The sequence below is a fragment of the Luteibacter sp. KNZ12-1A genome (assembly GCF_056755675.1).
The window spans coordinates 1-56,844 of the sequence record NZ_JBPGXU010000011.1 but is presented as its reverse complement, the minus strand read 5'-3'; the positions used below and the strand labels follow the sequence as shown (position 1 = coordinate 56,844).

The following is a 56,844-nucleotide window of genomic DNA, read 5'->3' as shown; positions in this document are numbered from 1 at the left end:
GTTCGCCCTGGCGTACATCGATATCGATGGATTCAAGGGCGTGAACGACGCCCATGGCCACGCCGCCGGCGACGAGTTGCTCAAGGCGATCGCGGCGCGCATCGACGCCCGTACGCGTGGAACCGATACGGTCGCCCGCCTGGGCGGCGACGAGTTCGCCGTGCTGCTGCATGACGCCGCCGACGCGGAAGGCGCCCTCGTGCGCTGCCAGGCGTTATGCGACGCGGTGGGTGAACCGTACATGCTGCATGTGGGCGATATGCCCATCCCCGCCAGGGTCGGCGCCAGCATCGGCGTGACGATGTTCCAGGCTGGGACAAGCTACGACGATATCGTCGCCGTGGCCGATGGTGCGATGTACGAGGCCAAGCGCGGCGGGAAGAACCGCTGCGTCCTGGGGTGACCGGAAGCCACCTGCGGCTCCATCGCCGACAAGGTCGGCTCCCACACAGAGCAGGTCTCCACCAGAGCAGGCTTTGGTGGGAGCCGACCTTGTCGGCGATGGAGCTACAGGGTCGCCAAGAACGCCTCAAGCACCGCCCCACGGTACCGCTGCCGATGCAGCAACACCGACAGCGTGCGCCGCAAGTCGAGAAACGGCGTCGGCAGCACCGCGATCCGCCCTGCCCGCACCGCGTCGCCCACCGCCACCTCGGGCAGGCAAGCGATGCCCAATCCCGCGATCACCGCTTGCTTGATCGCCTCGGACTGATCCAGTTCCAGCACGATGCTTCCTTCCGGCAGTTCCGCCAGGGCGCGTTCGCTCAATGCGCGTGTCGCCGAACCGCGCTCGCGCAAGACCCAGCGCTCCCCGGCGAAATCCTCCCGGCGCAACCGCTTCTTGCGCGTCAACGGATGCTCGGGCCGCGCGCAAACCACCAGCCGATCCTCCTTCCATGGTCGAACCTCCAGCGCCGGATGCGCCACCGGCCCCTCGACGCAGCCGATGTCGAAGTCATGGTCGAGCACGCCCTGGGCGATGCGTGCGGTATTGGCGACACCCAGCCGAAGCGACACGCCCGGATGCGCCGCCGCGAAGGCCCCGAGCAGGTCGCCGACGAGGTAATTGCCGACGGTATTGCTCGCGCCGACGCCGATCTCCCCGGCGAGCTCGGTGATCGTGCCTTGTGCGCGTCGACCGAATTCCGCGTGCCGCTCCAGCAGCTCGCGTGCGAGCGGCAACAGGTCGCGACCGCGATCGTTGAGACGCAGCCGCCCGCGCTCGCGGGCGAATACCGGCGAGCCGATCTGCCGTTCCAACTCGGCGAGCGCCATGCTCACGGCCGGTTGACTGAGAAACAGCCGGTCCGCGGCGGCGCGCACGCTACCGGCCGTGGCCACGGCCACGAAGACATCGAGTTGGCGCGGGCTGATCGCATGCATCAGTAATACTTATACCTTCGATAAGGTATTTTCAATATGCTTATCGATGGCCGGCGCCGAGAATGGGTTCGTTCTCCACCAAGGATGTCCCGTGTCCGCCGTTGCCGCTCCCTCCCTCTCCCCCTCTCGTCTGCCGGGCATAGGCCTCGCCTTCGCCGTGGCCGTCGTCGCGTTCTGCCTGGGGCGCGTCATGCCCCTGGTGGGTGGCGCGGTGTTCGGCATCGTCCTGGGTATCCTCGTCCGCCAATTCGCACCGCCGTCGGCCCGTTTCCTTCCCGGCATCCGCTTCGCGTCGAAGCAGGTCCTGCAGTGGTCCATCATCGCCCTCGGCTTCGGCCTCAGCATCACGCAGGTCGCCCGTACCGGGCTGGAGTCGCTATCGGTCACCCTCGCGACCGTCGCCGCCGCCGGTCTCGCGGCATGGGGGCTTGGCCGTCTCCTTCGCGTGCACGACACCCTCAAGCTGCTGATCGGCGTGGGCACGGCCATCTGCGGCGGCTCGGCCATCGCGGCGATCGTGCCGATCGTGAAACCGGACGAACACGACACCGCCTTCGCGATCTCGACGATCTTCCTGTTCAACCTCGTCGCCGTGCTGCTGTTTCCGGCGCTCGGCCATTGGATGGGGCTCTCCGACCTCGGCTTCGGGCTGTGGGCGGGCACGGCGATCAACGATACGTCTTCCGTCGTGGCGGCCGGCTACAGCTACAGCCATGCCGCAGGTGACTACGCGACCATCGTGAAACTGACGCGCGCGACCCTGATCATTCCGATTTGCCTCGTCATCGCCCTGGTCGTGGCCTGGCGCGAAAAGCGCGGCGGCGCCACCGGTTTCAGCCTGGCCAGGATCTTCCCGTGGTTCATCCTGTGGTTCCTGGTCGCATCGGCGATCCGCACGGCGGGTGTGATTCCCGCGGCCGTGTTGCCCGTGATCCACTTCGCCGCCGAGTGCCTGATCATCGTGGCGCTCACGGCCATCGGCTTGTCCGCGGACCTGCGCCGGATGGCGTCGACCGGGCCCCGGCCGATCCTGCTGGGGCTGGGTGTCTGGGCGGCGGTGGCGTTGACGAGCCTGCTGGTGCAGCACCTTATCGGGCGCTGGTAAGAGCAGCGCCGACAGGGTCGGCTACCTCCGGTAATGTGGGAGCATCGCCGCTGAAGCGGCTCCCACAACAGCGGCGGCCCCGGGAACGGTAGCGGGCTACCACGGCACGGCAACCAAGGTGGGAGCCGCTTCAGCGGCGATTGCCCTCGATCAAGGCGAGCAGCCGCCGGTTCAACGCATGCTGTTGCGCCTGCCACTCGGTGAGCCGTTGCCCGTCCGCCTCGACCTGCCCATCCATCGCGCTCAACCGCCTCTTCCACCATGACTTGTAGCGATACCGCGAGATCTCTCCGGTGATATCGCTGCCGATGAGGCGGCCGCGCACGGCACCGATGATCGCCGCGCCGCCGGCCTCGTTCAGCGTGCCCTGGTCCCAATTCGTCATCGCGACATCGGGGGCGTAGGCATCCTTGTCGATCGACAGGTATACCGGCTCGCGCTGAACCCGCTGCGCGTCGACGAAAGCCTCGACCATCGCCTCCGTGCCGTCGAACGAACGAAACGCCGCCCCCAGCCCCAAGCGTGCCGCCCAGGCCACATCCACGCCAGCGGACCAGTAGGTGAGCCTGCCCGCGCGCAACGGCGCCAGGTAGTTCTCCCACGCATGCTTGCGGCCGATGTCGCCGGAGGTGATTCCCACCACATGCACGTGGCTGACACGCGGCAACGCGGCCACCCGGCGCACCCACGAGCCGCAGTGCACGCCGAACGGGAAACGCATGTTGTCGGGATGGTTGTCGATCACCACCACCTGGAAACGCCAGTCGCCGGGGACGCGCTGCACCAGCGGCAACGTGAGGTGATGGAAATCGCCGCTACCGAGGAACACGGTGCCGTGTTCGCGTGGCAGCGTACCGGCGAGCAACTGGCTGAAGCGATGAAGCCGGCGCATGGAACAACCGAAGCGGATCGACTCCTCCCAATCGCGCAGCGGCAACAGGACATGCCCAGCCAACGGCCCGACGGAATCGTCCAGGTCAAGTACGACGGGCTGCCGCATCGGGGACCTCCCATTGGCTATCCGGCTCGAAGCGATGCGCGAAGCGCCGCAGCAGCGCGCGCAACAAGGGGTTACGCACGAACACCGCATGCCGGGTCAGGTGAAAACGCGCGCCCAGCGACGCCTTCACGGCGGGATCGCTCCAACCCGCGACGTAATGGGTCAATCCCCGCGCGAGCGCGTATTCCAGGTTCACGAACCAGCTCACGAAATAAAGATCGAGTTCGCGTGCCGCTGGATAGGCGAAACCGACGTACTTGTCGAGCAACTTGCCTCGATGTTCGTAGCAAAGGTTCCACCCGACCAACGCGCCATCGGCATGGTAGGACATGACCACCCCACCCGGCTCGCGCAAAGCGGCGGCGAAGAAATCCCGGGAGAGCTTGTCGAAATGGACTTCGCTCTGCGCATACACGTTCTCGAAGAGCGCGTAGTACGCATCCACGCTGGCATCGGTCGCGAAAGCCTCGCCGGTAGGGACCGCGGATACAGCCAGCCGGTCGCGCGAGCGGAGCTTGCGGCGCAGGTTCTTCCTTCGCGACGACGACAGGCGACCGAGGTATTCATCGATCGAGGTGAAATCGATCGGCACGTAGGCGAGCGCCTGACCCTCGACGATCAGGTAACCGCGCGCACGCGCGGCGTCGGCGAAGCGGGCTGTCCACGCCCGGTCGGCGATGGCGGTCAACGGTGAATCGAGGGCGAGATCCTTGACCACCAGCAACGGATGCGCGCGACCCGGACCACGTGCCAGCGCCTCGGCGACGGCGACGGGATCGCTGTCCCTGGCGAACAGGGAATACTCCGAGACGGTGGTTCCGGCGAAGCAGGTGCGGGGAGTCAACAGCCGCTTCAGCAGCCGCTGGAAGGGCAAGGCCGCCACGCGTCGCCGCAAGTCGTCGTCGGCGGTGGTCAGCAGGTCGAACGGCGCCACGAAAAGTGGCGCGCCATCCACCGCACGGACAGGGGTGAAACCGTGCGGCGGATGACGCTCGAAGTGCCCGAGCAATGCATCCGGCTCGAGCTGGTTCACGAACGCCATGGTTGGCTGCCGAGTATCAGCCGCGCTTGGCCAGCGTGAGGAGCTGGTCGAGCAACGCAATGGCGAGGTCGATTTCATCGTGGCTGATGTCGAGCGACGGTGCGAACGTGATCACGTTCTTGTACCAGCCGCCCACATCGAGCACGAGACCGATCTTCTTGCCTTCGTGAGTGAGACCGCCGGCCAGGCCGATGTCGACCATGCGGTCGAGCAGCGCCTTGTTCGGCGTGAAACCGTCGTCCGTGCAGATCTCGGCACGCAGCGCCAGGCCGAGGCCGTCCACGTCGCCGATTTCCTTGTGGCGCTTCTGCAGGTCGCGCAGGCCGTCGAGGAAGTGCTTGCCCTTCTCGGCCACCCGGGCGCCGTAGTCGAGCTCGTAACCCATCTTGATCACTTCGAGGCCCAGGGCCGTGCCGAGCGGGTTCGAGTTGAAGGTCGAGTGCGTGGAACCGGGCGGGAACACCGTCGGGTTGATCAGTTCCTCGCGGGCCCAGATACCCGACAACGGGTTGAGGCCGTTGGTGAGCGCCTTGCCGAACACGAGCACGTCGGGCGTCACGCCGAAATGCTCGATCGACCACAGCTTGCCGGTGCGCCAGAAACCCATCTGGATTTCGTCCACGACCATCAGGATGCCGTACTTGTCGAGCACCTTCTTCAGGTCGATGAAGAAGTTCTTCGGCGGAATGACATAGCCGCCGGTGCCCTGGATCGGCTCGACATAGAAGGCGGCGTATTCGGCTTCGTTGACCTTCGGGTCCCACACGCCGTTGTATTCGGTTTCGAACAGGCGCTCGAACTGCCGCACGCAGGCATCGGAATACTCTTCCGCCGTCATGCCCTTCGGGCGCCGGAACGGATACGGGAACGGGATGAACATCGCGCGCTCGCCGAAGTGGCCGAAGCGGCGGCGATAACGGTAGCTGGACGTGATGGCGGAGGCGCCCAGGGTGCGGCCGTGGTAACCGCCTTCGAACGCGAACATCAGGCTCTTGCCGCCACGCGCGTTGCGCACGAGCTTGAGCGAATCCTCCACCGCCTGCGCGCCGCCGACATTGAAATGCACGCGGCCGTCGAGACCGAACTTCTGCTTCGCGTCGACCGCGATGGTCTTCGCTAGTTCGATCTTGCCCTGGTGAAGGTACTGGCTGGCCACCTGCGGCAGCAGGTCGATCTGCGCCTTCAGCGTGTCGTTGAGCCGCTTGTTGCCATAGCCGAAGTTGACCGCCGAGTACCACATCTGCAGGTCGAGGAACGGGATGTTCTCGCTGTCGTAGATGTAGCTGCCTTCGGCGTGACGGAAGATCTTCGGCGGATCGACGTAATGCACGGTATCGCCAAAGGAGCAGTACTTCGCCTCGTCGGCGAGCAGGGTCGCATCGTCGATGACGAGGGGCGCGTTCTTGGTGAGGATGTTCATGCAGGCAGTTCCTGGGGGTTCGCCGCGGGGATGGGCATGACGGTTCTCGGTGGCAGGCGGCCGCCGAGAAGGTCGGGAAGGAGTTCGAGCGCCTCGTCGAAGCTGGCGATGGGCGCATACGGGATGCCGGCGGCGCGGCAATGCTCGATCAGGCGATTCTTGGCGAAGACGAAATCGACGCGGTCGGCCGCGCAGAAGTCGGAGGCGCCGTCACCGATCAGCAGGGTCTTGCCGCCGCGCGCCCGCGCCGCGTCGACACGCGCGCACTTGCAGGTACCGCTGCGGCAACCCTGCACGCTGTATGGCGAGGTGAGGTTCCAGTCGCGCTCGCCGACTTGCAGCAGGTGGTTGGCGACCGTAGGGAGGCGCGGAATGCCGTGGTTGGCCAGGATCGCGTGGATCGCATGGTCGATGCCGTCGCTCACGATCTCCATCGGGATGCCGTGCTCGACGGTCGCGCTCACGAAGGCGGCGAATCCATGGTCGATGCGCAGGCCACCGAGATGGCGCTGGAGTTCGATGTGGCTCATGTCGAGCAGCGCGACCTGGCCCGCCATGCAGACCGCCGAGCCGATGGTCCCGGCGCGCCAGTCGCGTTCCAGGATCTCCCAGCCAGGCCGCCCGTAGCGGTCCAGCAGCGAGTCGATGACGTCCTCGACGGCGATCGTGCCGTCGAAGTCGCAGAGGATGTTCCAGGAGGGGCTGAGCACGTGGATGCGCCGTTGACCAGTTTGCAGCGAAGGCTAGAGCCGCATCCTTTCCAAGCCCTTTCCCCATATCGAAAGCCATATGTAAGAACCCGTGTGGCATGCTTCGGCGCTCATCCGGCTCCGGTTTCCGCGCATGCGCCGTTCGCGCCTCGTTTTCCCCGTCCTGCTCCTGCTGGCCGCGACCGCCCACGCCGGCGACGACGACACCCCCAGCTATGCCTTCGGCGCCGGCATGCAGCGGATGCCCGCATGGCAGGGCTCGAAGGACCGGCGCGACCAGCCGCTGCCCTACGTGGACATCGATCTTCCCGGCAAGGGCGAACTATCGACCGCCGATGGCCTCACCATCGACCTGATTTCCGGCGAGCACTGGCACGGCGGCGTCTACGGCAACTGGTTATGGGGGCGCACGCACGGCGACCTCGGGCAGCTCGGCGGCAAGATCGCCTCGCTGTCGCCGCGTTTCCAGGGCGGTGGATACCTGGAGTACGCCTTCGACAAACGCTTCAGCGTGGGTGGGCATGTCGCCCACGACACCAACGGCGCGGGGGCCTATGCGGCGCTGTACGCCGACTATCGATTGCCGGACGTGTGGTACATCCAGCATTCGATCGAACTGCAGGTCGAGGGCATGAATGGCCCGGCGATGCGGCGCTTCTACGGCATCACCCCAGGCGAGGCGGCCACCCTGGGTACCCAGGCATGGCGTCCTGGGGCGGGCTGGCATTCGGCGGACCTGGAATACGACGCCTTCATTCCCACCTCGCGGCAGACCGGCTTCGCCCTGGCCGTTTCGTACGGACGGCTATACGGGAACGCCGCGGAGAGTCCGCTGGTCCGCCAGTTCGGTTCGACCCGGCAGGTGACGGAAACCCTCGCCTTCGTCTATCACTTCTAGACGGCGGCGTCGGCATTCAGTTCGTCGCGTTCCGGCGGCACCGGTACCGCGAACAACACGCCCAGCATCACCAGGTGGGCGGCGGCCGAAAGGAACGGCGACCATACCTGCGAGAGCACCTGGTAAGGAAGGATGTCGCCGATCAATACGTTGGCGAGGTTCCAGCCCCAGTGCAGGCCCACCGCCAGCCACAACGAACCGGTGCGCAGCACCGCCGTGGCGTAGGCGAGCCCGAAGCAGAACAGCATCACCCATTCCGCGGGGCCGGCACCGAGCCGGTAGATATGGTTGGCCACGTAGAGCGCGCTGGACACGAGTACGAAAGCCCATGGCACCCAGCGGACACGGGCCGCACGGTAGAGGAATCCGCGAGTGAGGATGTCCTCGGCGATGGAGGGCACGAAGGTCGCGACAAGAGCCCATGGAATCGACGAGAGGAAGGAGACGGCGGCTACCCGTGGCGATTCCGGCGCGAGCGCGGCATAGACGTTGAAGACCATGCCGATGCACACGGCCACGTACTTGAGAAGCAGCGCCAGCGCGAGCCCGCCGGCCAGCAGGACCCCGGCCGACCGGCGCCACTCCAGGGCGTAGGCATCGTAGCCACGAAAACCGAGCCAGCGACCCAGCGGCCAGGCCGCCACGACCACGGCCACCATCAGGGCGGCCTGGACCGTGAAGCTGCCGAGCAAGCGCCCGCCAATCCCCTCGGCAGCCTGGTACAGAACGAACAGGATCGCGAAGGCGAGTGCCGCACGCCAACGATCGCTCTGTGCCATGGAATCCCCTGAAGGTTGTCTGTCCTGCGCGAAGCTTAGGGCCCGAAGACGTTGCGCGCCATAGGATTTTGGTCGTCGCTTACGGGCCGGCGAATGGATTTCAGCGATCGTCGCGAGTCCAGATCGCGCCTTCGGCTTCCTTCACCGGGAAGATCGGAACCGGCTCGTAGGCGGGCGGACAGGTAACCTCGCCGGAACGGACATCGAAGCGCGCGCCGTGCCGTACGCATTCCACCTCGAAGCCATGCACCGGCCCACCGGCCAGTTCGCCGCCATCGTGGGTGCAGACGTCCTCGATGGCGTAGAGGTCGCCGTCGATGTTGTACACGGCGATCGCGGTATCGCCATCCCACACCACCCGGTATTCGCCGGGAAGCAATTCGCTACGCGTGCCCACCCTGACCCAGTCGCTCATGTGCGCAGTTCCTTCACCATGTACTCGAAGCGCAGGTCGTCGCGCTGCGGGAGGCCGAGGCGTTCGTCGCCGTAGGGGAATGGTTTCGTCCGCCCGGTACGGACATAGCCCCGGCGCTCGTACCAGGCGATGAGTTCGGTGCGAATATCGATGACGGTCATTTCCACGCGGTCGCAACCCCACTCGTCGCGGGCGATGCGCTCCACTTCCTCGATCACCCGCCGGCCGATTCCCGTGCCCTGCAACGGCGGATGCACGGAGAACATGCCGAAATAGCAGGTCGCGCCTTGCCGTTCGACGTAGCAGGATGCGGCGACCTCACCTTCCCGCTCGAACAGTACGAAGCGTCCGTTCTCGCTCCAGAGCAACTCCTGTATCTCGGTGGCGTCGGTACGCCGGCCATGCAGGAAATCCGCTTCCGTGGTCCAACCGGCGCGGCTGGCATCGCCGCGATAGGCGGATTCGACGAGCGCCGCGATGACGGGAACGTCGGCAAGGGTCGCGATTCGGAAGGCGTAGTCGGTGGTCATGCGGGGATCTTAACGGTTCAGAGCAGCAGCTTGCGCACCCGGCCGACGGCCTCGATGAAGCCGTCCACTTCGGCCTTCGTGTTGTAGAAGGCCAGCGAGGCCCGCAGCGTGGCCGGTACGCCGAAAAACTGCATCAGCGGGTGGGCGCAATGGTGGCCCGAGCGAACGGCCACGCCCTGCAGGTCGAGCAAGGTGGCCATGTCGTTGGCGTGCGCTCCTTCGAGCAGGAAGGAAATGACCGGCTCCTTCTCCTTCGCACGGCCGAAGATGCGTACGCCCGGCAGGTTTTCGATCGCGTCGGTGGCATACGCCAGGAGCTCCTGCTCGTACGCCTTGAGCCGGTCGAATCCGATACCTTCCAGATAGGCGATCGCCGCCGGAATGCCCGCGAAGCCCGCGATATTCGGTGTACCCGCTTCGAACCGGTGCGGCGGATCGGCGAAGACCGTGCCGTCGAAGCGCACCTCGCGGATCATCTCGCCACCGCCGAAGAACGGCGGCATCGCCATGAGGTGTTCGCGCTTCGCCCAGAGGGCGCCGGTGCCCGTGGGCGCCAGCATCTTGTGCCCCGTGATCGCGTAGAAGTCGCAGCCGAGCGCCTGGACGTCGATCCGGCGATGCGGTGCCGCCTGCGAACCGTCGACCAGCAGCGGGATACCGCGCTTACGGCACTCGCGGGCGATCTCACGGACCGGATTCACCGTGCCCAGCACGTTGGAGACGTGGGCGACGCAGGCGAGTTTCACCTCGGGCGTCAGCATCTCGATGTACTTCTCGACGATCAGCTCGCCGTTCGTGTCGATCGGCGCGGCTTTCACCGTGGCACCGGTGCGCTCGGCCACCAGCTGCCAGGGGACGATGTTGGCGTGGTGCTCCATCACCGTGGTGAGGATCGCGTCCCCCGCCTTCAGTCGCGGCAAGGCGTAACTGTAGGCCACCAGGTTGATCGCCTGCGTCGTCCCGGAGGTGAGGATCACCTCGTCCCGCGAGGGCGCGTTGACGAAACGTGCGATGGCGTCGCGCGCGGCCTCGTATGACGCCGTGGCTTCCTCGCCCAGCGTGTGCACCGCACGCGCCACGTTGGCGTTGTGCTCGCGATAGTGCCGGTCCACCGCCTCGATCACCGATACCGGCTTCTGCCCGGTGTTGGCGTTGTCGAAATAGATCAACGGCTTTCCGTGGACGGTACGCGACAACAACGGGAAGTCGGCGCGGATGCGCTCGACGTCCAACGGCAAGGTGGCGGCTTCGGGCTTGGCGTTCATGGCTTGGCTCCGGACTTATTCGGCGGCGAGGCTGGTCGGCAGGTGCGCGGCCAGCAGTTCGCCAAGATGCTCGCGCAGGGCCTCGTTCGGCAGCGATTCGAGCACGGCACGGCAAAACGCCAGCGTCAGCAGGCTGCGCGCCTGGACCAACGGGATACCGCGGGAGCGCAGGTAGAAAAGCGACCGTTCATCGAGCTGGCCGATGGTGGCGCCGTGGGCGGCCTTCACCTCGTCGGCATAGATCTCGAGTTCCGGCTTGGTGTCGATCTCGGCCTGCCCGGACAGCAGCAGGTTCTTGTTGCTGAGCGAGGCATCGGTGCCGTCGGCGCCCTCGGAGACCACGATCGCACCACGGAATACCCCGCGTGAGCGGCCGTCGGCGATACCGCGCCACAAGGCATCGGATGCGGTGTTCCTCGCGTTGTGCCGAATCTCCAGTTGCGTGTCGGCGTGCTGCCGGCCCGACAGGGCGAACACGCCGCGCGAATCGAAGCGTGCGCCGTCGCCCACCAGTTCGGCGTTCACCTCATGCCGGACGAGCGCGCCGCCCAGTTCGAGGGCATGCAAGGTCACCTCGGCCCGCGCGTCGAGGCGGACGTGACTGCGGCGAACCAGGGTGGTGGCGACCGAGGCGTCCTGAACCACGACGAGGCCCAGGCGTGCCCCTTCGCGGGCGACGACATCGGAGACCAGCGTACCGAGTTGCGTGGCGGCACCTGCCGAGACGAAGTGCTCGACGATTTCCGCACTCGCGTCTTTCCCGATTTCCACGAGCACGCGCACGTGCCAGGCGCTATCGCCCTGGACGCCGCTGGAGACATGCACGACATGCAACGGCTTGGCCAGGACGACGCCATCGGGTATCCGGAGCACGAGACCGTCGGTGGCCAATGCCGCATTCAGGTGGGCGAAGGCATCGGCGGCGGCGCGGCGGTAGCGGTTGGCCAATGCGAAGCGCAGGGGCTCGGCATGGGTGGACAACGCGCCGGACAACGGGGCCCATTCGACACCGTCGGTATCGAGCGAGGAAAGATCGGCGCGAAACGCACCGTCGACGAAGACGACACGGCCGCCGTCGACACCTGGCAAGGCATACAGCGCGGGATCGACGACGGTGGCAACGGCGGCGGTACGGTCGGCGAGCGCGAACCCTCGCTGCGACAGCGCACGCAGCGGCGTGTATTTCCACGCCTCGTCACGCCCCTCCGGCAGGCCGGTGGCAGCGAAGGCTTCGAGATTTTCCGCACGCGCGGCGTCGAGCCATGCGATGCCGGTCGAGGGAAGCGTGGCGGCAGCGTCCAGTGCCGCCCGCACGAACGGGGACGGCGCGTTGCTCATGCCGGCGCCCCGGCGAGGTCGGCCTTGCGCAGTTCCGGGTGCGTATCGGCGAGCCACGCGTAGCCCTGCTCTTCCAGCTTCAAGGCGAGGTTCTTGTCGCCGCTCTCGACGATGCGGCCACCGGCGAGCACATGGACGAAGTCCGGCTCGATATAGTCGAGCAGGCGCTGGTAGTGGGTCACGATCACGAACGAGCGGTCCGGCGAGCGCAAGGCGTTGACGCCCTCGGCCACCTGTTTCAGGGCATCGATGTCCAGGCCGGAATCGGTTTCGTCGAGGATGGCCAGCTTCGGTTCGAGCACGGCCATCTGGAAGATCTCGTTACGCTTCTTCTCGCCACCGGAGAACCCTTCGTTCACCGCCCGGTGGAGCAGTTCGTCGGAGATCTGCATCACCTTCAGCTTCTCGCGGACCAGCTTGAGGAAGCGCATGGAGTCCAGCTCGGCTTCGCCACGGAACTTCCGCTGCGCGTTGAGCGCGGCACGCAGGAAATAGGTGTTGTTCACGCCCGGGATCTCGACCGGATACTGGAAGGCCAGGAAGACGCCGACGGCGGCACGCTCTTCCGGTTCCAGCGCGAGAAGGTCGCGGCCGTCGAAGGTGACGGAGCCTTCGGTCACCTCGTAGCCATCGCGCCCCGCGAGCACATTACCGAGCGTGGACTTGCCCGCGCCGTTCGGCCCCATGATGGCGTGCACCTCGCCGGGCTTCACCGCGAGCGAAAGGCCTTTGAGGATCTCCTTGCCTTCGACGCGGGCATGGAGGTTGTCGATCTTGAGCATGTGCATGGCGGTGCTGTCCAATCAGGGCGTGAGGTGCGAGAGCGCGTCGAGCGCGTCGTCGCGGCGATCCCAGGGCACGAAGATGTGGTCGTGCAGGAACGCGGATACGGGGTTGCAGGGAATGCCGCGCCTGGCGAGCGCGGCGGATACGGCGGCCATCATGCCGACCGCGGTGAGGCTCGACTGCACGCGCAACGTGATGCGTGCCCAGAGCAGGCGGCCGCCCAGCGCATCGTCGCCATCGACATCCACGATCAGCGTCGTGCCCTCGGCCTCGCGGAACATCATGAGCGCGTCGGCCATGCGCGTCCTCGCCTTCTCGTGCGAGACATGGAGGAAGCGCTTGGGGATCGGGTCGATCTCGGGATCGAGCGCGGCGAGCAGCGCGCGCAGATCGGTCACGCCCGGTGCGGAACCGGCGATGCCCATCGTCAGCCCACCGCGCCTTCGAGGGAAACCTCGAGCAGCTTCTTGGCTTCGACGGCGAATTCCATCGGCAGTTCGCGGAACACCTGCTTGCAGAAACCGTCGACGATCATCGACACGGCGTCTTCCTCGCCGATGCCGCGCGAAAGGCAATAGAACAGCTGGTCGTCGGAAATTTTCGAGGTGGTGGCCTCGTGCTCGACGATCGCGTTCGGATTCTTCACTTCCATGTACGGGAAGGTATGCGCACCGCACTTCTTGCCGATGAGCAGGGAATCGCACTGGGTGTAGTTGCGCGCACCGTCCGCGCCCTTCTCGATCTTGACCAGCCCGCGATAGCTGTTCGAGCTGCGGCCGGCGCTGATGCCCTTGGCGACGATCTTCGACTTGGTGCCCTTGCCGATATGGATCATCTTGGTACCGGTATCGGCCTGCTGGCGGTGATGCGTGAGCGCCACGGAATAGAACTCGCCCACCGAGCGGTCGCCCCGAAGCACGCAGCTGGGATACTTCCAGGTGATCGCGGAACCGGTCTCCACCTGGGTCCAGGAGATCTTCGAATCGGCACCGCGGCAGTCGCCGCGCTTGGTCACGAAGTTGTAGATGCCGCCGACGCCGTTTTCGTCGCCGGGATACCAGTTCTGCACGGTGGAATACTTGATCTGGGCCCGCTCAAGCGCGACCAGCTCGACCACCGCCGCGTGCAGCTGGTTCTCGTCGCGCATGGGCGCGGTGCAGCCTTCCAGATACGACACATAGGCGTCGTCCTCGGCCACGATGAGCGTGCGCTCGAACTGCCCGGTGTTGATCGCGTTGATGCGGAAGTAGGTGGACAACTCCATCGGGCAACGCACGCCCTTGGGAATGAACACGAAGCTGCCGTCGGAGAACACGGCCGAGTTCAGCGCGGCGAAGTAGTTGTCGCCCGTGGGCACGACGCTGCCGAGGTATTGGCGCACGAGGTCGCCGTGCTCGCGGATCGCCTCGGACATCGAGCAGAAGATCACGCCGGCCTCGGCCAGTTCCTTGCGGAAGGTGGTGCCCACCGACACCGAGTCGAACACCGCATCCACGGCGATGCCGGCCAGCCTGGCCCGCTCGTGCAAGGGCACGCCGAGTTTCTCGTAGGTCTCGAGCAGCTTGGGGTCGACCTCGTCCAGCGACTTCGGACCGGCCTTCGGGGCCGAGTAGTAGCTGACCGCCTGGTAGTCGATCGGCGCGATGTCGAGCTTCGCCCAGTCGGGTTCGGGCATGGTCAGCCAGTGGCGATACGCGGCAAGGCGCCACTCGGTCATCCACTCGGGCTCCTGCTTGATCGCGGAGAGCTGGCGGACGATGTCCTCGCTCAGGCCGGGAGGCAGGCTGGTGGATTCGATGTCGGTGACGAAACCGGCTTCGTAGCGGCGATTGAGGGCCGCTTCGACTTCGGCGTTGTCGCGCACCGGTGCTGCCACGTCGCGTGTCATGTTCTCACTCTCGTTCATGCGTTTGCCTGTGCGGCCTGGGCCGCATCCTTCGCCGGCGCCACGGGGCGGCCGGCCAGCATCTGTGCAAGGGTCATGGAACGCAGCACGCCGTCGATGGCCCCGGAGACCGACCGCCAGCTGTCGCTGACACCGCACTGGGACTGCCGGTCGCAATGGCCCTGGGCCACGCTGCATTCGGTCATGCCGATCGGACCTTCCATCGCCTCGACGATGTCGGCGAGGCTGATCGCCTCGGCCGGACGGGCGAGGCGGTAACCGCCATTGACCCCACGAAACGACTCCACCAGCCCGGCATGGCCCAGCAGCTTCAGCAGCTTCGATACCGTGGGCAGCTCCAGGCGCGCCTCTTCGGCGATCTGGGCGGTGCTCAGAACGTCGGCGGGATGCGCGGCGATGCAGGTCATCACCACGGTCGCGTAATCGGTCAATCGGCTGACACGGAGCATGGGGAGGGGATGTCGTCAATACCGGACCAAAATGGTACTGATTTCTGCGCATCAGTGCAATGGCGAAGGAAACGGGCCCCGGTGGGAGCCGACCCTGTCGGCGATCCCGCGGCAGCGGGCCAAGTGATGGCAACACCCATCGCCGACAGGGTCGGCTCACACCAGGGCGCTTCCATGGTGCAATGCATCGCACCTCGATGGTGCGTCCGGGCGCCGCTCGCCTTACCGTCGCGGGCCGTTGCCGCGCCGCACAACGCCTGAAGGCACTCGCGCCCCACTGGCACGCATCCTGCTCTTCATCCGGCAGGCCAATCGAAGGGGAAGCGCGCTCCATGAAGTGGATCAACGCGATCATCAAGCCGTTCACGCTGGACGACGTCCGCGAAGCCCTCTCAGAGGTAGGAGTCCAGGGGATGACGGTCACCGAGGTGAAGGGCTTCGGCCGCCAGCACGGCCACACGGAGCTGTATCGCGGCGCCGAGTACGTCGTGGACTTCCTGCCGAAGCTGAAGATCGAGATCGCCGTCACCGACGAACAGTTGGAGCGCGCGATCGAGGCGATCACCACCGCCGCCCGCACGGGCAAGATCGGCGACGGCAAGATCTTCGTCATCGACCTGGAACAGGCCATTCGTATCCGCACCCAGGAGGTCGACGCCGATGCGCTCTGATGTGATCCGCAAGGCCCTCGCTCCGGCGCTGGTTGCCGCCCTCCTCCTCCCCTGTGGCGCCCTCGCCCAGGCGGCCGCCGCTCCGGCGAAGCTCGATTCCGGCGACACCGCCTGGATGCTCACCGCCACGATGCTCGTGCTGCTGATGACCATTCCGGGCCTGGCCCTGTTCTACGGCGGCATGGTCCGCGCGAAGAACCTGCTCTCCGTACTGATGCAGTGCTTCGCCATCACCGCGCTGGTCACCGTCCTGTGGGTGGTCTACGGCTATTCGGTGGCGTTCGACAACACCGGCATGACCGCGGGAACGACCAACCTGCATTCCTTCGTCGGTGGGCTGGGCCACGCCATGCTGGCCGGGCTCAAGCCCGACAGCCTCTACAACACGATTCCGGAAGCGGTCTTCGTGATGTTCCAGATGACCTTCGCGATCATCACGCCGGCACTCATCGTCGGCGCGATCGCGGAACGCATGAAATTCTCCGCGCTGCTCGTGTTCACCGCGCTGTGGTTCACGCTGGTCTACCTGCCGGTCGCGCACATGGTGTGGGGCGGCCCGGGTTCTTTCCTGGGCGACCTCGGCGTGCTCGACTTCGCCGGCGGCACCGTGGTGCACATCAACGCGGGCATCGCGGGCCTCGTGGGATGTCTCGTGATCGGAAAGCGCCGCGGCTATCCCTCAACACCGATGCCACCGCACAACCTCGGCTATACGCTGGTTGGCGCGAGCATGCTCTGGCTCGGCTGGTTCGGTTTCAATGCCGGCTCCGCGGTCGCGGCCAACGGCAGCGCCGGCATGGCGATGCTGGTGACGCAGATCGCGACGGCGGCCGCGGCGATCGGCTGGACCGCCATCGAGTGGATCACCCATCGCCGCCCCAGCGTGCTCGGCATCGCCTCCGGCGCCGTCGCCGGACTCGTCGCCATCACGCCCGCCGCCGGTACCTGTGGCCCCGGTGCGGCGCTGGTGCTCGGCCTCGTCGCGGGTATCGTCTGTTTCTTCTGTGCCACGCGCCTCAAGCGCAGCTTCGGCTACGACGACTCGCTCGATGTCTTCGGCGTCCACGCCATCGCCGGCATCATCGGCGCGTTGCTCACCGGGCCGTTCGCGGCACCCGCGCTGGGCGGGTTCGGTACCGTGACGGACCTCGGCCTGCAGTTGTGGATCCAGTTCAAGGGCGTGGCCTTCACCGTCGTGTACAGCGCCGTGCTGAGCTACGCCATCTTCAAGGGCATCGCCGTGACGATGGGCCTGCGTGTCGACGAGGAACAGGAACAGGTGGGCCTGGATATCGCGCTGCACGAGGAGCGGGGTTACAACTTGTCTTGAGCTGGCGCACTGACCGGGCCCCCACCCAGGGTGGGTGGGATAGGCAGTCCCACCTTCGGGTGGGTAGGCAATCCCACCTTCGGGTGGGAAGCGGCCTTGGCCGCGAATGGGGGTTCGGCGAGAACCGTTCGCGCGCCAGCGCGCTTCCCACCCTTTCCACTCTTCTCAATCAAGTGGGGGCTATGGGCGGACGGCGGTGACTTCGATTTCGACGAGGAAGTTCGGGCTCGCCAATGCGGCCACCTGCATCGCCGAGCGCGATGGCAGGTTCGGTTGCGCCGCGGTACCGAAGAATTGCGTATAGCCCGCCATGAACCCGGCGAAATCCATCTTGCCGCCCTTGGCGGGATCGCCGACCAGGAAGACCTGCATCTTCACGACGTCGCCCATCGACAAACCCATGCCCTTCAGCTGCTTCTCGATCGAGGTCAGCACGCCGACGGTCTGCGTCTTCGTGTCGCCATAGGCCTGCGGGCTGTCCTTCGGTGCGTTCGCATCGGCCACGGGGGGCACGACGCCGCTCAGGAAGACGAGGGTCTTGCCCGCTGGGATTTCCACCGCGGCGGAAATGGGAAACGTGCTGTTCGGAATCTTGTGCCGTACGACATCGGCGGCGAGCGCGGGCGTGGTGGCGGCGACCAGCAGCGATGCGATCAGGGTTGGCTTGAACATGGGTCAGTTGTCCTCGTCGGTGGGAGCGGCAGGGGGACGGAACGCCTTCACGTCATCGGGCTTCAAGGTGTCCGAATAGGCGTTGCCGAAGTGGCTGCGCACATAGTTGACCACGTCCGCCACCTGGGCGTCCGTCAACAAGGGGCCGAAGGCCGGCATGGCGCCACGGCCATTCATCACCATCACGACAGGATAAGCCGCCGACGCGAGCTTCGGGTTGTTCGCCAGCGCCGGATAATGGCCCGCGCCGACGGCACCCTTCGCGTCCGCCATATGGCAGCCCTGGCAGATGTGCGTGAAGATCTGCTGGCCGGTGGCATGCGAGGCCTCCTTGGCATCGATGAAATCGGCATCGGTCTTTTGCGCCAGGGCGAGGCCGGGCGACACGAGCAACGCGATCGCGAGGATGATCGTTTTCATGCGTGGCCTCCGGCCCGTGCCCGCTGGTGCAAGGCGTCGATCGCGGAAAGCGACGAAAGGATGGCGCCCTCCTGCCAGGCCGGCAGGTACGACGCGTGCTCACCCGCCAGGACGATGCGGCCGTCCATGGAGCAGATGTCCGCGTAGTGTTTTTCGCGCGCGGCATCGGTCCACCAGCCGAAACAGCCGAGGGTGAACGGGGAACGGTGCCAGGCCACGGCCATGCCGTTCTCGAATGCCGCGGTGTATTGCGGATGGATTCGGGCGCCATATTCGACGGCCTTGCGGATACGCGCGGCGGGGTCGAGCGACGTGAACTCGTAGGCTTCGGTGAAGAACGTGTACGAGCCGAGCAGCACGCCTTTCTTCGTGCCGATGCCGTGGCTCGGGTAGGAGATCATCCCGATGGGAAGATCGGTGGCCGTGATGCCACCGTAGATCGCCTCGTCTTCTTCCCAGAACCGCCGCTTGAACTGCAAGCCGATCTTCGATGACGCCATGTACGGCACGGCGGATATCGCCGCCGCCTTTGCGGCGGATACCTGGACGGGAATCTGGCTGAGGATGGACAGGGGAATCGTGCACACGCACCAGTCGGCTTTCGCCTGTCGCGGCGAACCGGGCGCGTTGGTGTCCTCGTAGGTCACCGTCACGCCGTGGTCGTCCTGGGCGATGCCGGTGACCTTCGCGTTGTAGCGGATCACGTTGCCGCCGATCTCGCGCACGAAGGCCTTGCCGATCGCATCCATGCCGCCCACGGGCTGCATCATCGTGGTCTGGTATTCGTAGAGTTCGCTCATGCCCAGCGCCTTCCACAAGCGGGCGTTGAGCATGTCGGAAAGGCCGACCGGCGTGGAGAACACCGGCTTGCCATCGGGGCCACCTCCAGCGTCCTTCGCATAGCCGCGGTGCTCACTGCTTTCGCGGCCGGCGGCATAACGGAACTGGCGGTCGAGCCCACCGAAATCTCGCATCGCCTCGAGCAGGATCTCGCGATCCTCGCGGCTCACCAGGTCGTCCAGCCGGCCCTTCCCCGTCGCCTTTGCAAGCAGTTCGGCCACGCCGCCGTGGAAATCCGCCTGCACCTCGCGCAGGCGCTGCGGCTTGCCACCGAATGCGTTCTTCCCATGGATGTAGGCGTTGTGATTCACCTGCACGAAGGGTTCGAGCGGCACGCCGAACCTTCGGCAGTAATCGAGCACGCCGTGGTGGTGGTACGGAATCCTCCACGGCCCGGGATTGAAGTATTGCCCTTCGTCGAAGCGGCAGACCTGCTGGTGGCCGCCGAGTTCGGTGTAGACATCGCCCCCGCGGAGCGTCCAGTTACGCCCGCCCGGCCTCGCGTTGTATTCGAGAACCTGCACCGTGTAACCGGCCTTGCCCAGTTCGTAGGCGGCGACGAGGCCCGCCAGGCCCGCGCCCAGTACCAGCACGTTGCCACGTCCGGTGCCTTGCAATGGCGGTGGCCGCCGGTAAGGGGACTCGGCGGCGAAACCGAGGTTGGTCATCGCCTGGTACATGAGAGCGCCGCCACCGGCGATACCGATCATCCGCAGGAGATCGCGTCGCGTCATGGACGCGCTTCCACAGTCGTTTTCCACCTACCCGTCCCCCGATAGAAACCCCTGGGCTCCTAGATAACCACACGCTGCAGTGCACCACAAGAATCGGATGATATGCACCATGAAGGTGCTATGACAGCGCGCGGCAAAGGCTCTAAGCTGACCGGCGGTATCGTCCTCGCAGAATGTCCATGACCGCCTCCGACCGCTCCACCACCCGCCTCGCCTGGGCCCGACATGTCACGGGCGACGCCACGCTCGCACTCGAACCCGCCTCCGCCGACGCGAGCTTTCGCAGCTATTGGCGCGGCCATGTCGACGGCCAGCCGGTGATCGTGATGGATTCGCCGCCGGAGAAGGAAAACCCCGCGCCCTGGGTGGAGATCGGCGAGCGCCTCGCACGCGCCGGCCTGCACGTACCGAAAGTGATGGTGGCCGATCTCGAACAGGGTTTCCTGCTCATCGAGGACCTCGGTACGCGCACCTATCTTCCGGAACTGAACGACGCGAGCGTGGATGCGTTATACGGCGATGCGCTGGATGCGCTGCTACGCATGCAAGCGCACGTCGATACACAGGGCCTGCCCTCCTTCGACCATGCCTGGCAGACCATGGAACTGGAGATCATGCCTTCCTGGTTCCTGGAGAGACACCTGGGCGTGACGCTAGCGTGCGGCGAATGGGACGTCGTGGAGAACGCATTCACGGCCATCATGCATGTCATCGCGGAACAACCGCGTGCTTTCATGCATCGCGACTATCACAGCCGCAACCTGCTGGTCACCGAGGAACGGTCGCCTGGCATCATCGATTTCCAGGGCGCGATGTCGGGGCCGATCACCTACGACCTCGCTTCGCTCCTGCGCGATGCATACATCGTCTGGGACAACGAGCGCGTCGAAGGCTGGGTCGAGGCCTACCGCCTGCGCCTGCTCGACGCGCGGCTGCTGGACGAGACCGTCGACACCGACCGTTTCCGCCGGTGGTTCGATCTCACCGGACTGCAACGCCACATCAAGATCCTCGGCCTGTTCTGCCGGCTCTGCTATCGCGACGGGAAGCCGGGTTACCTCAACGACCTTCCACGGGTTCTCCGCTACGTGCTCGATACCGCGCGACGCCATGCCGACACCGCGCCGCTGGCCGACCTCATCGAGGCGATGGTCGGCGACCGCGACCTGCGCAGGGCGGTGAACGCATGAGGCACGCGTTGATCCTCGCCGCAGGCCTGGGCGAACGCATGCGTCCGCTCACGGAGCACACTCCCAAGCCCTTGCTCGACGTGAACGGCAAGCCGCTCATCGTGCACCATATCGAGAAGCTCGCCGCGGCGGACGTGCGTTACATCGTCATCAATACCTCGCACCTCGCCGAGCGCTTCCCGGAAGCGCTCGGCGACGGATCGCGCTGGGGCGTGCGCCTGCGCTATTCGTACGAGGGACCCGTGCCGCTGGAAACTGGCGGCGGCATGCTCAAGGCGTTGCCTCTACTGGGCCCCGAGCCCTTCATCGTGGTGAGCGCGGATATCTGGAGCGACATCGACTACGCCGCGCTTCCCCGCGAGCCGCAGGGCCTGGCGCACCTTGTGATGGTCCCGAATCCCGACTTCCACCCCCACGGCGATTTCGCCCTGGCGGAGGGACGACTTCATGAAGGCGACGGTCCGGCGGGTGCGGAGCGCCTCACCTTTGGCAACGTAGGGGTGTACCGGCGCGAGATCGTCGAAGGAGAAGCACCGGGACGATTCAAGCTGTTGCCGATGTATCGGCGCGCCATCGCCGCCGGAACCCTCACCGGCGAACGGCATGACGGCTTCTGGCGTAACGTGGGCACGCCGGCGCAACTGGATGAACTGCGCCACGTGCTTACGACAGCCTAGCGGTTACTGGACCTAGCGGCTACTGGACCGTATCGACGCCGAGTTCGCGCAATCGTTCGTGGCCGAGGGCGAACGCTTCGTTGAATGCGCTCGTGATGTCGACGAAATCGTTCGTGCCGGTGCTGGCTTCGATTTCCTCGCCGATGTGGTCGAGAATCCGGTAACTGCTGCGGTAGACCTGCTCACCGGCGTTGTCGTATTTCACCGCCTTGGCCACCACTCTGTACTTACTGTGATTTTCCACTGCGCTTCCCTCCCCTATGCGTTGATACTGCCGGGGTAACATGACCGTTGCAAGCGACTTCGACAGCGGAATGGGTTCAGCGTTCCCGTTCACCTCAGCCGGCCGAATGCGGATTGGGCACCGCGGGCAGGCTGGGCTCCGTGGCCACATCCGACGAAAGCGCCGCCCGCGCCGCTTCGCGTGTCATCACCACGATACTGATGCGCCGATTGCTCGCCGCCGCGGGGTTCGCCTTGTCGAACGGCACGGAAGCGGCCAGGCCCACCACACGTGCGACCTTGTCCGGCTGCATGCCGCCCTCGATCAGGGTGCGGCGCGCGGCGTTGGCGCGGTCGGCGGAGAGTTCCCAGTTGCCATAGGCGCTGTCCGCGCGGATATACGGCGCGCTGTCCGTATGGCCCGAGATGCTGATCTGGTTCGGAACCTGGTTCACGAAACCAGCCAGCTCATGCAGGATCTGCACGGTATAGGATTTCAGCGCGCCGCTACCCGTATCGAACATCGGCCGGTTCTGCCTGTCGACGATCTGGATGCGTAGTCCTTCCGAGGTGATGTCGAGCAGGAGCTGATCCTTGTAGGGGGCCATCGCCTGGCTCTTGGCGATCGCTTCGTTCAGGTCCTTCATGAGCTGTTCGAGGCGACGCTTTTCCTGCGCCTTGGCCAGCTTCTCCACCTCGGTCTCCGCCGGCTTGGTGAAGGCCTGCTGGTCGCCCGGGCCCTTGGGCAGCTCCAGTGCGCCACCCAGCTTGATCATGCTGGTGCTGGCCCCGCCCGGCCCCATCTTGCCCGACGGCGCCATGGTCGACTGGCCCTGGGTCATGCTCGGGTTCTTGAAGTATTCCGAGATGGCGGCGCGCTGCTGCTTGGTGCCCGCGCCGACCAGCCACATGACCAGGAAGAACGCCATCATCGCGGTGACGAAGTCCGCGTAGGCGACTTTCCAGACGCCGCCGTGATGGGCATGGCCGCCCTTTCTCCGTCTGCGGACGACGATGATCTGCTTCAGGTCGCTCATGGTGGCTTACCGAACGGCCTTGAGGTGCGCCTCGAGGTCCTGGAAGGTCGGCCGGGAACCCGACTGCAACGACTTGCGCGCGAACTCGACCGACACCATCGGGTTGTAGCCGCGCAGGTTTGCAAGCAAGGCCACCTTCACGCATTCGAACGCCTTGCCGTCGGTGCCCACGCGCGCTTCCATCGCCGCCGCCAGCGGGCCGACGAAGCCATAGGACAGCAGGATGCCGAGGAAGGTACCGACCAGCGCCCCCGCGATATGCTGGCCGATGACGACGGCATCGCCGTCGATCGACTTCATGGTGATGACGATGCCGAGCACGGCAGCGACGATGCCGAAGCCGGGCAGCGCGTCGGCCATCTTCTGCACCGCCAATGCCGGTACCAGCGCCTCGTGGTGATGCGTTTCCAACTCGACGTCGAGCAATTGCTCCAGCTCATGCGGGTCCATGCTGCCGCCCACGATGAGGCGCAGGCAGTCGGTGATGAAATCGATGAGGTGGTGCTCGGCGATCAGCCGCGGATACGCACCGAACAACGAGCTGTTCGCCGGGTCCTCGATATGCGCTTCCATGCCCAGCTGCCCCTCCTTGCGCATCTTCACGAAGATGTCGTACAGCAGCGACAGGAGGTCCACGTAGTCCTGCCTGCGGTACTTCGGCCCCTTGAACAGGGCGACGGTATCGCGGCCTGCCGCCTTGACGACATCCATCGAATTGCTGCTGATGAAGGCGCCGAACGCCGCGCCGAAAATGATGAGCAACTCGTAGGGCTGCCACAGCGCGGCCATCTCGCCGTGCGAGAGAACATAGCCGCCCAGCACGGAGACCAGGACGATAATCGAACCGATGATGACCAACATGACTTCACTTCCTCCCAGTCCCTTGCTGTATCGGCCGATCCATCGGCAAATTGAGGAACGCGGTCACGTTTTTCGCAGGTTTCAATCGTCCAGGGCGAAGGGGCCGGGATAGCGTGGGAAAACCAGGCGGATGCGCGTTCCGACGCCGGTCTCGCTCTCGATCTCGATCGCCCCGCCCGCTTGCGCCACCATCCCGTAGACCTGGGCGAGGCCAAGACCGGAACCGCCCTCCTTGGTGGTGAAGTAGGGCTCGAACAGGCGCTGGCGCACTTCCTCGACCATGCCACCGCCGGTATCCGCCACGCTCACGAAGACCTGGCGCAAGCCGCCGGCTTCGTGGGCGAGCCCGGGCAGGCGATCGTCGCCGACGCGCTCGCCGACCTCCATCACGATGTTCCCGAAGCCGCCCATCGCGTCTCGCGCGTTCAGGCACACATTCATCAACGCCTGCTCCACGCCGTGGCGATCCAGCCACACCGGCAAGGCGCCCGGCTGACGCAACACCTCGATGCCCACGCGGCCACCCAGGCCATGCCGGGCGAAGTCCGCGAAAGCCACGACCAGGTCGCCGAGGTCGACCGCCTCCGGCTGGGCGTACTGGTTGCGCGCGAAGGCCAGCAAGCGCCGGGTCAATGCCGTGGCGTGCCGCGCTCCCTCCACCGCATAGGTGATCATCCGGCGGTGCCGGGGCGACAGTTCATCCGAGTCGTCCTGCAAGCCAGAAAGGCTGACGATCACCGTCTGCAACATGTTGTTGAAGTCGTGGGCGACTCCGCTCACCAGCTGGCCGATGGCCTGCTGCTTCTGGGCCTGGCGCGAGCCCGCCTCGGCGAGGTCGCGCGCGCGGTTGGCCAGGTCCAGTTGTTCGCGGACGCCGGCGAGCCGGTTTTCGGCGTCGCGCCTCGCCCCATGCTCGGTCTCCAACCGTTCCAGCAAGGTGCCGTACTGCGTCGTGGCCGAGACCGACCGCGCCACGGTCTCGTTGAGCCGATCCTGGAGCAACTCGATGATGGCTTCCAGAGCCGCCTGGAGTTCCACGCGCTCGGTAACGTCCCGACTGATGACGATGAAGTGGTCCAGGACATCATCGGCCACGACCGGGGCAACCATGACCTCCCACCATCGGGAAGGCCCGTCTCCGGTCCGGCGCGCACCGACGAAGTCGACCCTTTCACCCGCGCAGGCCCGGTCCAACACACCGGCGACCATGTCGCGCGCCTCCAGGGGCCACAGGTCGAGCCAGCGCATCCCGACCAGCCGATCGGTACCTTCGGGAGCCAACGCGGCGCAACCCAGGCCCGCCACGAAGCGGATGACGCCATCGCGGTCCAGTTCCTTCATGCAGTCGGAGGATGCCTCGACGAACTGCCGGTAGCGCCCATTCCCTTCGCTCATGTTATGTCGCCACCCTTCGTCGCCCCGCTGGTATCACGCGCTGCGTGACGGCTCGCTGTCAAGCCGGACAAGCGCCAGGGAGTCATGGGGGTCACACGTCGTCGTCGAAACCGGTCTCGCCCTCGGCGAACACGGGCGCTCCGTCCTCTTCGACACCCAGGACGAGGCTCAACGCCTTCTCCGCCGCGGCGGCGGCACTGTCCTCGTCACGGAAGCTGCGGTTCTCGTAGACGGCGAAATAGCTCGGAAAGGTGCCATCGGCCGGGTGCGCGGACAGGAGCGCGGTGTACCGGGAGCCCTCGCGGGTGGCGCCGCTACGTAGTGTGAAGCCGGGAAATTCGCGTTCTGCCATGGATCGGACCTCGAAGGGAAACGAAAGTCTAGCGTAGCCGGGCGCTTGCCAACGCTCTTGCATGGAACTCCTTATGAGTCAAGGAATTCGTTCAGGAAATCGGCACTTGCTCCCAGGGAAGTTTGTAGGGTATTTCCTACAACAAGCGCCTCACATATCGATGCACGAGGGCGCGATTCAGGGGAAACAGGGGCATAGCAGTATGAACGTCACCACCGCCACGTCGCCGTCGCGGCGCCTTGCGTGGACCGTCGCCACCGTACTCGCGCTCGCCGGCATCGTCGGCCTGGCGCTCGCACCACGGGTGGCGCTCGCCATCCCGCGTACGGCGATCCAGATGGTCTACGCATGGCTCTGCGCGTCGCTCGTGGGCTCCGCCTACGTCGTGGTCACATTGGCCAACGACGCGGAAGGCGCCACCGAGGATAGCGACGATTTCTGATCTCAGGGATGGGGTGCGACCAGGAAAAGAGCCCGCCAACGCGGGCTCTTTTTTTGGGCTCGCCCAGCCCTGGCGGGAACCGACCCTGTCGGCGATCCCGCGACAGCGGGGCTTTTCTTTTGCGGGCTCGGCTTCGCCCTCGCGCTCGTTGTGTGCGTGGCGGGGGAGCTGCCGGGCGCCACCCTCGACACAAGAGTGGGTTGGAGGAAAGAGCAACGCTCGCCTGCCGCACCTGGGTGGGAAGCGGGCTGGCCCGCCGAGTCTTCGACCTCTACGTGGCGAAAGAAGCGTTGCACTGATCGGGCGAGACTTTCCACCGCTCGCTCGGCTGCGACTTCAGGCGCTAAGGGGCACGGTCAGCCGGCAGTGTGCAAGTCACAGTAAATGCCTCGGGGAAGCTTCCGCTGCCATTCGCCGTGGCCACTTTTACCTTCGTCTTCTCCGGACCGGGATCCTGGATCCTGGAAAACGTGGAATCGTTCTCCCTGTTCACAACGGCACACTCCGGTACCGAAGGGAACGGAGCAGTGAATGTCAGCGTATATACGAAAGCAAATGTGGGGTCCACTTTCACCGATGCGATCCAGCGCGCCCCCTTTTCTATCTTTCCATCCTTGCTTATATCCGCAATCCAAGTCCCGCCTGGAGGCACCGACACGACGGTACCCTGATCGGACTGGGCATGACCAGACATGGTGATAAGACTTCCCAAGTAAAGCATTGACCTTGCAAATCCCAGTCGAGCTTTACGAATCATGATGACGACCTCCTTGCCGTTTGGTTGAACTATATGCTCCAACGAGGGCGCGTCAATCCGGCACTTGGAACCGTGGCACGGTATCGGCGCGAGCGATCGAAAATCCTATCTCACTTGCCGCTAAAGACGACAGATTTCACAGTTCCTCCAAGGCTTCGGCGATTAGATCGTCGGCAGCATCGGGGTCGGATTTGCAAGGACGGCGATGCAATCGACAGCAAAGTCTCGACTGAACTTGTCGCGCCATCCGACAGGACGAACTGACAAGGAGCCAAAAAAGCGCCCCTCGAATCGCGAGGCGGGTTTTTCCGATGTTCGACGAGTATCAGTCACCTACCTTACGGCCGACGCTCCAGCGCCGGATCTTCCTTCCGGACAATTAGTCGTAAAGCGCAATGGAAAGGAGTACGCCCGCTATCCACAAACTTTTACCCAAATCCCAACCATCGCGAAACTCATCCCACCGAGAACCGAAAGCCACATTAGCTTTCGAAGCTTGCACCGCAGAATACCGGCCAAGCGTGTGAGGCGTCTGGCGCGCGGCGATCTTTGCTCTTTCCCGCCACCCCACCGCGGTCTTGGCCGAGCTGCCGGGCGCCCCCTCGGCGCGACATGAGGCGCCGAGGATGGGCGGGCGGACAAGGCCCGCAGGGGATCGGCCTGGACGGCCGATCGTTTTCGCTGAGGCAGGAGCCGAATCGAAAACCCCCGCCCGACCGTCCGAGCCCGAAGGGGCGCCAGCCATCAGACATGGCCGCGCAGCGGCCTTCCTTCCCCAAGGGACGGCGCCGCCTGGCGCGCCGAGGGGGGCGCCCGGCGGCTCCCCCGTACCGCACACAGCGAATGCGAGGGCGAAGCCGAGCCGGCCTACCTTACGGCCGGCGCTCCAGCGCCGGATCTTCCTTCGTGACCGGCATGAGGTCCTTCTTCGATACGCCCAGCCAGAGCAGGATGGGGCTGGCGACGAAGATCGAGGACAGCGTGCCGACCAGGATGCCGATCAGCATCGTGATGGCGAAGCCGTGCACGACCGGGCCACCGATGAAGAACAGCGCGGCCATGGTGATGCCGGTGAACAGCGAAGTGATGATCGTGCGCGACAACGTGCTGTTGATCGAGCGGTTGAGCACTTCTTCCGGCGTGGCGTTGCGGCTGGAGCGGAACAGTTCGCGGACGCGATCGAAGACGACGACCTTGTCGTTGATCGAGTAACCGACCACCGCCAGCACGGATGCGAGCACGGTCAGGTCGAACTCGCGCTGGGTAAGCGCGAAGATGCCGAGGGTCACCAGGACGTCGTGGATTTCCGTCGCGAGCGCAGCGATCGCGAATCGCTTCTCGAAGCGGATCCACAGGTATCCCATGATGCCGACGATGACGAAGATCACCGCGACGATGCCGTCGCTGCGCAATTCCTCGCCGACCTGGGGGCCGACGAACGATTTGCTCTTCATCGCGACGTCGGGACGGGACTCCTTCAGCGCCGCCATGATGTCGTTCGCCACCTTCGTGGCCGCCTCGTCGTTGGTGAGGTTGCCGGCGGCGGCGACGTCGCCCTTCGGCTGGAGGCGGATGGTGAACTCGCGGGCGCCGCCGACGGCCTGCACGAGCGGGTTCTCCAGGTGCGCCTTCTCAAGTGCCGAGCGGACATCGGCAGGATCCACCGGCGTCTTGTACTCCACCTGGACCGCCACGCCACCGAGGAAGTCCTGCCCGTAGTTGAAACCACGGGTCATGATCAGGGCGATCGAGCCAACCATGAGCAGCACGGCGAGGCCGATGCTGAACTTGCGCAGGCCGAGGAAGTTGAAGTTCGAGTTGTGGTTGAAGATTTCCATGGCGTCCCTCCCGTCAGACCGACAGGGTCTTGAGCTTGCGGCCGCCGTGGATCAGCGCCGTGATGGCATGGGTCACCGTCACCGATGTGAACATCGAGGTCAGGATACCGATGAACAGCGTGACGCCGAAGCCCTTGATCGGGCCCGAGCCCATGGTCATGAGGCCGAGCGCCGCGAGCAGATGGGTGACGTTGGCGTCCAGGATGGTCGCCCACGCCTTGTCGTAACCGGTGCGGATGGCGGCCAGCGGCGACGAGCCGTTGCGCAGTTCCTCGCGGATGCGTTCGCAGATCAGCACGTTGGCGTCGATCGCCATGCCGAGGGTGAGCACGATACCCGCGATGCCCGGCATCGTCAGCGTGACGCCGATCATCGACATCACGGCGACCAGCAGCACGAGGTTGAAGAACAGCGCGATGTCGGCGACCAGGCCGAACAACTTGTAGTAGATGGCCGCCGCGACCAGGACGAGGCCGAGACCGAGCATCACCGCCTTGAAGCCCTTGTCGATGTTATCGGCGCCGAGGCTGGGACCGATCACGCTCTCGCCGACGATGTCGACCGGCGCGGCGAGCGAGCCGCCGCGGAGCAACAACGCGAGTTCCGATGCCTCGGTATCGCTGGGCAGGCCGTTGGTCGAGAACTGCTTGCCGAACGGCGAGCTGATGTTGGCGTAGTTGATCACTTCCTCGGTGATCTTCGGCGTCTTCACTTCCTTGCCGTCGACCATCTTGGTCTCGACCGTGCGCGTGATGTAGAGCACCGCCATCGGCTTGCCGACGTTGTCGTTGGTGAACTCCTGCATCTTGCGGGCACCGGCGCTGTTCAGCGTGACGCTGACGTTCGGCGTGCCGTTCTGCTGGTCGCGGCCGGACACGGCGCTGGTGAGTTCGTCACCCTTGGCGATGACCTTCTTGCTGAGCAGGTAGGGGCGTCCGTCGCGGCCGTAGTAGAGCTTGGCGTCGGGCGGGACGCTGCCCGAGCGCGCGGCATCCACGGCCTGCTGCGGCGTATACAGGCCCGCACGGTATTCGAGGGTCGCCGTGGCACCGATCAGCTTCTTGGCCTCGGCGGTGTCCTGCACGCCGGCGAGTTCGACGATGATCTGGTTCGCACCCTGCTGCTGGATGAGCGGCTCGGACACGCCCAGCGCGTTCACGCGTTGGCGCAACGTGGTGACGTTCTGGGTGATCGTGCTCTGCGCCAGTTCACGCAGCTTGGCTGGCTTCACCGTGGCATTGAGGATGTAGCGGTTACCCGTGGCCGGGCCGTCGGCGACGGTGAGATCGGGGTAATCCGTGGCGATGAGGGACGCCGCCTGCTGGCGATCGGCATCCGAGCGCAGCACCACGCTGACGCCCTGCCCGCGTGCGTTGCGGTTCACGGCGTCGTAGGAGACGTTCTTGTCGCGCAGCAACGAACGGATATCGTCGGCGTAGCGGGTTTCCTGCGCATCGATCACGGCGTTCTGATCCACTTCCATGAGGAAGTGCACGCCGCCCTGCAGGTCGAGGCCCAGTGGCATCGAGTTCGCATTGATGGCGCGCAGCCACGAAGGGACCGTCGAGGCGAGGTTCAGCGCCACCGTGTAGTTGTCGCCGAGCCCCGCGCGCAGCGCATCGGACGCCTTGGCCTGTGCATCGACATTGCCGAAGCGGGCCAGCAGGCGCGTGGCCTTCGCATCGATCTCGATCGACGACGGCGGCACCTTGGCCGCGGCAAGCACGCCCTCGACCTTTGTCTTCAGCGAAGCGTCGACCGCGGAGCCACGATTGCCCGAGATCTGCACGGCGGGCTGCGGCGGGAAGACGTTCGGCAACGCGTACACGATGCCGAACAGCAACACGATCACGACCAGCGCGTACTTCCAGCGTGGAAAATCACTCATGCCTTACATTCCATGAAAGCGGCCGTGCCGGCCGCGGCTGACGCTATGGCGGTTGGAAGCCTTACGACTTCTTCAGGCTGCCCTTCGGCAGCACCTGGGTGATCGAGCCCTTCTGCACCTGGACGACGGTGCCCGGGGCGATCTCGACGCGGACGAACGACTCGCCCACCTCTTCGATGCGGCCGGCCAGACCGCCACCCATGACCACCTCGTCGCCCTTGGCGAGGGCGGCCAGCAGCGCGCGATGCTCCTTCTGCCGCTTCATCTGCGGGCGGATCATCATGAAATAGAAGATGCCGAACAGCACCGCCATCATGATCAGCGGCGAAAAGCCCAGGGCGCCCTGAGGGGCGGCTCCGGCGGCGGGAGCGGTGGCCTGTGCAATGGCGGCGAACGTCGGAAGGCTCATCGGATTTCTCGCAAGTCATGGAACAGCCAAGGAAAAGCGGCCGTTCACGGAAAAAGATCGTGGATTATGCCACGCACCCCGGCGGTTATGTACCGCGCCGCGCCAAGGTTCGGGGCGCGGGACGCCTACGCCCCGCCAAGGCTTTGGGGGCGCGCCAGGGCGCCCGCAAGGGGCAAGTCAGCCGTCGACCTCGGCTTTGCGCCTGGCCGCATAGAACCCGGCGACGAAATCCTCCAGCCCGCCCGCCTCGATCGCCCCACGCAGCCCGGCCATCAGCCGCTGGTAGTGGCGCAGGTTGTGCATCGTGGCCAGCTGGCTGCCGAGGATCTCGTTGCAGCGGTCCAGATGACGCAGGTAGGCCCGGGAGAAGCCGTTGGCGCAGGCATAGCAGTCGCAGCCCTCCTCGATCACCCGGGCATCCATGGCGAACTTGGCGTTGCGGATACGCAGCGTACCCCCGGCGGTGAACAAGAAGCCGTTGCGGGCGTTGCGCGTCGGCATGACGCAGTCGAACATGTCCACGCCACGGCGCACCGCTTCCACGATATCTTCCGGCCGGCCCACCCCCATCAGGTAACGCGGGCGATCCTTCGGCAGCATGGGCAGGGTGAAGTCCAGCGTATGGTTGCGCTCGGCCTCCGGCTCACCCACGGCGAGACCGCCAACGGCGTAACCGTCGAAGCCGATCTCGATCAGTCGTTCGGCGGAACGCTGGCGAAGATTCTCAAACGTGCTGCCCTGGACGATGCCGAACAGCGCGTTGGGGTTCTTGAGGTCGCCGAAGGCCTGTCGTGACCGCTCGGCCCAGCGCAGGCTCAGCTCCATGGAATCGGAAGCGACCTTTTCCGTGGCCGGATAGGGGGTGCACTCGTCGAAGATCATGGCGATGTCGGAATCCAGCACCTTCTGGATACGCATCGATTCCTCGGGCGAGAGAAACACCTTCGAGCCATCCACGGGGGAGGCGAACGTGACGCCTTCTTCGGTGATCTTGCGCTTATGTGCAAGCGAAAAGACCTGAAACCCGCCCGAATCGGTAAGGATCGGCTTGTCCCAGCCGATGAACCTGTGCAAGCCGCCGAACTCGCCGACGATGTCCAGGCCCGGCCGGAGGAACAGGTGGAAGGTGTTGCCGAGGATGATCTCCGCGCCGATGTCGATGACATCGCGCGGGGTCATGGCCTTCACGGAGCCATAGGTACCCACGGGCATGAAGGCGGGCGTTTCGACGGTGCCACGGCCGAAGCGGAGACGGCCGCGCCGCGCCGCGCCATCGGTGGCGAGGAGTTCGAAGGGGAGCTGGGTCATCCGCCTATTCTACCTTGAGGCTGGAGGATGCAGCCGCGCCTACAACGAAAGGCCGGATGCCCCTGCGCCTCCAAGGGCGTAGCCTGAACGACAGCATGGAATGCGATGGTCCTCCGGCACAAACAAGGACGTGACGACATGTCAGACCAGACTGTTCCCGGCGCGCTGACGCCCACTTCAGCGAACACTCCCGCGAGCGCCGAGCCGACGCCGGCTCCGGGGCGCCGCGTCGATACTGGCAACGCCGCGAACTACCTGACCCTGTTCACCTGGCCCAGGGCGGTGCAGCCCGGCGCGCTCAACGACAACACGAATCCGCTGGCCTACGTGCACGAGCTTTTCGAGCTGGCGACAAAGATCGAGGCGGGTGCCGATGCCTCCCAGGCACAACCACTCAGTCGCCGCCGTCCCGATATCGGCGACATGCCGATGGACGAGCGGTCGTTGAAGCAGACATTCCCCGCCCTTCGCTTCGCCATCGACGGCCTCGAAGACGCCGTCCGGGGTGGCGACTCCGCGCCGACAACACCCCTTCGCGAATCGATCGCGGCGGCGAAGTTCCCGACTTCCCTGCCCTTTCACTTCGCGTGGGAGCAGGTCAAGGCGGTGCTGCGCCATCGCAAGCTCTTCATCTGGGATATCGTTCGCAAGTCCGATAAGGATTATCCGAACTTCACCTTCGGTCATGCGACGTCCGCGGCTCTACGCGCTGCGATGACGCTGAGCAGCGGATTCGCGCCCGAGTTGCGTGCCCTGCTCACCGCCGACTCATCCAAGGCGATCGAAAGCACGGCACTCCTGTCGGCATCCACCTCCCGCACCCCCTCTGCCACGACCGATGCCGATACCACACCCGCGATAACACGCATGGCGATCGCGGACGGCTTTCGCCGGCGCCTGGGCCTCAGCCGCAAGCAACTGCGCCAGCTGCTCGCGGTCTACCAGCCGGGCAAGGCGACCGCCGACGGTGAGGTCGATCGTCAACCCGCCGTGCTTCGCAGTGCCTACGTATCGACGACCGAGCCGGCGATATCGAGTGCCGGCTTTGGCGCGCGCTTCATCAACGACGGTGGTGAGCCGCTCTATCTTCGCTACGAAGGCGACGACGAATCCAAGCCACTTCGCATCGAAGGCCTGACGGACGGTCACGTCGACCGGATGTTGCGCGTTCTTCGGCTCCACCACGCCACGAAGCTTTCGTTCCCGGACATCGACATGCTCTTGACGAGCGCGATGCTCGCCGAAGGACAGCAGCGGAACCTCCACGTCACCGACGCCACCGTCCGCGCCCTGGGCCTGTTCCAGCACCTGCGCGAGAAGTATGCCGTGACGGCCGCGCAGTTCGCGTCGTTCATCGGCGACATGCCCTCATCGGCCGCGGGACGCGAAAGGCCTTTCTACGACAGCCTCTTCAACCCATCGGGCATCGAACCGCGCGGCGACTCCGAATCGGCATTCACCATCGATGGCACGACGTTCGATCCCGCCGCGGGCAGCGGCAACGACGCCATCGCCGTGCGTCAACTGAGCCAGGCGTTCAAGGCCGATGAAGCGACCGTCCGCTGGGCGCTGGACCGCGTCGTCGAAGCGCAGACGCTTACCGCGCCTGCTCGCAGCCTCGCGGTGGTGTCCGCCTGTTATCGCCTGATCGCGCTTCCACGCCTGCTCGGCCTGAAATCCGCCGAAGCGCCGATTCTCCTGACCACGCTCAATCGTGAAAACCCCGATGTCCTGCGCCAGCTGGCTGGAACGCCGAGCCTGGCCAATGCGTCGCAAACCGGCACGGACGTACTCGACGTGATCGCCCTGGTCATGAATGTCGCCGAATGGGCGAAGCAGCACAAACGCGGGATCGCCACCCTGTGCCTTCCTTTGCTCATTCCCACGCCGACCCAGCCAGCGAAATCCTGGATCGCCGCCACCAACCGCGCCATCGCCGCGCTGGAATCGACCGAAAAGGACAAGTCCACCGACACCGAGATCGTCGCCGTGGCTATCCAGCAGGGTCTCCAGCTGAAAGACCAGGCACTCTCGCTACCCCTGCTCAAATGGACGAATCGATCGCCGGCAAGTGTCGCCACGGCGTTTCGCGCACTGGGCCGGTCCACCCAGGTCACCAGGGCTGCGGATGGCACGAAGGATGTCAAAGCCTGTCTGGCGCCCGACGACCTTCGGCTATGGAGCGATCTCGATCGCTACGCCGCTGTCGCGACACTTTTCGGCCTCAGCGCGGCTGCGGTCACCGCCATGGTCGAGCATCCGGCGTGGTTCAATCTCGCCGGCAGCGCCGGTAGCACCTTGCGCCTGCTCGACTTCACCACGGTGTACCAGGTGAGCCGCTACGCCGACTGGCTGGCCGAGTTGCCAACGGGCAGCGACGAAGACCATGCCATCGACTACCTTCGGCAAGTACACGAGAACCGTCGCCTTACATCGGCGCAAAGCTCGACCCTCTTGTCGCAGTTGACGGGTTGGCCGCGGACTGACATCGAAGCCGTCACCCGTCACATCGAGAGCAAGAACATCGCCGATACGGTCGAGGATATCCGCGACATCGACTTCACGATGCGCCTCAACGATCTGGCGCGATCGAGCGGGCTGTCCATCGATGCGTTGCTCGATGTCAACGGGCTGAAGGTTGCGACGGATTACAACGATTTCGAGAAGGCCGCGGCGGCGCTCCTTGCCGCATGCTCCGAACAGGACGCACTGACCGTCGAAGGGACGCATGGCGAACTATGGCGTGACGCGCTGGCGGCGTGGATGCTCGAACACTGGGTCCCGACCCAGCCCGGCCTTCCGCATGTCACCGACACCGAGGCGCTTTCGGACCACCTGCTTCTGGACGTGATGGTCGGCCGCGAGCCGGTCACATCCCGGGCCGCGTCGACCATGGCGAGCCTGCAGACCTATCTGCACCGCCTGTTCACGGGGCTCGAACCTGGCCATGGCGCCAACGAGACGATGACGCAAACACTGCGCGACACATGGAGCGCTTCGCTGAGCCAGTACGGCCACTGGCGATTGCTGCGGCAACTGAAGAACTACCCGGAGAACCGCATCGATCCGACGCAGCGCCGCCGGAAAACCCAGGCATACCTAGACCTGGAAAACCTGTTGGCCCAGGGCAAGTTCAGCGCCGACGATATCGAGGCGGCGATCCTGGGGTACATGACCGCCGTGGAGACCACGAGCAATATCCAGCCGTTGACGGCGTACCACGACGGTATCGACCCGCTCAAGGATACGTACCACTTCCTCGGCAAATCGAATGTCTCCCCCGCGCAATACTATTGGCGCACCCTGGACATGTCGCTGCGCGATGCGGACGGAGCACCGAGCACGCTGGGTTTCACCGCATGGGAACCCGTGCCCATTCCCCTGACAGGCGTGATCGCCGTCACGCCGTTGCCAGACCCGGCCAGTTCGTACCAGCCTGCCGGTCTTCCCGCCTCGACCCTGGACGCCATGAAGGAAGACCTCCGCGACGGCATCGACGCCATCCGGCCGGTCGTAATCGATCAGCGGCGCTATGTCGTGTGGGCAGAGCGCGACACGACGGCGTTGAACATGGGCAAGGACAACAAGACCAGCCCCTTCTTCATATTCCGCGTCTGCTACTGCTTCCAGCAACTCGACGGCCTCTGGAGCCCACCCAACGTACTCATCACGCTGAATGGATTCGACGGGAAGGGAAAATTCGGCGGCAACGACACCGAGCCGGACGAGATCCCGTCCGTCAATACGACCGGCATGTGTGCCAGAGGCAACGCGTACCTGAAAACCAGGGCGTTCGCACCAGGCCTTGTGGTCATGGTCAACGCCAAGGGACATCGCCGCAAGGATCCCTGGCTTACCGTGGTGCTTTACAAGGCCAACACATGGTGGGATTGGAAGCCGGATACAGACCGGACCCCGGCGCGAAACGACGATTACTTCATCGCATCGCGGGATCTTCTCCTGCTCGAAGAGAAGGAGCTGGACGATGGCGCTGACGGAGCGGTCGAGAAGGCCGTCATCAAGGAATGGAAGACGCTCTTCTCCGACCCCCGCGTCGTTCAGCACCAGTACGTAGGCAAGGCGGTGACCATCGCCGAGCAGAATGCCGCGACGGCTCACTACGCGATCAGCGACGAAGCCGCGGCCAGGCGGCAGGCGACCAAACTGAACCTGACAACGGACAAACTCGGCGTCGGCATGCTCGCGGCGTCGCTTCCTGAGGACAGCGACTTCATCGAGCTTAGCGCTGGATTCGATGGCATATGGCGTTATGCGGAAGGCGAGCGCGAAGGATTGCAGACATCCACAGACAGCACAATTAAATACGAAGGCGAGTTCTCCATCGATGGGAGAAAGATTGTCGACATTACAGCAACTGCGAATCTTCGAACCCGTAGCGATATTGTTTCGATTTCAGTCGAGTACAACTGGAAAACCGCTAACGGCCAGGCCTCCAACGAGCTTCTCGGCATCGTTCAGGAGGGTGGGCAGGATGGATTTGTGCCTCACTTCGTAACGGAGTATGCCTGGATGAAGCTCAGGCTGGAGGAAGCAACGCTGCAGCTGATCGTTTTCCGGTCGGACGAGCTGACACAAACCATCGGGCCGGCGACGCCTGGCAAGACCATACACCTCACTCGGCGGCTATCCAAACCTCCGAAACCCGACGGAGAGCAGGTCTTCACGGGTGTGGCATACAGCGAAGCCGGGACGCCGCAGTACAAGATAATTCTTACGCGCATTCAGACACCGAACGGGCCGAGTGTAACTTCCTCCGTGGAGTGGGTGGACGAGACACTCAGAGCGCAGTGCTCCAAAATAAAACTCATTGACGATTTTAGCTCAACAAGTGTCTGGAACTATATCTCATCAAGTACCTGGGCTTTAGAGGTGGGGGAAACAATAGATCGAATCCCTCCCGCCATGTCCGACTCGCAGGTATTCGCTCTAGAAGTGCTTGAACATCCGAGTCGCAGTCGGCGTACGCTCGTCTTCCTACCGGGTCGTCCATCCGTCGCGCCGCCTGTTCGCACAAATACCATCGGAAGCGTTCGCCTGGTGTTGCGTGGTGGAATGGACAAGAAGGACAGGCGGAAAATAACCCTGTCGGCCGAAGACAACAGTGTCCTCAATCGAATCGGCTTGGACGAGCTCCCCCATTTTGCAACGAATAAGCCAGCGGATTTCGCCACGTTCCGCGAGCGCCTGGCCATCGACCCCTGCCCAGGAGACGACATACTCTATGAGAAGTCGAAACTCATAACTTACTTCAACTTTTTCTTTGAACCCAAAGTCAGTTACACCAAGGTGGATAACTCGAAGAGCGCTGTCGAGAGGCGACGCATGGATTACGAGGCTAAAGTCTTCGACCGAACCGGCATCTCGATCCCCAACGGAGTCGACCTCCGTAAGGTCATCCAGCTCAAGCATGAGCACCCCGACACCTACGCCCGGTTCATGGTCTCGACCATGCTCGAAGACAATATCCTGGCGCAAGCCGTCGTCAGCTTGAACGGCGACGACATGTCGCGCGTTCTCAGCACCCGTTATCCCATCAATCGCGATGTCCTGGACTATGCCTTCGAACTGGATGTGTACGCCGAGGACGATACCGAGATCCTCGGCAAGATCACCCGTGCGTACAAGCTCAAGGACCTGATGGGCCCGGACGATGCCATCCCGAGCACGCGCCTCGTGCAGAACATGCACCAGCTGCATTACCTCGACGCGACCGAGGCCAACGAGAAGGCACGCGCAGACAGGCGAAAACTTCCCGTCAACGCCATTCGTCTCAATACGCTCCTGGGCATGCGTTTCGCGGCCCTTGCCACCGCCTCTTCGCATCGCCTGATCGACTGGGATACGCAGAACCTCGTCGAACCACGCATGGAGCCGGGAGACAGGGCCGACAGGCTCGACTTCCGCAGCGCCAACGGGCTGTATTACTGGGAGATGTTCTTCCACGTACCGATGCTCGTGGCCTGGCAGCTGCGTGGAACACGCCAGTTCCGTGAAGCGTTCCAATGGTGCGCGCGACACCTCTTCGATCCCTATGACAGCCTGGGCGATCTCGAAGTGTTTCGTCCTCCGTTCTGGCGTAGCCGGCCGCTGGCCGACGTACCGCCGGCCCTCGCCGAAGATGCGGATACCCTGACGGAGGATGTGGACGATCTCGCTTACGCGGATCCCGAACGGTATCGCAAGGCCATCTTCATGTTGTTGGTGGAATCCTGGCGACAGCAAGGCGACGACTTCTACCGCCAGCTGACCCGCGACGATGTCAACGAGGCCGCCAACTGCTATCGCAAGGCGCTCCGACTGATCGGCCCCCTGCCCGAACAACTGACCGTGCCATCCCCCGCGCTCCCCGTGCTGGCGAATACGACAGACGGCGATTTTCTCCCGCCGGTGAATGTGGCGTTGACCGACATGCGCGAGCTGCTGAGGAACCGGCTGTTCAACATACGGCACGGGCTGACCATCGACGGCAAGCTCATGAACCTCGGCCTCTACGATGACGCCGACGACTTCGCCGCGCTGGGCAACTGGCGGGCGGGGATGCTTTCGGGCGGTAAACGCGCGCCGCGCATCGATGTTCCCGCGTACCGATTCAAATATGTGCTGCCGGCCGCGAAGGAGGCCGTCGCAAAACTGATCGACATGGGCCGGCAGGTGTTCCACAACTACGAGGAAGAGTACAACGCAGGCCTTGGCGTCCTTCAGCAAGCCAATCTGATAAAGCTCTCCGACTTCACCTTGAGGCTGCAGACCGAAGCACTGGCCGGCGCACGCGCCGGCCGCGAGAAATTGTTGGCCAGCAGGAAGGTGGCGGAACAGCGCCGGCAGTACTACCAGAACCTATGGGACCAGGGCCTCCTGCCCCAGGAAATCGCCGCGGCCGCTCTGGCAGGCGCCGCGCCGGGCACGAAACTGTTGTCCATACCGTTCGACATGACGGGATCGGGCCTGAAAATGGTCCCGAACATATTCGGCCTCGCCGTGGGCGGCCAGGAGCCGGGCTCCATGGCGACCGCCGTGGCCAGGCAGATGGTCCTCGGCGCGGATATCTTGACCTTGGGCAAGGAGGAGTTGCGCTACAACAGCGACATCGAGTACCGGGCGAAGGAGTGGCTGCTCAACATCGAACAGGCAAGCGGCGATATCGAGGTGATCGATCGCGAGCTGGACGAGCAGGAGATCCTGATCCGCGCCGCCTCGATCGCGGTGGACGAAGTCAAGGCACATCAGGAGCTCATGCGCGAAGAGTACGTCTTCATGACGACCGGCTTCGCCATCGGACCGACCTATGTCTGGATGATCGCGCAGCTGTCGGGCATCTATGCGGCCGCCTACGATGCGGTCATGTCGCTCTGCCTTGCGGCTCAGGATGGCTGGCGCTACGAGACCGGTGACTTCCGCAGCCAGTTCATCAAGCCGGGCGCCTGGATGGACAACTGGCGGGGCATGCTGGCCGGCGATGCCCTGCAACGCGACCTCCTGGAGATGGAGGCCGCCTATCTGCGCCGTCGCGAACGCCACATGCATATCCGCAAGACCGTATCGCTCGCCGAGATCAACAAGATGAACGCGGAGGACCTGTGCGCGGAAATCGGGAAGAAGCAAGCCGTCATGTTCGAACTTCCTTCTTCACTGTACGACGCGGACTTTCCGGGTCATTACCTTCGCCAGATCGTCAATGTCTCGGTTTCCTTCAAGCTGTCGTCAATCAGTGAAATGCGAAGCATCGCCGCCACCCTGAAGCAGACGAGCAACACGCTTCTGATCGAGCCATCCGCCGAAGGTGCGGCGTATATCTACGACAACAGCAATCCCGCCCACCCTTCCGTCCTCTTCGATGTCCGGCAGGAACAGAAGGTCGCCTTGTCCACCACGAAGCCGCTCATGAACGTCGAAGGGTACAGTGCCCTCTTCGGCCTCGTGTTCGGTGACGATCGCTACCTGCCGTTCGAAGGAACGGGCGCGATCTCCCGATGGACGCTGTCCTTCCCCGGTGACGGCACGACCCTGGACACGCTGAAGAGCGGGGACAACTGGCTGTTGGAGGACATTGTCGTCACCATCGACTACACCGCCGCCGATGGCGGGGAGGCGCTGGCGGAGCATGTGCGAACCCTCCGCGTAGCGTCGTCACAGGAGGGCGGCCCCGTCCTTTCGGCACCCGGCCCGGGTGGCTCCACCACCACGCCCGCCTCCACCACGCTGGACTTTTCCGCTCCACGCATCATCGCGGACGGCGCCGGCGCATCCGTCGCCATCGCAGCCCATCCCTCGCTGCCGGCGCGCGCGGAGATCGCGATCACGTATACGAATCAAGAGGGGGTCACGGAAACGGCGTCACCACAGAAATGGAATGGCAAGGGACTGGTCGTTCCCATCCCTGCTGCGATCCTGGAGACCAATGCAGGCCGTCGGCTGACCGTCGGTTATACCGTCGATGCGGCGGGAACATCGACGGCATCGGCAACCACGGAAGTCGCCCTCCCCGCCACCGATCAGGCCGACACCCCGTCCTTCCCCACGCCTGTCGTCCCGGAGGTCCGTGCCAACGGCGCGCTCGATCGACGCGACGCGGCCAACGGAGCGACGGTCACGGTGGCGCCGTGGGCCTTCATTCAGAAGGACCAGGCCGTCTGGCTGCGTTGCCTGGGAACGAAGGCCGATGGAACCGTCCATGACCTCGCGCTGCGTCAGCCGCCAGAAGGGATCACCGGCGAGGAGTTCGAGAAGGGACTGAACGTCACCATCCCGCTCACGTACCTCGACGAACTGGGGGACTACGCACAGCTGAGGATCGCATTGAAGGTTTCGCTCGATGGAAGCGGGGTGGAGAGCCGGGCGACGGCCTTCCCGGAACTCATGTTGGATATTCCGCGGTGCACCGAATTGATCGTTACCTCTATGTCGGAGGAATTCGCGACCCGCTATTACACCATCGGTGCGGCGCTGGAGTCCGATTTTGGCTTCGTCGCGACCTCCGCAGATGTTGGGCCGGTTGGACTGGTGTTCGAGATGGGCGCCTGGGAGCTTTACATTCAGACAGTCGACACGTCCGGAAAAGCGGTCCGCGTCTGTCTGGACGCGGGACGCTGGCCATTTCCGAGCGATGGGGGCGGGGGCCGTGTCCGTCGCATCGGAAGCTACAGGAGGGCAAGGGATTCCATTGCCGATGGGTCGGTTAGGCTGGGCGCACGGTGTCTTGCAAGGCAGAACAAGCAACTTGCCCCGGGCCGATACCAGGGGAGCGCCACGCTGCACTTGATCGGCTGGCAAAAACCCGTGGTCAGGGAATCCGTCATCGTCAAGGTGGACGTGACGGTTCCTCCTCCCGCTCCAGCTCCTGCTCCGACCCCTGCCCCTGCCCCTGCTCCTGCTCCAACACCGGCTCCAGCTCCAGCTCCAGCTCCAACACCGGCTCCAACGCCGGCTCCAACGCCAACTCCGGTCCTTGTTCCAACTCCGGCCCCTGCCTCAGCGCAACCGGAAGCCGGAACAACAAGCACCCTTCCTGCACCACAAGTCGTCGTAAAGGACGGTGGAGTCCTCATGACCATTCCGGACAGCGTGTCTATGGCAGCGTCACGCGAATACTACTGGTTCGAATGGACCATGGAGGATGGCGGCGCAACATTGATCAAGACTGACTCGAAATGGCCCGTTCAAAAGGACAACATCTACAATCTCACAAACAACGACTATCTTAGGTCAGACGTCTGGGCGAGCAAGACCAATGGGCTCAAGGACAAGTTTGCCTTCGTCAAGTACTTCTTACGTCTCGACGGAATCACTAAGGAATACGACTCGCTTAAGGAATCCGCTTCGCTACGTGTCCAGTTCACGCTAGCCGAGCAGCCGGAAGCCTCGAAGACCCCACCGTCGAAGTAGGCATGGCACATCGCAGGCGGGTTCGACCCACCATGGCGCCGATAGACCGGGCCGGGTGGGTGCCGGACCCGTTGGCGCCGCGCGGGTTATCCGGACGGCCTTGCCAGGTTCCACTGCCAGTGCGCCTCTAAAGTTTCGCAAGTTCCCGCCGATTTCCTCAGTCAGAGGAGCGTGCCCATTCGGGGCCCGCCAGGCTCGGGAGGACATCCCCCTTGATCATCCAGCCGACCAGTCTCGCTGCCCAGTTATGGGCGGGCGCGGCCGCGGGCACCACGGCCGCCGCGGACAGCTGGCGGGTCGGGACCTTGCTGTTGGCGCGGGTGATGGGCCAGAACGAGCTGGGCAAACTGCTGCTGGAGATCGGCGGGCTGACCGTCGAGGCCGACGCACCAGGCACCGGTACCCAGCTTCCTCCACAGTTCCAGGTGCGCGTGCTGACCCAGGGTGCGCAGCCGCAGCTGGAAGTGATCCCGGGCAACACGGACGAACAGGTCGCGATGCAGGGACTGCGCGAACGCCTGCCTCAGCAGAATGGCTACGCCCCCCTTCTCGGCGTACTGGCCGCCCTCGGACGCAGCCCGACGGCACGGGCGCTCCCTGCCCCGTTACGCGCGGCCCTGGCCACGCTCGAAGCGGCGATCAACAAGCCCGACGACATCAGTTCACCCCTGGGCATGAAGGAAGCCATCGCCAAGAGCGGAACCTTCCTCGAAGCCCATCTCGCCGAACCGAAGCGGGAGACACCGGCGGCGGACGATTTCAAGGCCGCCCTGCTCGCCCTGCGCCGCACGCTGGCCGACATATCGGCGAGCCGACCGGGTTCATCCACCTTGTCGCGACCGCTCAGCGATACACCCCCACCGCTGGCTCAGCGCTCGCTGGTGGCCCAACCGCGTGCCGCCGAGCTCGCGGTGACGGAAGATGACGTCGACGGACTGGTCAACCAGCTACGCAGCGATACGCGCGCGGCGCTTTCGCGCGTCGAAATCGCCCAACTCGAGTCGCAGCCGCATGCCGGCCTGTGGATGATCGAGATCCCCGTCGCAGGCGTCCGTGGCTACGACGTGCTTCAGTTGCGTATCGAGGAAGGCGAGCCCGCTCCCGGCGAACAAGAGGGCCCGTGGACGGTCGGCTTCGCCATCGATCCTCCGTCGCTGGGTGCCGTGCAGGGCGAGATACAGCTACGTACCCCGCGTGTATCGGTACGCCTGTGGGCCCAGCACGCGGAGACCGTCAGCCGTCTCGAAAACGAATTCGTGTCGCTGCGCCGGCTGCTCGAGAAAAGTGGACTCGTGCTCGACCATTTCGCCTGCATGCACGGCCTGCCCGCATCGACCAGCGCCTATAGCGCCGTGTTACTGGAAGCGCGCGCATGAGCCAGCCGCTGCCCTCGCCTCGCCGTAGCGTCACGCTACGCCTCGCGTCGCCGACCAGCAGCGGAACGAGCCAACGCGTGGACGCGGACGCCGTGAAGGCGATGCTGGATCGTGCGCAGGCACTGGGACTGGCGCCGCAACTCGACCCTCAGATAGCCACGTTGCTCGCGGCGGTGCGCCTGCGCGACGATGTGCCGCCGGAGTTGTACGCGGCGCTGGCGGCTGTGGTCGGGACGTTGTTGGCTGCGACGGACGAATAGGTCTTCGCGCGCCGAATCGCCGACAAGGTCGGCTCCCACAGGAGCAGCCTCCGACCTTTGTCCGATATGAGCTTGCCTGGTGGGAACCAACCCTGTCGGCGATACAGCGACCTGATGAGAGCCAATCCTGTCGGCGATACAGCGACCTGGTGGGAGCCGACCTTGTCGGCGATTCCGCTAGCCGACGCCGAGGCCCTGGATGCTGGCCATGCCCGGCTCGAAACCCGCCAACTCCGCGAAGTACCGCCCACGCTCGGTGTAGTCACGAAACTGATCGAAGCTCGGCGCGCCCGGCGAGAGCAAGACGCAGCCTTCTCCACCGAGGGCGGCTCGCGCGGCGGCCACGGCGGCACCGAGGTCGGTGGCGCGGTAGACGTTCGCGATACCGGCCGCCTCCAGCGCGTCCGCGATACGCGGGCCGTTACCGCCCTGGCACACGATCGCTTCCGGCTCGTGCCCGTGCATCGCTTCGACGAAGGGTGTCCAGTCCAGGCCACGATCGTGGCCGCCGACGATCAGTGCCGTGCGTTTCGCCCCCACGCTTTCCAGCGCGGCCAGGCTCGCCAGTGGCGTCGTACTGATGGAGTCGTTGATCCAGGCGAGCCCGTCGCGCACTCCCAGCGGCTGCAGCCGATGCGGCAAGGGCACGAAGGTCGACAGCGCAGGCGCGGCGGCACGTGCGTCGTAACCCAGGATCTCCAGCGCGGCCAGCGCCGCGCAGGCGTTCACCGCGTTGTGCAGCCCGGGAGCGGACACCCGTCGGGCACGAATGACGTCCTCGCCGCCCCGCCGAATCCAGCCGTCCGCCACGTGCCATCCGGCGAGATCACCGAACGTGTGCAATCCCGGATGATCGGCGGCACGCGAAAGCAACGTGGGCTGTGCCGCGTTCACGAGCACCCGTTCGGACGCCGCGAGCAGCTTGAGCTTGTCGTCGACATAGCGCGCACGCGAACCGTGCCAGTCGAGATGTTCCTCGTACAGGCTGGTCACGACGCCGAGGGATACGCCCGTGGCCTCGCCGGTCTGGAAACTCGACAGTTCGATGACCCACAGGTCGGCGCTGGCCTCGTCGAGTTCGAGCAAGGGCAAGCCGATGTTTCCCGCCAACGCGGTACGCACGCCTAGCGAACGCGCCAGGTGGGCGAGCAAGGCGGACGTCGTGCTCTTGCCCTTGGTGCCGGTGACGGCGATGGTGCGCGCGTCGCCATGCGTCGCGAACCACAACGCCGTACCCGAGGTGAAGCGCGTACCGCGTGCCTTGGCCTCCAGCAGTTCCGGCTTGTACGCGGAAATGCCGGGGGACTTGATGACGACATCGAAGGTAGCCAGCGCATCGGCATCGGGTGCGGCATCGTGCACGCGCACAGAGGGAAACGCTGCTTTTGCCGCATCCACCTCGTCCGCGGCGCAATAGAGTTCGACCGCCTGGCCCGGCAGGCGCCGCGCCAGCGCATCCAGCGCCGCGCGTCCTTCCCGGCCGAACCCCCAGACGGCGACCCGCCGGCCTTCGAGATCAGCCCAGCGCATCCAGCGCTCCGAGCAGGCGCCGCGGCACCAGATGCGACGCACCGGGCTTGAGCCAGGGCTCGAGTGCCAGTTCGGAACGATCGAGCTGGGGAAGGATTTCGCGGCGGAAACGCGCGACCAGCGCATCCTCGCGCCATTCCGGCCGTTCGGCCAGGGCGGCCAGCGCGGCGCGCGCCTCGGCGCCCTCGCCAACGCACTCGAACGGCTTATGGTCCTTGTATTCCAGCAACGCATCGAACGCGCCCGCCAACTCTTCGTCGTCGAGCAGATTCCGCCCGAAGATCGACAGCAGTCGCGGCTTGGCCATGAAGGGGGCCAGCGCAAGGAAAACGAAATGGCACTTCGGGCACTGGCCGCACCAGCGATCGGCGGGTTTCGGTCCGAGGATGCGGAAATTGCGGTTGCAACTGGAGAAGACGTTGAAATAGTCGCCACCCAGCCGCGCGAACGCGCTGGTCACGGCCAACTCCGACCAGGGCCGCAGCAGCGAGCAGTAGTCGAGATCGGCGGCGACGTGCGAGTGCAGGTAGTCGTGCAGGGTTTTCTCGAAACCGAAGCCCTTGCTCCACTGGTGGTTCACTTCCTGGCCTTCGTACTCCAGCGTGGCCACCGAGGCGGAACGCTCGTTGGCGAAGACAATGGAGTCGTAGCCATAGAGGACCGCCGCCACCACGAGGATCGCCGAGTTGATCGCGGTGACGGGGATATGCCCGTTCCACGCACCGAGACGATTCAGTTCGAACAGGCCCGGCGCCAGTTCGCGCGAGATGTTGAGCGTGGGCAGGCCCGTGCGCGCGGCGCACTCGGCGATCAGCGGCGAGTTACCCACCCAGGCGGCCGTGGCCTCGGCACCGATGGACTTGACCGCCTCGACCGCCACCACCGAATCCTTGCCACCGCCGATGGGCAGAAGCGAACGCTTCGGCAGGCCGATCGCCGACGCTGCCGCATGACGCTTGCGCTCAAACGGAAAGGCGATGCGCCCGCGAAGGTCGAGGCGGTTGCGGTAGGCGAACTCGGCCAGGCCGTGCAAGTACAGCGCATCGAGCATCGACGCGCCGTCTTCGTCGAGCGCCTCGCCCTCGACGACGATCGTGGCGGGAATGCCCGCCTTGTAGTAGCTGACGCCAGCGACCAGATGGAGCAGGCGCAGCGCCGCCGCGAAAGCCCCCTCGCGTTCCGCCGGCACCGACGGCGCGCCCGGGAAGGTCACGCGCTCGATCAGTTCCGGGCCTTCGTCGAAGGCATAGACCAGTTCGGCCACGCCATCGACGAACGCATGGCGGACGAAGCGAAAACGTTCGCTCTGGCGTGGATCGGCAAGCGTGGCGGTCACGGCAGCAAGACCTCGTCGGCTTCGTCACGCAGGTTGTAGCGGGAGGACATCACGGCGCCATAGGCGCCACCCTGGGCGATGAGGATCACGTCGTCTTCCTTCGACTCGGGCAGGCGGCGGTCGGAACCGAGGATGTCGCCAGATTCGCAGATCGGGCCGACGACCTGGTACATCGTGGTGGCGGGCTCGTCGACACGGGAGAGGTTGGCAATCTCGTGCCAGGCATCGTAGAGCGCCGGGCGGATCAGGCTGTTCATGCCGGTATCGAGGCCGAGGTAACGCACGTTGGCGCCCTTCTCCTTTTCCTGCGTGACCTTGGCCAGCAACACGCCCGCATCGGCCACCAGGTAACGGCCCGGTTCCACCCACAACTGAAACTGCGGATAGGCCTGGTGCACCGAGGTAAGCACGCGGTCGAGCGCCGCCATGTCCAGCGCCGTCTCGCCAGGATGCGACGGCACGCCGAGGCCACCGCCGATATTGAGCACCGAGATCGTGCCGATGCGCTCGGCCAGCGCCGCCAGTTGCGAGTAGACCTCGCCCCAGTGCGCCGCGTCGAGGATGCCCGAGCCCAGGTGCGCGTGAAGGCCGATCACCCTTACGCCCGCCGCATCGGCCAGGCGCAGGAATCGATCCACGTGTTCGATCGGTACGCCGAACTTGCTACCGGTACCGCCGGTCTTCACTTTCTCGTGATGACCGAGGCCACGGCCGAGATCCACCCGCAGCATGATGTCGCGCCCCGCGAACATCTCGCCCCATTGCTCGATGGGATGCAGGGCATCGATGGTGATCGTCGCCCGCGTCTGCAAGGCCGCGATGAAATCGCGACGGGCCGCGAAGTTCGGCGTGAACAGCAGGGGTACGTCGTCCGGCACCGCGGCAGAGACCGCCGCCAGCTCGCCCGGCGAGACGCACTCGAAGGCGAAGCCTTCCTCCGCCAGCACCTTGAGGATGCCCGGATGAGTGTTCGCCTTTACGGCGTAGTGGGCGCGATCCACGGCCTTCAACGACTTCACGCGGCGAGCCTGCGCGCGCACCGTCGGCACGTGGTAGACGTAGCGCGGGGTGCGTTCCTGGGCCAGCCGCATCAAGGCGGCCCGTTCGCCCCGCCACCATGCGGCGCTCGGCAACGCCTGTTCGCCGGCACCGTAGAGCGCCTGCCAGGAGGGACCGAAGACGACGCTGTCGTCCGTACGCAGCGCACCGGCGCCTATCAGCAGTTCGTGCAGGCGAGGCAGCATGTCATCCACCACATCCTCGTCGACGACGAAGGTCAGGTTGAGGTTGTTCGACGACTGCGAGATCAGGTGCACGCGCAACTGGCCGAACTCGGCCAGCACGCCCGACAGCTTGTGCAGCATCGAACGCATGCCGCGGCCGACAAGGGTGATGGCCGCGCAGGGCGCGATCACCTTCACCCTGCAGACGCGGGCCAGATCCGCCGCCAGCGCGGCGATCGCATCCGAATCGAGCAGGTTCTCGGTGGGATCGAGCGATACCGTGACATTGGTTTCCGCCGAACCGATCAGGTCCACCGACAGGCCGTGGCGCTTGAACGCGTCGAACACGTCGGCGAGGAAGCCGACCTGTTGCCACATGCCGACCGATTCCATCGATACCAGGGTGATGCCCTTGCGTGCGCTGATCGCCTTGATGCTCGGCGCGTGCTCGCGCACTTCCGGGCCGATCGACGTGCCTTCCAGCTCGGGCCGGTTGGTGTCCTTGATCAGAAGCGGTACGCGCGGTTCGCGCAGCGGAGAAAGGCAGCGCGGGTGCAAGACCTTGGCACCGGTGGATGCGATTTCCTGCGCCTCTTCGTAGTCGAGCCGCTGCAACAGGCGCGCCCCGGCGACCTGGCGCGGGTTCGCGCTGAACATGCCGGCCACGTCCGTCCATATTTCCACGCGCGACGCCGCCAGCAGCGCACCGAAGTACGCGGCCGAGGTGTCCGATCCGCCGCGTCCGAGCAAGACCGTGCGGCCGGCTTCGTCCTGCGCGATGAACCCCTGCGTGATGAACACGTCGCCGCGTTCCGCGAGCGCCGCGGAAATCGCCGCATCGTGGTGCGGTTCCACCATGGCCGAGAGCAGGCGCGTGCGCTCGTTCTGGTTGGGTAACACCACCGAGCGCAGGCAGTCGCGGGCGTCGACCCAGGTCGTCGCCAGTCCGTTGGCGGAGAGGAAGGCCGCCCCGAGTGCGCTGGACATCAGCTCGCCATGCGCCTGCACGCGAGCCTGCCAGGCCAGTTCGCCCAGGTCCGCGGCGCCGGCCTCGGCGAGCAGCGCCAGGTCGGCAAGCCGCGCGCCCAGCGTTTGCGGCATCGCCAGCGACATCTCGGCGAGCAAGGCATGGTGGCGATCGGCCAGTGCGGCGGCCGCCTCCGAGCGGCGTTTGGGTTCCGTGTGCGTGCAAAGCTGTTTCAGGCCGTCGGTGATGCCGGACAGGGCCGAGACCACGATCAGTACGCGCGCGCCTTCGGCGCGGCGGCTGGCGGCCAGTTCAAGGATATTGCGCCAACGTGCGGCGGTGGCCACGGAGGTGCCGCCGAACTTCATGACGATCCAGGGCGCGTTGAGGGGCAACGGCGCGTTTGCGTTTTCGCTCACGGGACTCTTTGGGCTGGTGGGGGAAGCGTTGGCCGGGCAAACCGGCAAATCCCCCGAAGTGTTGCGCCGCAACGGCAAAAACGCAATCAATCGCCCTTGTGCGCGATCTGGGCCATGCGCTGCGCATCCGCGAGGATGCCATGCAGGATGCGCAGCTCGCGCGGCTCGGGGCGGGCGCGCAGGAAGAGCTTGCGCAGTTTCAGCATGATCGTCGTCGGCGAGCGGCCCTTGTGGAACTCGATGTCGTCGAGCGTCTGGCCCAGGTGGGTGAAGAACCGCTCCATCTGCTCGGCATCCGCCGGCGCCTCGTCGGGGTCGACTCCGGCCACCGGCGCACGCGGTTCCTCCGCCAACAGCGCCGTACGCAGCTCGTAGGCCACCACCTGCACCGCCTGTGACAGGTTCAACGAGCTGAAATCGTCGACGCTCGGAATCCGCACCATGGCGTGGCAACGCGCCAGTTCGTCGTTTTCCAGCCCGGTTCGCTCGTTGCCGAACACCAGCGCCACCTGCTCGCCGCGGCGGGCGGCGGCGATCGCCTGGGCCGCCCCTTCGCGCGGGTCCAGTTCCGGCAGGTTCACGCCACGACGGCGGGCGGACAGGCCGAGGGCGAAGGTGGCACCCGCCAGGCCGTCGACCAGGTCGTCGTGGATCGCGGCATGGTCCAGGACATCGTCCGCCCCGGCCGCCAACGCCGTCGCCTCGGGATCCGGGAAGCGGTGCGGCGCCACCAGGGTCAGCCGGTCGAACCCCATCGTGCGGATCGCGCGCGCGGCCGAGCCGATATTCCCCGCATGGGAGGTGCGGACGAGGACGAAACGAAGGCGGTCGTGGAGATCGGAAAGGGCCATGGGTGGCGGACGATTGGCGGGGAGGACCGGAAAGTCTACAACGGCAATGACTTGGGCGAGGCGCGACAGGGTGGTAAACTCTGCGGCCGATGCGGCCTCGACCGCCTCCCACGTTCTTTTACCAAGCCGATCCCATGCCCAGACCCGCCGTCAATGTCGCGGCGCGCGCCGCGCGCTCCGCAGGAAACATCATCCTGCGCTATATGAATCGCATCGAAGGCCTTGCGGTCGTCGAAAAGCAGCGTATGGACTTCGCCTCCGAGGTCGACCGCCTCGCCGAAGCCGAGATCGTCAAGGAACTCCGCCGTGCCTATCCCACCCATGCCATCCTGGGCGAAGAGTCCGGGCAGATCGGCAAGGGGCCGCTGACCTGGGTCATCGATCCGCTCGACGGCACGCACAACTACCTGCGCGGCATCCCGCATTTCTGCGTCTCGATCGCCCTGGTCGAGAAGGGTGAACCCGTCTATGGCGTGGTCTTCGACCCACTGCGCGACGAGTTGTTCACCGCGAGCAAGGGGGACGGCGCCTACCTCAACGATCGCCGCATCCGCGTCGGCAAGCGCGAAGGCCTTGCCGGTGCGCTGATCGCCACCGGTTATCCCTACCGGGCGCGTAACCACCTGGACGCGCAATTGGCGATGACGGCGGCACTGCTCAAGGACGCCGAAGACATCCGCCGCATGGGTTCGGCCGCGCTCGATCTCGCCTACGTGGCCGCCGGCCGCGTCGATGGTTTCTTCGAGCCCGGGCTCAACGTGTGGGATATCGCCGCGGGCGCCCTGCTCGTGCGCGAGGCCGGTGGCGTCTACGGTGATTTCGCCGGACGCGAAGGCCTGCCGGAGAGCGGCAACATCATCGCCGCCAATCACAAGGTGGCAGCCGCGATGACCGAGGTCATCGGCGCCAACGCCACGCCCCGCCTCCTCGGCGTGTAGTCGGAAGGCCAGCGCCAAGGGATAAACCCTCGCGCTGGCTCCTTCCATGAGCCTACATACGCGCGTGGGCGCTGCCTCCTAATCTGTCGTTGGCGAACCGGATGTTCGCTTCCCCTACGACAGATCAAGGAAAAACCCGTGCCACTCCCCACACGAAACCCCGGCCGCCTTTCGGCCGTGCTCGCGCTCGCCCTCGCTTCGACCTGCCTGGCCCCTGCCGTCACGGCCGAAGTACGCACGATGATCGTCACCTCCGATCCCCAATATCCCTGGACGGCGAAGACGGATGCCCGCATATCCCAGGACGATGCCGAACGCGACGCGGAATCCGAGGCGTTGATCGAAGAGCAGTACCGCAGCATCGTCGCCTACCGCGCGGCCCGCCCGGGGCAGGATATCCCCGTGTTCATCAATGGCGACATCACCGCCTATGGCCATGGAGCGCAGCGCGCCACGATGGAGCGCCTGCTGCGGATCCTCGGTGACAACGTGCATCTGGGGCTCGGCAATCACGACTACGAGAACAACATCCGCAACGACCAGGGCGAAGGCTGCTTCAACAACGGCTGCGCGCGGGACAGCATCACCGACCTCGTTCGCCATGTGACGAAGAAGCGGGGCGTCGTCTCGTTCGACTTCGCGGCCCAACCGGGTGCGTTCAGCACCCGCTACGTGGGCAGCCTCGCCTACGCCGTGCGCGCACCGGGACTGGACCGCGTGCTGCACATGCAACTCAACAACCACCCGACCTACGAGGTTTCGTTCGATACGACCGAGGGCATCGTCCCTGCACGGTACGAGATCGAATCCTCGGTACCATGGCTACACCACCTGCTTGGCGTACACCTGAGCGTGCCGCCCCTCGGTACCCCTTCGGATCGTGCCTATGACTTCGCCATCGTCCACATGCACGATCCCGACAATTTCAACGGCGACTTCGCCCGTACCGTTTCAGGCGTCGACGTGGCGGCCATATTCGCCGGGCATCTGCACCGTTCCCTCGGGTATTACAGGAATATCGGCAGCGTGCCGGTCTACCTCAGCGGCTCCGCTTCGCAGCGCACCTACCTGGTGGTGGAACACGACACCGACGAGGCGGTGCTTCGGGTATACGGCGTGCGCGACAACGACCCGGAGCGCAAGACGCTGATCGATACCGTGCCTACCCGGCGCGCGAGCTGACTCAGTCGTCCTTGAGCAGGTTGCGCAGGAAAGGCACCGTCACTCGCCGTTGCGCGGCGAGTGACGCGCGGTCCAGTGTATCGAGCAGGTCCAGCAAGGTACCCAGGTCGCGCGCATGATGCGCGAACAGCCAGTCCAGCACCACGTCGTCCAGTTCGATGCCACGCGCCGCGGCCTGCTCACGCAGCACGCCGCGGCGTTCCGCGTCGGCCAATGGTTTCAGCACCGCCTGGGTCAACGAGCCCAGCCTCGAACGCAGGTCGGGCAAGGCGATATCCAGCGATACCGGCGCGCCCGCCGCCGAGAACAGCAGCGTGCATCCGTCGGCACGATACCGGTTGAACGTGTCGAACAACGCATGCTCCGCGTCGTCCTCGCCGGCGATGGAATCGATGTCGTCGATCGCCAGCACGTCGCTGCCCGCCATGCCACGAATCGCCACCGCACGCGAGCCCCGCAAACCGGCCAGCGGCAGGTATTGCGCCGTGCGGCCAGCGTCGATCGCCGCCTGGCATGCCGCGATCAGCAAATGGGTACGGCCACTGCCCAGTGGACCGGCCAGGAACACCCATGGCGCGGAGTGATCCACCGCCGCGGCCCGAACGGCTTCCACGGCCACCGCGTTATCGCCTGGATGGAAGTGCTCGAAGCGCTGGCGTCGCGGCCAGCGCAATGCGAGGGGAAGCTGGGCCGTCATGGATGGCCGTCGCCGGGCAATGGGGGCTGGTCGCGCCGCGCATTCACGGTGACGTCGACATCCACGTCGACTTCCACCTGTTCGGTGGACGCGTCCGCGGCGGGTTCCATGTAGAGGTCGCTCTCACGGTACCGCGCGAAGACATAGCGCATCAGCACCACCACGACGGAAGCCGCGGGCAGTGCCAGCAGCACACCGAGGAATCCGAACAGGTGGCCGCCCGCCAGCACGGCGAAGATCACCGCCACCGGATGCAGGCCGATCTTGCCGCCGACCAGGCGCGGCACGAGCACATAGCCTTCGAGCAACTGGCCGATGGTGAACACCACCGCGACGAGGATCACGTGCGTCCAGTCGCCGTATTGCACCAGCGCGGCGATCAGCGCCGCGACGAAGCCGATCATGAAACCCAGGTAGGGGACGAAACTGAGCAGGCCCGCGACCATGCCGATCAGGGGGCCGATGGAAATGCCGACCAGGGTGAGGCCCAGTCCGTAGAACACGCCCAGCGCCAGCATCACCAGCAACTGGCCGCGGACGAAGGCGCCGAGCACCTGGTCCGATTCGCGCGACAGATGGACGACGGTCGGCTCGATCGAGCGCGGCAGCAGGCGCTGGATATGCGCGATCATCGTGTCCCAGTCGCGCAGGAGGTAGAACGCCACGACGGGAATCAGCACGGCATTGGTGATCCAGGTGACCACCCCCATGCCCGACTGGGTGACCTTTGCGACGGCCTTGGCGGCGATGCTCCCCACCGAGCCGATATGCTCGCGGATCGTCGCCAGCAGGCTGTCGGTATCGAACACGTTCGGGTCCAGCCGCAGGCGTGTCTGGATCCACGGCAAGGCCGTGCCGCGCACCCAGTCCACGTAGTGCGGGAGGTTCTCGGCGAGGTTCTCGAACTGGTGCTGGATCAGCGGGATGAGCAGGAGCACCACGCCGACGAAGACCAGCGAGATCACGGTGAACACGATGCTCACCGCCCAGGTGCGGCCCATGCCCAGCCGCTGCAGGCGATCGGCGAGCGGGTCGCCGAGGTAGGCGAGCATGGCCGCGATGGCGAACGGCATCAGCACCGGTGCCAGCAACCAGATCACGAAGATGATGACGGCGGTGATCGCAAGCAGCTGCCAGCGGCGCGAAGTGTCGTGGTTCATGCGAGTCCTGATTCGTCGTAGGAGGTCACGGGACCCAGCGCACGGCGAGGTCGGCGCCATCGTGTGCATCGGCAGCCAGTATGTGGCCACCGGCCGCGTAGGCCGCCACCAGGCGTGCCAACGGCGCGCTGGCGTTCACATTGAGCAGCACCCCGTCGGCCGTGGCACCGACGGGCGCCACCGACTTGACCGAAGGATCGTTCTGGAAGGTCGCCAGCAAACCGGCGTAATCGGCCGCCGAGCGCAGGCCGGTCACCCAGACCTTGCCGCTGGAACTGCCGCCCTGAGTGGCGGCGAACTGCCGGTCGAGCTTGTCGGCCATGGCGTTCGCGCCATTGGCGAGCAGCGCGGCGCGGGCTTCGCCACTGTCTTTCCAGGTGCCGGTGCGTCCGGCGGAAACGAGGGTCCAGTCGGCCTGGTCGTCGCCGATCTTGCCGACCAGGACCATGGCGGTGTTGTACCGGCGGGCCACGGTCGCCACGGCGCCGGGATCGCCCTGGGCGATGGCCGCGGGATCGGGGAGCGAGTCGGCCTTGGGCACGACGATCTGGTAACCGCGGGTATCGGCCATCTGCGCCAACGGCACCAGGTCCTGCTGGCCGAGAAGCTTCCCGCTCGCGTCGCGGGCGATCACCAGGACGGGCGGCTTCGGCGCCGCGACCGACGCGTCGCCCACGGCCAGCACCCGCCGGATGGCGCCGGGATCGAAGACGATATCGAGGCTCAACGGGGCGCCATTGGCACCGCCGGTACGGGCGTACTGGTATTGCTGAACAAGGCCACCGGGCTGCTTCATGGCCTCCGCATAGCCGGGTTTCCCCCGGGGATCGGCCCCGTTGGAAGCACGGGCGAGCACCTGCGTGAGCCCCGTGGCGAAGGCCTGGTCGCGTACGGCGGCGCTGGTATCGGCCACCGGCACCGTCACCGTGTAGATCGACGTCTGCGCCATGGCGGAGTCGGCGCAAGCCACCACGAGGAGCATCCATAAGGCGAGGAAACGGGCTGGGCGCATGGTCGTGGCATCCCTTTGTGAAGGCGGGAAGTCTGCCCAAACCTTGGCATGGCGTCCATCCAGGGCATGTGCAGGGACCGGCCGCGCCGCCGCTTGCTGCTATCATGCGCGGTTTCCAATACGCGCCGGAACCGCTTATGTCCTCCGACCAGGGCTCCCTCACCTACCGCGACGCGGGCGTCGACATCGATGCCGGCAACGCCCTCGTCGAGCGCATCAAGCCGATGGTCAAGCGGACCTTCCGGCCCGAGGTGATGGGCGGGCTCGGTGGCTTCGGCGGGTTGTTCGACCTGTCCGGTCGCTACAAGGAGCCGGTGCTGGTCTCGGGCACGGACGGCGTGGGCACCAAGCTCAAGCTCGCCCAGCAGCTTGGCCGCCATGACACCATCGGCATCGACCTCGTCGGCATGTGCGTCAACGACGTGCTCGTGCAGGGGGCCGAACCGCTTTTCTTCCTCGACTACTTCGCCACCGGCAAGCTCGACGTCGATACGGCCGCCTCGGTCATCGGCGGCATCGCCCGCGGCTGCGAACTGGCGGGATGCGCGCTGATCGGCGGTGAAACGGCCGAGATGCCGGACATGTATCCGCCGGGCGAATACGACCTCGCCGGCTTCACCGTCGGCGCCGTGGAAAAGTCCGCGATGAACGACGGCTCGTCCATCGTCGCGGGCGACGTCGTCCTCGGCGTGGCCTCTTCCGGTCCGCATTCGAACGGCTACTCGCTGATCCGCCGGATCCTCGAGCGCGCCGGTTCGCCGCTGGACACCGAGATCGGCGGCGTGAAACTGGTCGACGCGCTGATGGCGCCCACCACGATCTACGTGAAGCCCATGCTCGACCTGATCGCGAAGGTCGACGTGCACGGCATGGCCCACGTCACCGGTGGCGGGCTGAAGGAGAACATCATCCGCGTGGTGCCCGACGGCCTCGGCCTGTCCATCGACGCCTCCTCCTGGGAGATGCCGCCGGTGTTCCAGTGGCTGCAGCGCGAGGGCAACGTGGCTCCCGAGGAAATGTGGCGCACGTTCAACTGCGGCATCGGCTTCACGGTGCTGCTCGCGCACGATCAGGTAGACGCGGCGAAGGCATTGCTTGCCGGTCACGGCCTGGATACCTGGGTCATCGGTTCGGTCGTCGCCGCATCGGGCGACGAGCGCGTCCACATCGCCTGACACCTCGCGTGGAACGCCGTCTGCGCATCGCCGCGCTCGCCTCCGGGCGCGGCAGCAACCTTGCCGCGCTCATCGCCGCCCGTGACGGCGGCCGGTTGCCGGTGGACTTCACGCTCGTGGGCAGCGACAAGGCCCAGGCCGGCGCGTTGCGGATAGCCGCGGCGGCCGGCATTCCCACCGTCGCGCTGAATCCGAAGGATTACCCCACCCGTGCGGACTTCGACGCGGCGCTGTTCGGCCACGTCGCCCGGAGCGGGGCCGACCTGCTCGTCCTCGCCGGCTACATGCGGATCGTCGACGCGGGCATCGTGGCCGCATGGGAAGGCCGGGCGATCAACGTCCATCCCTCGCTGCTGCCCAAGTACCGCGGCCTGCACACGCATCGGCGCTGCCTCGAGGCGGGCGATGTGGAGCACGGTGCCAGCGTGCACTTCGTCACCGCCGAGCTCGATGGCGGCCCCGTGGTCGCCCAGGCCCGCATTCCCGTGCATCCGGGCGATACCGAGGCCGACCTCGCCGAACGCCTTCTGGTCGAGGAACACCGCTTGTTGCCCGCCGTGGTCGGCGCGATCGCCTCGGGCCGCCTGCGCTGGGATCGCGGCCCGGTGTTCGATGGCGCCCCCCTGGCACAACCGCTGGCCCTGACGGACCTCTGATACCCCCGCCAGGGGCCACCTCTCGGTGGGAGCCGCCTCCTCTGTTTTGTGGGAGCCGACCTTGTCGGCGACTGTCTCTTATACACATCT

At 65.4% G+C, this 56,844-nt stretch carries 47 protein-coding genes and 1 pseudogene (1 of these 48 only partly in view); 15 read left to right on the top strand and 33 right to left on the bottom strand.

The window, feature by feature from the left end; all coding sequences use genetic code 11:
- A protein-coding gene (locus ACR9ZJ_RS04630; RefSeq protein ID WP_481281273.1) for a response regulator crosses the window boundary here: on the top strand, nt 1-403 show its 3' portion. It extends 587 nt beyond the left edge of the window; only the last 403 of its 990 coding nucleotides appear in the window; its start codon lies off the left edge, out of view; its stop codon occupies nt 401-403.
- 104 nt (nt 404-507) lie between these two features.
- Here ACR9ZJ_RS04630 and ACR9ZJ_RS04625 read toward each other — a convergent pair whose 3' ends face one another.
- Complete coding sequence (locus ACR9ZJ_RS04625; RefSeq protein ID WP_481281274.1) at nt 508-1,383, bottom strand: LysR family transcriptional regulator; 876 nt, start codon at nt 1,381-1,383, stop codon at nt 508-510.
- Between the two features lie 46 nt (nt 1,384-1,429).
- Between ACR9ZJ_RS04625 and ACR9ZJ_RS04620 the strand changes: the two genes are divergently transcribed.
- Nucleotides 1,430-2,488, top strand: coding sequence for a YeiH family protein (locus ACR9ZJ_RS04620; RefSeq protein ID WP_481287015.1), 1,059 nt, complete (start codon nt 1,430-1,432; stop codon nt 2,486-2,488).
- A 130-nt stretch (nt 2,489-2,618) separates the two neighbouring features.
- On the opposite strand, the gene ACR9ZJ_RS04615 is transcribed toward ACR9ZJ_RS04620, so the two are convergent.
- The 4 genes from ACR9ZJ_RS04615 to ACR9ZJ_RS04600 are packed head-to-tail and all read right to left on the bottom strand — an operon-like array spanning nt 2,619 to nt 6,660.
- Entirely contained in the window at nt 2,619-3,488 is an 870-nt protein-coding gene (locus ACR9ZJ_RS04615) for an arginase family protein (protein ID WP_481287014.1), read from the bottom strand.
- On the bottom strand, nt 3,466-4,530 hold the full coding sequence (locus tag ACR9ZJ_RS04610; RefSeq protein WP_481287013.1) for a GNAT family N-acetyltransferase: 1,065 nt from the start codon (nt 4,528-4,530) through the stop codon (nt 3,466-3,468). The genes ACR9ZJ_RS04615 and ACR9ZJ_RS04610 overlap by 23 nt, the downstream gene beginning before the upstream one ends.
- Before the next feature lie 16 nt (nt 4,531-4,546).
- On the bottom strand, nt 4,547-5,950 hold the full coding sequence (locus ACR9ZJ_RS04605; protein WP_426286946.1) for an aspartate aminotransferase family protein: 1,404 nt from the start codon (nt 5,948-5,950) through the stop codon (nt 4,547-4,549).
- Complete coding sequence (locus tag ACR9ZJ_RS04600; RefSeq protein ID WP_481281279.1) at nt 5,947-6,660, bottom strand: MtnX-like HAD-IB family phosphatase; 714 nt, start codon at nt 6,658-6,660, stop codon at nt 5,947-5,949. Before ACR9ZJ_RS04600 ends, ACR9ZJ_RS04605 begins: the two co-directional genes overlap by 4 nt.
- Before the next feature lie 133 nt (nt 6,661-6,793).
- Between ACR9ZJ_RS04600 and ACR9ZJ_RS04595 the strand changes: the two genes are divergently transcribed.
- Nucleotides 6,794-7,558, top strand: coding sequence for a MipA/OmpV family protein (locus ACR9ZJ_RS04595; protein WP_481281280.1), 765 nt, complete (start codon nt 6,794-6,796; stop codon nt 7,556-7,558).
- Here the strand turns inward: ACR9ZJ_RS04595 and ACR9ZJ_RS04590 are convergent.
- The 9 genes from ACR9ZJ_RS04590 to ACR9ZJ_RS04550 all read right to left on the bottom strand — a co-directional run bounded on the left by ACR9ZJ_RS04590 (nt 7,555) and on the right by ACR9ZJ_RS04550 (nt 15,026).
- Nucleotides 7,555-8,337, bottom strand: coding sequence for a CPBP family intramembrane glutamic endopeptidase (locus tag ACR9ZJ_RS04590; RefSeq protein ID WP_481287012.1), 783 nt, complete (start codon nt 8,335-8,337; stop codon nt 7,555-7,557). The genes ACR9ZJ_RS04595 and ACR9ZJ_RS04590 overlap by 4 nt on opposite strands.
- Nucleotides 8,338-8,437: 100 nt before the next feature.
- A complete protein-coding gene (locus ACR9ZJ_RS04585; protein ID WP_481281282.1) occupies nt 8,438-8,752 on the bottom strand; it encodes a non-heme iron oxygenase ferredoxin subunit in 315 nt (104 codons plus the stop codon).
- The gene (locus ACR9ZJ_RS04580) at nt 8,749-9,282 is read right to left on the bottom strand and encodes a GNAT family N-acetyltransferase (RefSeq protein ID WP_481287011.1); all 534 of its coding nucleotides are present in this window, start codon (nt 9,280-9,282) and stop codon (nt 8,749-8,751) included. The genes ACR9ZJ_RS04585 and ACR9ZJ_RS04580 overlap by 4 nt, the downstream gene beginning before the upstream one ends.
- 17 nt (nt 9,283-9,299) lie before the next feature.
- Complete coding sequence (locus tag ACR9ZJ_RS04575) at nt 9,300-10,547, bottom strand: aminotransferase class V-fold PLP-dependent enzyme (protein ID WP_481281284.1); 1,248 nt, start codon at nt 10,545-10,547, stop codon at nt 9,300-9,302.
- Nucleotides 10,548-10,562: 15 nt separating this feature from the next.
- Complete coding sequence (sufD, locus tag ACR9ZJ_RS04570; protein ID WP_481287010.1) at nt 10,563-11,885, bottom strand: Fe-S cluster assembly protein SufD; 1,323 nt, start codon at nt 11,883-11,885, stop codon at nt 10,563-10,565.
- On the bottom strand, nt 11,882-12,667 hold the full coding sequence (gene sufC, locus ACR9ZJ_RS04565) for a Fe-S cluster assembly ATPase SufC (RefSeq protein ID WP_306852189.1): 786 nt from the start codon (nt 12,665-12,667) through the stop codon (nt 11,882-11,884). The genes sufD and sufC overlap by 4 nt, the downstream gene beginning before the upstream one ends.
- A 21-nt stretch (nt 12,668-12,688) precedes the next feature.
- The gene (locus ACR9ZJ_RS04560; RefSeq protein ID WP_481281286.1) at nt 12,689-13,096 is read right to left on the bottom strand and encodes an ACT domain-containing protein; all 408 of its coding nucleotides are present in this window, start codon (nt 13,094-13,096) and stop codon (nt 12,689-12,691) included.
- Between the two features lie 2 nt (nt 13,097-13,098).
- Entirely contained in the window at nt 13,099-14,559 is a 1,461-nt protein-coding gene (sufB, locus tag ACR9ZJ_RS04555; RefSeq protein ID WP_481282718.1) for a Fe-S cluster assembly protein SufB, read from the bottom strand.
- Nucleotides 14,560-14,573: 14 nt separating this feature from the next.
- A complete protein-coding gene (locus tag ACR9ZJ_RS04550) occupies nt 14,574-15,026 on the bottom strand; it encodes an SUF system Fe-S cluster assembly regulator (RefSeq protein ID WP_371025012.1) in 453 nt (150 codons plus the stop codon).
- A gap of 332 nt (nt 15,027-15,358) precedes the next feature.
- Here ACR9ZJ_RS04550 and ACR9ZJ_RS04545 point away from each other — a divergent pair, with 332 nt between their 5' ends.
- On the top strand, nt 15,359-15,697 hold the full coding sequence (locus ACR9ZJ_RS04545; RefSeq protein ID WP_448096670.1) for a P-II family nitrogen regulator: 339 nt from the start codon (nt 15,359-15,361) through the stop codon (nt 15,695-15,697).
- Nucleotides 15,687-17,027 carry an ammonium transporter gene (locus ACR9ZJ_RS04540; RefSeq protein WP_481287009.1) on the top strand — a complete coding sequence of 447 codons (1,341 nt, stop codon included), beginning with the start codon at nt 15,687-15,689 and terminating at the stop codon, nt 17,025-17,027. Before ACR9ZJ_RS04545 ends, ACR9ZJ_RS04540 begins: the two co-directional genes overlap by 11 nt.
- Before the next feature lie 180 nt (nt 17,028-17,207).
- Here ACR9ZJ_RS04540 and ACR9ZJ_RS04535 read toward each other — a convergent pair whose 3' ends face one another.
- From ACR9ZJ_RS04535 to ACR9ZJ_RS04525, 3 genes are read right to left on the bottom strand one after another with little or no spacing between them, the layout of a single operon-like run.
- Complete coding sequence (locus ACR9ZJ_RS04535) at nt 17,208-17,699, bottom strand: RidA family protein (RefSeq protein WP_481287008.1); 492 nt, start codon at nt 17,697-17,699, stop codon at nt 17,208-17,210.
- Nucleotides 17,700-17,702: 3 nt separating this feature from the next.
- The gene (locus tag ACR9ZJ_RS04530) at nt 17,703-18,119 is read right to left on the bottom strand and encodes a c-type cytochrome (protein ID WP_481287007.1); all 417 of its coding nucleotides are present in this window, start codon (nt 18,117-18,119) and stop codon (nt 17,703-17,705) included.
- Nucleotides 18,116-19,693 (bottom strand): flavin monoamine oxidase family protein, encoded by a 1,578-nt coding sequence (locus tag ACR9ZJ_RS04525; RefSeq protein WP_481287006.1) that lies wholly within the window; start codon nt 19,691-19,693, stop codon nt 18,116-18,118. Before ACR9ZJ_RS04525 ends, ACR9ZJ_RS04530 begins: the two co-directional genes overlap by 4 nt.
- A gap of 179 nt (nt 19,694-19,872) precedes the next feature.
- Between ACR9ZJ_RS04525 and ACR9ZJ_RS04520 the strand changes: the two genes are divergently transcribed.
- Both ACR9ZJ_RS04520 and murU read left to right on the top strand, forming a co-directional pair.
- Nucleotides 19,873-20,883, top strand: a complete 1,011-nt coding sequence (locus ACR9ZJ_RS04520; RefSeq protein WP_481287005.1) for an aminoglycoside phosphotransferase family protein — start codon at nt 19,873-19,875, stop codon at nt 20,881-20,883.
- Nucleotides 20,880-21,560, top strand: a complete 681-nt coding sequence (murU, locus tag ACR9ZJ_RS04515) for an N-acetylmuramate alpha-1-phosphate uridylyltransferase MurU (protein WP_481287004.1) — start codon at nt 20,880-20,882, stop codon at nt 21,558-21,560. The genes ACR9ZJ_RS04520 and murU overlap by 4 nt, the downstream gene beginning before the upstream one ends.
- Nucleotides 21,561-21,579: 19 nt before the next feature.
- Here the strand turns inward: murU and ACR9ZJ_RS04510 are convergent, their stop codons facing one another.
- From ACR9ZJ_RS04510 to ACR9ZJ_RS04490, 5 genes and pseudogenes are all read right to left on the bottom strand, one after another.
- Entirely contained in the window at nt 21,580-21,804 is a 225-nt protein-coding gene (locus ACR9ZJ_RS04510) for a hypothetical protein (RefSeq protein ID WP_429197837.1), read from the bottom strand.
- Nucleotides 21,805-21,958: 154 nt separating this feature from the next.
- Nucleotides 21,959-22,819: pseudogene (gene motB / locus ACR9ZJ_RS04505) on the bottom strand (flagellar motor protein MotB); the annotation flags it as partial.
- Between the two features lie 6 nt (nt 22,820-22,825).
- Nucleotides 22,826-23,680: a flagellar motor stator protein MotA gene (motA, locus tag ACR9ZJ_RS04500; protein ID WP_481281293.1), complete on the bottom strand. Its 855-nt coding sequence runs from the start codon at nt 23,678-23,680 to the stop codon at nt 22,826-22,828.
- Nucleotides 23,681-23,761: 81 nt separating this feature from the next.
- Nucleotides 23,762-25,075 (bottom strand): two-component system sensor histidine kinase NtrB, encoded by a 1,314-nt coding sequence (locus ACR9ZJ_RS04495; protein WP_481287003.1) that lies wholly within the window; start codon nt 25,073-25,075, stop codon nt 23,762-23,764.
- Nucleotides 25,076-25,166: 91 nt separating this feature from the next.
- Nucleotides 25,167-25,427 carry a hypothetical protein gene (locus ACR9ZJ_RS04490; RefSeq protein ID WP_481281295.1) on the bottom strand — a complete coding sequence of 87 codons (261 nt, stop codon included), beginning with the start codon at nt 25,425-25,427 and terminating at the stop codon, nt 25,167-25,169.
- Between the two features lie 202 nt (nt 25,428-25,629).
- On the opposite strand from ACR9ZJ_RS04490, the gene ACR9ZJ_RS04485 reads away from it, so the two are divergent.
- Nucleotides 25,630-25,869 (top strand): hypothetical protein, encoded by a 240-nt coding sequence (locus ACR9ZJ_RS04485; protein ID WP_481281296.1) that lies wholly within the window; start codon nt 25,630-25,632, stop codon nt 25,867-25,869.
- Between the two features lie 1,629 nt (nt 25,870-27,498).
- On the opposite strand, the gene secF is transcribed toward ACR9ZJ_RS04485, so the two are convergent.
- From secF to tgt, 4 genes are all read right to left on the bottom strand, one after another.
- Entirely contained in the window at nt 27,499-28,464 is a 966-nt protein-coding gene (gene secF / locus ACR9ZJ_RS04480; RefSeq protein ID WP_481281297.1) for a protein translocase subunit SecF, read from the bottom strand.
- Nucleotides 28,465-28,477: 13 nt separating this feature from the next.
- A complete protein-coding gene (gene secD / locus ACR9ZJ_RS04475; protein WP_481287002.1) occupies nt 28,478-30,352 on the bottom strand; it encodes a protein translocase subunit SecD in 1,875 nt (624 codons plus the stop codon).
- Nucleotides 30,353-30,413: 61 nt separating this feature from the next.
- Nucleotides 30,414-30,761: a preprotein translocase subunit YajC gene (gene yajC, locus ACR9ZJ_RS04470; protein WP_306852036.1), complete on the bottom strand. Its 348-nt coding sequence runs from the start codon at nt 30,759-30,761 to the stop codon at nt 30,414-30,416.
- Nucleotides 30,762-30,938: 177 nt separating this feature from the next.
- A complete protein-coding gene (gene tgt / locus ACR9ZJ_RS04465; RefSeq protein WP_481287001.1) occupies nt 30,939-32,069 on the bottom strand; it encodes a tRNA guanosine(34) transglycosylase Tgt in 1,131 nt (376 codons plus the stop codon).
- 138 nt (nt 32,070-32,207) lie between these two features.
- Between tgt and ACR9ZJ_RS04460 the strand changes: the two genes are divergently transcribed.
- The 3 genes from ACR9ZJ_RS04460 to ACR9ZJ_RS04450 all read left to right on the top strand — a co-directional run bounded on the left by ACR9ZJ_RS04460 (nt 32,208) and on the right by ACR9ZJ_RS04450 (nt 43,608).
- Nucleotides 32,208-41,972 (top strand): Tc toxin subunit A-related protein, encoded by a 9,765-nt coding sequence (locus ACR9ZJ_RS04460; RefSeq protein WP_481287000.1) that lies wholly within the window; start codon nt 32,208-32,210, stop codon nt 41,970-41,972.
- Between the two features lie 212 nt (nt 41,973-42,184).
- Nucleotides 42,185-43,348 carry a flagellar hook-length control protein FliK gene (fliK, locus tag ACR9ZJ_RS04455; RefSeq protein WP_481286999.1) on the top strand — a complete coding sequence of 388 codons (1,164 nt, stop codon included), beginning with the start codon at nt 42,185-42,187 and terminating at the stop codon, nt 43,346-43,348.
- Nucleotides 43,345-43,608 carry a flagellar biosynthesis protein gene (locus ACR9ZJ_RS04450; RefSeq protein WP_481281302.1) on the top strand — a complete coding sequence of 88 codons (264 nt, stop codon included), beginning with the start codon at nt 43,345-43,347 and terminating at the stop codon, nt 43,606-43,608. The genes fliK and ACR9ZJ_RS04450 overlap by 4 nt, the downstream gene beginning before the upstream one ends.
- A gap of 177 nt (nt 43,609-43,785) precedes the next feature.
- Here the strand turns inward: ACR9ZJ_RS04450 and murD are convergent, their stop codons facing one another.
- The 4 genes from murD to ACR9ZJ_RS04430 form a co-directional block, all read right to left on the bottom strand.
- On the bottom strand, nt 43,786-45,138 hold the full coding sequence (gene murD, locus ACR9ZJ_RS04445) for a UDP-N-acetylmuramoyl-L-alanine--D-glutamate ligase (RefSeq protein WP_481286998.1): 1,353 nt from the start codon (nt 45,136-45,138) through the stop codon (nt 43,786-43,788).
- Complete coding sequence (murL, locus tag ACR9ZJ_RS04440) at nt 45,125-46,474, bottom strand: UDP-N-acetyl-alpha-D-muramoyl-L-alanyl-L-glutamate epimerase (RefSeq protein WP_481286997.1); 1,350 nt, start codon at nt 46,472-46,474, stop codon at nt 45,125-45,127. The genes murD and murL overlap by 14 nt, the downstream gene beginning before the upstream one ends.
- On the bottom strand, nt 46,471-49,032 hold the full coding sequence (locus ACR9ZJ_RS04435) for a bifunctional aspartate kinase/diaminopimelate decarboxylase (protein WP_481287019.1): 2,562 nt from the start codon (nt 49,030-49,032) through the stop codon (nt 46,471-46,473). Before ACR9ZJ_RS04435 ends, murL begins: the two co-directional genes overlap by 4 nt.
- A gap of 137 nt (nt 49,033-49,169) precedes the next feature.
- Nucleotides 49,170-49,934, bottom strand: a complete 765-nt coding sequence (locus tag ACR9ZJ_RS04430) for an RNA methyltransferase (RefSeq protein ID WP_481281305.1) — start codon at nt 49,932-49,934, stop codon at nt 49,170-49,172.
- A gap of 134 nt (nt 49,935-50,068) precedes the next feature.
- Here ACR9ZJ_RS04430 and ACR9ZJ_RS04425 point away from each other — a divergent pair, with 134 nt between their 5' ends.
- Both ACR9ZJ_RS04425 and ACR9ZJ_RS04420 read left to right on the top strand, forming a co-directional pair.
- Nucleotides 50,069-50,872 (top strand): inositol monophosphatase family protein, encoded by an 804-nt coding sequence (locus ACR9ZJ_RS04425; protein WP_306852055.1) that lies wholly within the window; start codon nt 50,069-50,071, stop codon nt 50,870-50,872.
- Nucleotides 50,873-51,010: 138 nt separating this feature from the next.
- Complete coding sequence (locus tag ACR9ZJ_RS04420; protein ID WP_481286996.1) at nt 51,011-52,054, top strand: metallophosphoesterase; 1,044 nt, start codon at nt 51,011-51,013, stop codon at nt 52,052-52,054.
- 1 nt (nt 52,055) lies between these two features.
- Here ACR9ZJ_RS04420 and hda read toward each other — a convergent pair whose 3' ends face one another.
- From hda to ACR9ZJ_RS04405, 3 genes are read right to left on the bottom strand one after another with little or no spacing between them, the layout of a single operon-like run.
- Nucleotides 52,056-52,751, bottom strand: coding sequence for a DnaA regulatory inactivator Hda (hda, locus tag ACR9ZJ_RS04415; RefSeq protein WP_481286995.1), 696 nt, complete (start codon nt 52,749-52,751; stop codon nt 52,056-52,058).
- Complete coding sequence (locus ACR9ZJ_RS04410) at nt 52,748-53,911, bottom strand: AI-2E family transporter (protein ID WP_481281308.1); 1,164 nt, start codon at nt 53,909-53,911, stop codon at nt 52,748-52,750. The genes hda and ACR9ZJ_RS04410 overlap by 4 nt, the downstream gene beginning before the upstream one ends.
- Nucleotides 53,912-53,936: 25 nt before the next feature.
- A complete protein-coding gene (locus tag ACR9ZJ_RS04405; protein WP_481286994.1) occupies nt 53,937-54,923 on the bottom strand; it encodes a DUF2066 domain-containing protein in 987 nt (328 codons plus the stop codon).
- 137 nt (nt 54,924-55,060) lie between these two features.
- On the opposite strand from ACR9ZJ_RS04405, the gene purM reads away from it, so the two are divergent.
- Both purM and purN read left to right on the top strand, forming a co-directional pair.
- Complete coding sequence (purM, locus tag ACR9ZJ_RS04400; protein ID WP_481286993.1) at nt 55,061-56,098, top strand: phosphoribosylformylglycinamidine cyclo-ligase; 1,038 nt, start codon at nt 55,061-55,063, stop codon at nt 56,096-56,098.
- A gap of 8 nt (nt 56,099-56,106) precedes the next feature.
- Nucleotides 56,107-56,754 carry a phosphoribosylglycinamide formyltransferase gene (gene purN / locus ACR9ZJ_RS04395; protein ID WP_481281310.1) on the top strand — a complete coding sequence of 216 codons (648 nt, stop codon included), beginning with the start codon at nt 56,107-56,109 and terminating at the stop codon, nt 56,752-56,754.
- The last annotated feature ends 90 nt before the right edge of the window (nt 56,755-56,844 follow it).

What these genes read in the sequence shown, in the direction of transcription:
- ACR9ZJ_RS04625 (WP_481281274.1), bottom strand. Translation starts at nt 1,383, where the DNA reads ATGCATGCGATCAGCCCGCGCCAACTCGATGTCTTCGTGGCCGTGGCC.
- ACR9ZJ_RS04620 (WP_481287015.1), top strand. Translation starts at nt 1,430, where the DNA reads ATGGCCGGCGCCGAGAATGGGTTCGTTCTCCACCAAGGATGTCCCGTG.
- ACR9ZJ_RS04615 (WP_481287014.1), bottom strand. Translation starts at nt 3,488, where the DNA reads ATGCGGCAGCCCGTCGTACTTGACCTGGACGATTCCGTCGGGCCGTTG.
- ACR9ZJ_RS04610 (WP_481287013.1), bottom strand. Translation starts at nt 4,530, where the DNA reads ATGGCGTTCGTGAACCAGCTCGAGCCGGATGCATTGCTCGGGCACTTC.
- ACR9ZJ_RS04605 (WP_426286946.1), bottom strand. Translation starts at nt 5,950, where the DNA reads ATGAACATCCTCACCAAGAACGCGCCCCTCGTCATCGACGATGCGACC.
- ACR9ZJ_RS04595 (WP_481281280.1), top strand. Translation starts at nt 6,794, where the DNA reads ATGCGCCGTTCGCGCCTCGTTTTCCCCGTCCTGCTCCTGCTGGCCGCG.
- ACR9ZJ_RS04590 (WP_481287012.1), bottom strand. Translation starts at nt 8,337, where the DNA reads ATGGCACAGAGCGATCGTTGGCGTGCGGCACTCGCCTTCGCGATCCTG.
- ACR9ZJ_RS04585 (WP_481281282.1), bottom strand. Translation starts at nt 8,752, where the DNA reads ATGAGCGACTGGGTCAGGGTGGGCACGCGTAGCGAATTGCTTCCCGGC.
- ACR9ZJ_RS04580 (WP_481287011.1), bottom strand. Translation starts at nt 9,282, where the DNA reads ATGACCACCGACTACGCCTTCCGAATCGCGACCCTTGCCGACGTTCCC.
- ACR9ZJ_RS04575 (WP_481281284.1), bottom strand. Translation starts at nt 10,547, where the DNA reads ATGAACGCCAAGCCCGAAGCCGCCACCTTGCCGTTGGACGTCGAGCGC.
- sufD (WP_481287010.1), bottom strand. Translation starts at nt 11,885, where the DNA reads ATGAGCAACGCGCCGTCCCCGTTCGTGCGGGCGGCACTGGACGCTGCC.
- sufC (WP_306852189.1), bottom strand. Translation starts at nt 12,667, where the DNA reads ATGCTCAAGATCGACAACCTCCATGCCCGCGTCGAAGGCAAGGAGATC.
- ACR9ZJ_RS04560 (WP_481281286.1), bottom strand. Translation starts at nt 13,096, where the DNA reads ATGGGCATCGCCGGTTCCGCACCGGGCGTGACCGATCTGCGCGCGCTG.
- sufB (WP_481282718.1), bottom strand. Translation starts at nt 14,559, where the DNA reads ATGACACGCGACGTGGCAGCACCGGTGCGCGACAACGCCGAAGTCGAA.
- ACR9ZJ_RS04550 (WP_371025012.1), bottom strand. Translation starts at nt 15,026, where the DNA reads ATGCTCCGTGTCAGCCGATTGACCGATTACGCGACCGTGGTGATGACC.
- ACR9ZJ_RS04545 (WP_448096670.1), top strand. Translation starts at nt 15,359, where the DNA reads ATGAAGTGGATCAACGCGATCATCAAGCCGTTCACGCTGGACGACGTC.
- ACR9ZJ_RS04540 (WP_481287009.1), top strand. Translation starts at nt 15,687, where the DNA reads ATGCGCTCTGATGTGATCCGCAAGGCCCTCGCTCCGGCGCTGGTTGCC.
- ACR9ZJ_RS04535 (WP_481287008.1), bottom strand. Translation starts at nt 17,699, where the DNA reads ATGTTCAAGCCAACCCTGATCGCATCGCTGCTGGTCGCCGCCACCACG.
- ACR9ZJ_RS04530 (WP_481287007.1), bottom strand. Translation starts at nt 18,119, where the DNA reads ATGAAAACGATCATCCTCGCGATCGCGTTGCTCGTGTCGCCCGGCCTC.
- ACR9ZJ_RS04525 (WP_481287006.1), bottom strand. Translation starts at nt 19,693, where the DNA reads ATGACGCGACGCGATCTCCTGCGGATGATCGGTATCGCCGGTGGCGGC.
- ACR9ZJ_RS04520 (WP_481287005.1), top strand. Translation starts at nt 19,873, where the DNA reads ATGACCGCCTCCGACCGCTCCACCACCCGCCTCGCCTGGGCCCGACAT.
- murU (WP_481287004.1), top strand. Translation starts at nt 20,880, where the DNA reads ATGAGGCACGCGTTGATCCTCGCCGCAGGCCTGGGCGAACGCATGCGT.
- motA (WP_481281293.1), bottom strand. Translation starts at nt 23,680, where the DNA reads ATGTTGGTCATCATCGGTTCGATTATCGTCCTGGTCTCCGTGCTGGGC.
- ACR9ZJ_RS04495 (WP_481287003.1), bottom strand. Translation starts at nt 25,075, where the DNA reads ATGAGCGAAGGGAATGGGCGCTACCGGCAGTTCGTCGAGGCATCCTCC.
- ACR9ZJ_RS04490 (WP_481281295.1), bottom strand. Translation starts at nt 25,427, where the DNA reads ATGGCAGAACGCGAATTTCCCGGCTTCACACTACGTAGCGGCGCCACC.
- ACR9ZJ_RS04485 (WP_481281296.1), top strand. Translation starts at nt 25,630, where the DNA reads ATGAACGTCACCACCGCCACGTCGCCGTCGCGGCGCCTTGCGTGGACC.
- secF (WP_481281297.1), bottom strand. Translation starts at nt 28,464, where the DNA reads ATGGAAATCTTCAACCACAACTCGAACTTCAACTTCCTCGGCCTGCGC.
- secD (WP_481287002.1), bottom strand. Translation starts at nt 30,352, where the DNA reads ATGAGTGATTTTCCACGCTGGAAGTACGCGCTGGTCGTGATCGTGTTG.
- yajC (WP_306852036.1), bottom strand. Translation starts at nt 30,761, where the DNA reads ATGAGCCTTCCGACGTTCGCCGCCATTGCACAGGCCACCGCTCCCGCC.
- tgt (WP_481287001.1), bottom strand. Translation starts at nt 32,069, where the DNA reads ATGACCCAGCTCCCCTTCGAACTCCTCGCCACCGATGGCGCGGCGCGG.
- ACR9ZJ_RS04460 (WP_481287000.1), top strand. Translation starts at nt 32,208, where the DNA reads ATGTCAGACCAGACTGTTCCCGGCGCGCTGACGCCCACTTCAGCGAAC.
- ACR9ZJ_RS04450 (WP_481281302.1), top strand. Translation starts at nt 43,345, where the DNA reads ATGAGCCAGCCGCTGCCCTCGCCTCGCCGTAGCGTCACGCTACGCCTC.
- murD (WP_481286998.1), bottom strand. Translation starts at nt 45,138, where the DNA reads ATGCGCTGGGCTGATCTCGAAGGCCGGCGGGTCGCCGTCTGGGGGTTC.
- ACR9ZJ_RS04435 (WP_481287019.1), bottom strand. Translation starts at nt 49,032, where the DNA reads ATGAAGTTCGGCGGCACCTCCGTGGCCACCGCCGCACGTTGGCGCAAT.
- ACR9ZJ_RS04430 (WP_481281305.1), bottom strand. Translation starts at nt 49,934, where the DNA reads ATGGCCCTTTCCGATCTCCACGACCGCCTTCGTTTCGTCCTCGTCCGC.
- ACR9ZJ_RS04425 (WP_306852055.1), top strand. Translation starts at nt 50,069, where the DNA reads ATGCCCAGACCCGCCGTCAATGTCGCGGCGCGCGCCGCGCGCTCCGCA.
- hda (WP_481286995.1), bottom strand. Translation starts at nt 52,751, where the DNA reads ATGACGGCCCAGCTTCCCCTCGCATTGCGCTGGCCGCGACGCCAGCGC.
- ACR9ZJ_RS04410 (WP_481281308.1), bottom strand. Translation starts at nt 53,911, where the DNA reads ATGAACCACGACACTTCGCGCCGCTGGCAGCTGCTTGCGATCACCGCC.
- ACR9ZJ_RS04405 (WP_481286994.1), bottom strand. Translation starts at nt 54,923, where the DNA reads ATGCGCCCAGCCCGTTTCCTCGCCTTATGGATGCTCCTCGTGGTGGCT.
- purM (WP_481286993.1), top strand. Translation starts at nt 55,061, where the DNA reads ATGTCCTCCGACCAGGGCTCCCTCACCTACCGCGACGCGGGCGTCGAC.